Annotated in this window: 46 protein-coding genes and 5 tRNA genes (1 of these 51 running past the window's edge); 43 read left to right on the forward strand and 8 right to left on the reverse strand. The window is 40.0% G+C overall.

Translation table 11 applies throughout. The features are described from left to right. Positions 1-164: 164 nt before the first annotated feature. Positions 165-1,646 (reverse strand): glycine--tRNA ligase, encoded by a 1,482-nt coding sequence (locus JWQ54_RS14730; RefSeq protein WP_299586021.1) that lies wholly within the window; start codon positions 1,644-1,646, stop codon positions 165-167. A 148-nt stretch (positions 1,647-1,794) separates the two neighbouring features. Between JWQ54_RS14730 and JWQ54_RS14735 the strand changes: the two genes are divergently transcribed. The 10 genes from JWQ54_RS14735 to JWQ54_RS14780 all read left to right on the forward strand — a co-directional run bounded on the left by JWQ54_RS14735 (position 1,795) and on the right by JWQ54_RS14780 (position 15,000). Then, the gene (locus tag JWQ54_RS14735; RefSeq protein ID WP_299586024.1) at positions 1,795-2,460 is read left to right on the forward strand and encodes a flavodoxin reductase; all 666 of its coding nucleotides are present in this window, start codon (positions 1,795-1,797) and stop codon (positions 2,458-2,460) included. Positions 2,461-2,982: 522 nt separating this feature from the next. Continuing rightward, positions 2,983-5,580 (forward strand): gliding motility-associated C-terminal domain-containing protein, encoded by a 2,598-nt coding sequence (locus JWQ54_RS14740; protein WP_299586027.1) that lies wholly within the window; start codon positions 2,983-2,985, stop codon positions 5,578-5,580. 71 nt (positions 5,581-5,651) lie between these two features. Then, positions 5,652-6,362 (forward strand): ATP-binding cassette domain-containing protein, encoded by a 711-nt coding sequence (locus JWQ54_RS14745; RefSeq protein ID WP_299586030.1) that lies wholly within the window; start codon positions 5,652-5,654, stop codon positions 6,360-6,362. Between the two features lie 262 nt (positions 6,363-6,624). Next, on the forward strand, positions 6,625-7,125 hold the full coding sequence (locus JWQ54_RS14750; RefSeq protein ID WP_299586033.1) for a hypothetical protein: 501 nt from the start codon (positions 6,625-6,627) through the stop codon (positions 7,123-7,125). Positions 7,126-7,362: 237 nt separating this feature from the next. Continuing rightward, positions 7,363-8,907, forward strand: a complete 1,545-nt coding sequence (locus tag JWQ54_RS14755; RefSeq protein ID WP_299586036.1) for a hypothetical protein — start codon at positions 7,363-7,365, stop codon at positions 8,905-8,907. Between the two features lie 149 nt (positions 8,908-9,056). Next, complete coding sequence (gene gldG / locus JWQ54_RS14760) at positions 9,057-11,462, forward strand: gliding motility-associated ABC transporter substrate-binding protein GldG (protein WP_299586038.1); 2,406 nt, start codon at positions 9,057-9,059, stop codon at positions 11,460-11,462. A gap of 140 nt (positions 11,463-11,602) precedes the next feature. Further along, positions 11,603-12,727, forward strand: coding sequence for a DNA polymerase III subunit beta (gene dnaN / locus JWQ54_RS14765; RefSeq protein WP_299586041.1), 1,125 nt, complete (start codon positions 11,603-11,605; stop codon positions 12,725-12,727). A gap of 112 nt (positions 12,728-12,839) precedes the next feature. Continuing rightward, a complete protein-coding gene (locus JWQ54_RS14770; protein ID WP_299586044.1) occupies positions 12,840-13,544 on the forward strand; it encodes a DUF4397 domain-containing protein in 705 nt (234 codons plus the stop codon). A 10-nt stretch (positions 13,545-13,554) separates the two neighbouring features. Then, entirely contained in the window at positions 13,555-14,298 is a 744-nt protein-coding gene (locus JWQ54_RS14775) for a DUF4397 domain-containing protein (protein ID WP_299586046.1), read from the forward strand. Positions 14,299-14,343: 45 nt separating this feature from the next. Continuing rightward, complete coding sequence (locus JWQ54_RS14780; RefSeq protein ID WP_299586048.1) at positions 14,344-15,000, forward strand: DedA family protein; 657 nt, start codon at positions 14,344-14,346, stop codon at positions 14,998-15,000. 169 nt (positions 15,001-15,169) lie between these two features. Here the strand turns inward: JWQ54_RS14780 and JWQ54_RS14785 are convergent, their stop codons facing one another. Then, complete coding sequence (locus tag JWQ54_RS14785; RefSeq protein WP_367187100.1) at positions 15,170-15,952, reverse strand: zinc dependent phospholipase C family protein; 783 nt, start codon at positions 15,950-15,952, stop codon at positions 15,170-15,172. Between the two features lie 100 nt (positions 15,953-16,052). Beyond that, on the reverse strand, positions 16,053-17,726 hold the full coding sequence (locus tag JWQ54_RS14790) for a hypothetical protein (RefSeq protein ID WP_299586050.1): 1,674 nt from the start codon (positions 17,724-17,726) through the stop codon (positions 16,053-16,055). Positions 17,727-17,813: 87 nt separating this feature from the next. Here JWQ54_RS14790 and JWQ54_RS14795 point away from each other — a divergent pair, with 87 nt between their 5' ends. Continuing rightward, positions 17,814-18,485: an HAD family phosphatase gene (locus JWQ54_RS14795; RefSeq protein WP_299586052.1), complete on the forward strand. Its 672-nt coding sequence runs from the start codon at positions 17,814-17,816 to the stop codon at positions 18,483-18,485. A gap of 50 nt (positions 18,486-18,535) precedes the next feature. Here the strand turns inward: JWQ54_RS14795 and JWQ54_RS14800 are convergent, their stop codons facing one another. The 3 genes from JWQ54_RS14800 to JWQ54_RS14810 all read right to left on the reverse strand — a co-directional run bounded on the left by JWQ54_RS14800 (position 18,536) and on the right by JWQ54_RS14810 (position 20,764). Further along, the gene (locus JWQ54_RS14800) at positions 18,536-18,832 is read right to left on the reverse strand and encodes a hypothetical protein (RefSeq protein ID WP_299586055.1); all 297 of its coding nucleotides are present in this window, start codon (positions 18,830-18,832) and stop codon (positions 18,536-18,538) included. After that, complete coding sequence (locus tag JWQ54_RS14805; protein WP_367187101.1) at positions 18,814-19,701, reverse strand: DUF1972 domain-containing protein; 888 nt, start codon at positions 19,699-19,701, stop codon at positions 18,814-18,816. Before JWQ54_RS14805 ends, JWQ54_RS14800 begins: the two co-directional genes overlap by 19 nt. Before the next feature lie 304 nt (positions 19,702-20,005). Next, positions 20,006-20,764, reverse strand: a complete 759-nt coding sequence (locus tag JWQ54_RS14810) for a class I SAM-dependent methyltransferase (RefSeq protein WP_299586058.1) — start codon at positions 20,762-20,764, stop codon at positions 20,006-20,008. Between the two features lie 208 nt (positions 20,765-20,972). On the opposite strand from JWQ54_RS14810, the gene rpsT reads away from it, so the two are divergent. The 8 genes from rpsT to JWQ54_RS14850 all read left to right on the forward strand — a co-directional run bounded on the left by rpsT (position 20,973) and on the right by JWQ54_RS14850 (position 31,168). Next, positions 20,973-21,227: a 30S ribosomal protein S20 gene (gene rpsT / locus JWQ54_RS14815; protein ID WP_299586060.1), complete on the forward strand. Its 255-nt coding sequence runs from the start codon at positions 20,973-20,975 to the stop codon at positions 21,225-21,227. 86 nt (positions 21,228-21,313) lie between these two features. Further along, entirely contained in the window at positions 21,314-22,012 is a 699-nt protein-coding gene (radC, locus tag JWQ54_RS14820) for a DNA repair protein RadC (RefSeq protein WP_299586062.1), read from the forward strand. Between the two features lie 200 nt (positions 22,013-22,212). Then, the gene (gene pheT, locus JWQ54_RS14825; protein WP_299586064.1) at positions 22,213-24,612 is read left to right on the forward strand and encodes a phenylalanine--tRNA ligase subunit beta; all 2,400 of its coding nucleotides are present in this window, start codon (positions 22,213-22,215) and stop codon (positions 24,610-24,612) included. Between the two features lie 123 nt (positions 24,613-24,735). Beyond that, entirely contained in the window at positions 24,736-25,026 is a 291-nt protein-coding gene (locus JWQ54_RS14830) for a hypothetical protein (RefSeq protein ID WP_299586067.1), read from the forward strand. 20 nt (positions 25,027-25,046) lie between these two features. Continuing rightward, positions 25,047-25,337 (forward strand): cell division protein ZapA, encoded by a 291-nt coding sequence (locus JWQ54_RS14835; RefSeq protein ID WP_090473157.1) that lies wholly within the window; start codon positions 25,047-25,049, stop codon positions 25,335-25,337. A gap of 234 nt (positions 25,338-25,571) precedes the next feature. Continuing rightward, the gene (rny, locus tag JWQ54_RS14840; RefSeq protein ID WP_299586070.1) at positions 25,572-27,137 is read left to right on the forward strand and encodes a ribonuclease Y; all 1,566 of its coding nucleotides are present in this window, start codon (positions 25,572-25,574) and stop codon (positions 27,135-27,137) included. A 152-nt stretch (positions 27,138-27,289) separates the two neighbouring features. Then, positions 27,290-27,832 carry a DUF962 domain-containing protein gene (locus JWQ54_RS14845; protein WP_299586073.1) on the forward strand — a complete coding sequence of 181 codons (543 nt, stop codon included), beginning with the start codon at positions 27,290-27,292 and terminating at the stop codon, positions 27,830-27,832. A 102-nt stretch (positions 27,833-27,934) separates the two neighbouring features. Next, a complete protein-coding gene (locus JWQ54_RS14850) occupies positions 27,935-31,168 on the forward strand; it encodes a TonB-dependent receptor (protein ID WP_299586075.1) in 3,234 nt (1,077 codons plus the stop codon). Between the two features lie 300 nt (positions 31,169-31,468). On the opposite strand, the gene JWQ54_RS14855 is transcribed toward JWQ54_RS14850, so the two are convergent. Further along, positions 31,469-32,908, reverse strand: a complete 1,440-nt coding sequence (locus JWQ54_RS14855) for an APC family permease (RefSeq protein ID WP_299586078.1) — start codon at positions 32,906-32,908, stop codon at positions 31,469-31,471. A gap of 243 nt (positions 32,909-33,151) precedes the next feature. Here JWQ54_RS14855 and JWQ54_RS14860 point away from each other — a divergent pair, with 243 nt between their 5' ends. Further along, positions 33,152-34,360 (forward strand): multiheme c-type cytochrome, encoded by a 1,209-nt coding sequence (locus JWQ54_RS14860; RefSeq protein WP_299586081.1) that lies wholly within the window; start codon positions 33,152-33,154, stop codon positions 34,358-34,360. 106 nt (positions 34,361-34,466) lie between these two features. Here JWQ54_RS14860 and JWQ54_RS14865 read toward each other — a convergent pair whose 3' ends face one another. Beyond that, positions 34,467-36,221: a lysophospholipid acyltransferase family protein gene (locus JWQ54_RS14865; protein WP_299586083.1), complete on the reverse strand. Its 1,755-nt coding sequence runs from the start codon at positions 36,219-36,221 to the stop codon at positions 34,467-34,469. A 63-nt stretch (positions 36,222-36,284) separates the two neighbouring features. Between JWQ54_RS14865 and JWQ54_RS14870 the strand changes: the two genes are divergently transcribed. From JWQ54_RS14870 to rpoC, 23 genes are all read left to right on the forward strand, one after another. Beyond that, positions 36,285-36,428, forward strand: coding sequence for a hypothetical protein (locus JWQ54_RS14870; RefSeq protein ID WP_299586086.1), 144 nt, complete (start codon positions 36,285-36,287; stop codon positions 36,426-36,428). A 104-nt stretch (positions 36,429-36,532) separates the two neighbouring features. Next, positions 36,533-37,171 (forward strand): helix-hairpin-helix domain-containing protein, encoded by a 639-nt coding sequence (locus tag JWQ54_RS14875; RefSeq protein WP_299586089.1) that lies wholly within the window; start codon positions 36,533-36,535, stop codon positions 37,169-37,171. Beyond that, positions 37,168-37,695 carry an adenine phosphoribosyltransferase gene (locus JWQ54_RS14880; protein ID WP_299586092.1) on the forward strand — a complete coding sequence of 176 codons (528 nt, stop codon included), beginning with the start codon at positions 37,168-37,170 and terminating at the stop codon, positions 37,693-37,695. Before JWQ54_RS14875 ends, JWQ54_RS14880 begins: the two co-directional genes overlap by 4 nt. 448 nt (positions 37,696-38,143) lie before the next feature. Further along, entirely contained in the window at positions 38,144-39,319 is a 1,176-nt protein-coding gene (locus JWQ54_RS14885) for an acyl-CoA dehydrogenase (protein ID WP_299586094.1), read from the forward strand. Positions 39,320-40,478: 1,159 nt separating this feature from the next. Beyond that, positions 40,479-43,667, forward strand: a complete 3,189-nt coding sequence (locus JWQ54_RS14890; protein ID WP_299586097.1) for a SusC/RagA family TonB-linked outer membrane protein — start codon at positions 40,479-40,481, stop codon at positions 43,665-43,667. Positions 43,668-43,688: 21 nt separating this feature from the next. Next, positions 43,689-45,182, forward strand: coding sequence for a SusD/RagB family nutrient-binding outer membrane lipoprotein (locus JWQ54_RS14895; RefSeq protein WP_299586099.1), 1,494 nt, complete (start codon positions 43,689-43,691; stop codon positions 45,180-45,182). 171 nt (positions 45,183-45,353) lie between these two features. After that, complete coding sequence (gene rpsU / locus JWQ54_RS14900; protein WP_183568293.1) at positions 45,354-45,545, forward strand: 30S ribosomal protein S21; 192 nt, start codon at positions 45,354-45,356, stop codon at positions 45,543-45,545. Positions 45,546-45,630: 85 nt separating this feature from the next. Then, positions 45,631-46,542 carry a tyrosine-type recombinase/integrase gene (locus JWQ54_RS14905; RefSeq protein ID WP_299586101.1) on the forward strand — a complete coding sequence of 304 codons (912 nt, stop codon included), beginning with the start codon at positions 45,631-45,633 and terminating at the stop codon, positions 46,540-46,542. A 14-nt stretch (positions 46,543-46,556) separates the two neighbouring features. Continuing rightward, complete coding sequence (raiA, locus tag JWQ54_RS14910; protein ID WP_299586103.1) at positions 46,557-46,904, forward strand: ribosome-associated translation inhibitor RaiA; 348 nt, start codon at positions 46,557-46,559, stop codon at positions 46,902-46,904. Positions 46,905-47,146: 242 nt separating this feature from the next. Then, positions 47,147-47,219, forward strand: a tRNA-Thr gene (locus tag JWQ54_RS14915). Between the two features lie 66 nt (positions 47,220-47,285). Then, positions 47,286-47,366 (forward strand) — tRNA-Tyr (locus JWQ54_RS14920). 80 nt (positions 47,367-47,446) lie between these two features. Continuing rightward, positions 47,447-47,519: transfer RNA gene (locus tag JWQ54_RS14925), tRNA-Gly, on the forward strand. A 109-nt stretch (positions 47,520-47,628) separates the two neighbouring features. Then, a tRNA-Thr gene (locus JWQ54_RS14930) sits at positions 47,629-47,700 on the forward strand. A 73-nt stretch (positions 47,701-47,773) separates the two neighbouring features. Continuing rightward, a complete protein-coding gene (gene tuf, locus JWQ54_RS14935) occupies positions 47,774-48,961 on the forward strand; it encodes an elongation factor Tu (RefSeq protein WP_299586106.1) in 1,188 nt (395 codons plus the stop codon). Positions 48,962-49,038: 77 nt separating this feature from the next. Next, positions 49,039-49,109 (forward strand) — tRNA-Trp (locus JWQ54_RS14940). 19 nt (positions 49,110-49,128) lie between these two features. Beyond that, positions 49,129-49,323, forward strand: a complete 195-nt coding sequence (gene secE / locus JWQ54_RS14945; RefSeq protein ID WP_299586109.1) for a preprotein translocase subunit SecE — start codon at positions 49,129-49,131, stop codon at positions 49,321-49,323. Between the two features lie 16 nt (positions 49,324-49,339). Further along, complete coding sequence (gene nusG / locus JWQ54_RS14950) at positions 49,340-49,882, forward strand: transcription termination/antitermination protein NusG (protein ID WP_290324705.1); 543 nt, start codon at positions 49,340-49,342, stop codon at positions 49,880-49,882. A 194-nt stretch (positions 49,883-50,076) separates the two neighbouring features. Further along, positions 50,077-50,517, forward strand: a complete 441-nt coding sequence (gene rplK, locus JWQ54_RS14955) for a 50S ribosomal protein L11 (RefSeq protein ID WP_299586112.1) — start codon at positions 50,077-50,079, stop codon at positions 50,515-50,517. Positions 50,518-50,546: 29 nt separating this feature from the next. Next, a complete protein-coding gene (rplA, locus tag JWQ54_RS14960) occupies positions 50,547-51,245 on the forward strand; it encodes a 50S ribosomal protein L1 (RefSeq protein WP_299586115.1) in 699 nt (232 codons plus the stop codon). Between the two features lie 2 nt (positions 51,246-51,247). Then, complete coding sequence (gene rplJ, locus JWQ54_RS14965; RefSeq protein ID WP_299586118.1) at positions 51,248-51,766, forward strand: 50S ribosomal protein L10; 519 nt, start codon at positions 51,248-51,250, stop codon at positions 51,764-51,766. Between the two features lie 63 nt (positions 51,767-51,829). Then, positions 51,830-52,213, forward strand: a complete 384-nt coding sequence (rplL, locus tag JWQ54_RS14970) for a 50S ribosomal protein L7/L12 (protein WP_144248325.1) — start codon at positions 51,830-51,832, stop codon at positions 52,211-52,213. Between the two features lie 194 nt (positions 52,214-52,407). Next, a complete protein-coding gene (gene rpoB / locus JWQ54_RS14975) occupies positions 52,408-56,211 on the forward strand; it encodes a DNA-directed RNA polymerase subunit beta (protein WP_299586121.1) in 3,804 nt (1,267 codons plus the stop codon). 157 nt (positions 56,212-56,368) lie between these two features. After that, positions 56,369-57,671, forward strand: the 5' portion of a protein-coding gene (gene rpoC / locus JWQ54_RS14980; protein ID WP_299586123.1) for a DNA-directed RNA polymerase subunit beta'. 2,984 nt of this gene lie beyond the right edge of the window; only the first 1,303 of its 4,287 coding nucleotides appear in the window; the start codon lies at positions 56,369-56,371; its stop codon lies beyond the right edge, outside the window.

Genomic DNA, 57,671 nt, shown 5'->3' on the forward strand with positions numbered 1-57,671 from the left:
AGTTGCTGAGAATCGTCTGTACGAAAATGCTCTCCACCACTTATCCGAATACATCAAAGAAAAAGGGGCTGATTTCAATATTGAAATCAGCCCCTTTTGATAAATAGCCACTTTTTCAGTGCCCTCCTGATTCAGCGGGCCTTTTTTTTTAATGTTACTTACAATTACTTCAATAAATTTCTCCAGCTAACACCATCACCAATGATTTTGTCAAGCTGATCGGCAGCAACGCGTTCCTGCGCCATGCTGTCGCGGTGGCGGATGGTAACGGTATTGTCTTCCAGTGTTTGATGATCAACGGTGATACAGTATGGTGTACCAATGGCATCCTGACGGCGGTAACGTTTGCCTATGGCATCTTTTTCTTCGTACTGTATGTTGAAATCGATCTTTAGTTTGTCCATGATCTCACGTGCTTTTTCGGGCAGACCATCTTTTTTGGTCAGCGGGAAAATAGCGGCTTTAACGGGAGCCAGGCAAGGATGCAGGTGCAGTACGGTGCGGCTATCCTGTTTTTCTTCGGTACTCAGGTTTTCTTCCTCAAAAGCATTGATCATGGTAAGTAGGAACATTCTGTCTAACCCTATCGAAGTTTCAATTACGTAAGGGATATAGTTACCATAAGGTTTATCTGTTTCAGGGTCAATCTCAGGATCAAAATACTGGAGTTTTTTACCTGAGAATTTCTGATGCTGGCTCAAATCAAAATCGGTACGGCTGTGTATGCCTTCAACTTCTTTAAAGCCGAATGGAAATTCAAACTCAATATCATACGCAGCATCGGCGTAATGAGCCAATTTTACGTGTTCGTGGTAGCGGTATTTGGCTGCATCGGTTCCCAGGGCAAGGTGCCACTGTAAACGGGCTTCCTTCCATTGGTTAAACCATTCTTTTTGTGTGCCAGGGCGTACAAAAAACTGCATCTCCATTTGCTCAAACTCGCGCATGCGGATAATAAACTGGCGTGCAATTACCTCGTTACGGAAAGCTTTACCAATTTGAGCAATACCAAACGGAATTTTCATCCTGCCTGATTTTTGTACGTTCAGGTAGTTTACAAATATACCCTGCGCGGTTTCCGGGCGCAGATAAACCACATCGGCATCATCGGCAACAGCGCCCATCTGGGTACTGAACATCAGGTTAAACTGACGTACATCGGTCCAGTTGCGGGTACCGCTTACGGGGCAGGCAATTTCGTGCTCAATAATCAGTTCTTTCAGGCGGGGCAGATCCTCATTTTTAAGGGCCTCGTCCATATCATGTTGCAGTTGTTCGGCTTTATCCGTTTTGCCGTCTTTATCGTAGCGGTCTATTTTATCTTCCAGCAGCTGATCAGCGCGGTAGCGTTTTTTTGAATCCTTATTATCGATCATCGGGTCGCTGAAACCATCAACGTGCCCGCTGGCCTTCCATATTTTAGGGTGCATAAATATGGCCGAATCAATACCTACAATGTTATCATTCATTTGCACCATGGCTTTCCACCAGTAAGTTTTGATGTTGTTCTTTAATTCGGCACCAAACTGACCGTAATCATAAACGGCGCTTAAACCATCATATATCTCGCTCGAAGGAAAAACAAAGCCATATTCTTTGGCATGCGATATAACATTTTTAAAAAGTTCGTCGGTTGATTTGCTCATAATAGCTGCAAAGATACAATTTAGGCAGAAAGCTGAAAGCGAAAGGTAAAAAGCTTAAAGTCATCGGGGTAAAAGCACTAAATTACTTTAATTAAAACCAAAAAGAGGTAAATTCGATTAGTATAGAAAATCAATTAATTACCGTTTTATGGAACACATCGTCAGGATACTCGATATACATCCCGTTACGCATAATGTAAAACAGTTTATTGTTGAAAAACCCGATGGTTTCATCTTTACACCGGGGCAGGCAACCGAGCTATCTATTAACCAGGAAGGCTGGACAGATAAAAAGAACCCTTTTACCTTTACCTGTCTTACGGATGATCATTACTTGCAGTTCACCATTAAAATATACACCGATCATGAGGGCGTAACCAATCACCTGGGCAAGCTTAATGTTGGCGATGAACTGATTTTAAGAGAGGCCTGGGGCGCTATTGAATATAAAGGCCCTGGTTATTTTATAGCCGGAGGTGCAGGCATAACCCCATTTATTGCCATATTAAGACAACTTTATAAAGAAGGTAAGCTGGAGGATAATATCCTGTTTTTCTCCAACAAAACTGACAAGGATATTATTTTAGCCGATGAACTAAAAACGATGCTCGGTGAAAATGCCCGGTTTACCACAACCCAGCAAAAGGGAGGCAAAAACGACCATCGCCGCATTGATAGTAAGTTTTTAAAGGCCGAGGTTACTGATTTTAAAAAGCATTTTTACGTTTGTGGTCCAGATCCAATGGTTGCCGAATTAACCGAAACATTAGCAAAGCTGGGGGCGAACGCTGATGCTGTTGTTTTTGAAAAGTAACGTACAACTAAGAGTCATTAGTAAAATATAATATTGGTAACAACACCATAGGTGTTCGGAAGAGCCGAAGCCGGAAAAGCCTGGAGTGTACGGAAAAATATATTTCGACCGCAGCGAAAACTCTTATACTGTTCATATTCACACCATGAACGCTCATGAACGTTTATTAACGATTGATAATCAATGATTTGTATTTTTTTCGTACTGGCAAAACAGTGTCACCACTTTTATTAACTGTACGTATAAGATTTTTCACTGACGCTCAGGAGAGAGTTTCTCAAATCGTTCTACATACGTTTTATTTCTTCCGAACACCTGTGGCGATAACACTAACCTAGAAGGAAATTTGCCATTGCCAGTTTCGAATCTTCTTTTGGGTGACGAAAATCACCTCGTTATTTACAAAGAAGGAATGCTTTTTTCAAAGCAATAGATCTTGATGATAAATGATTTAAAAATCCAACGAAAAAACCTTATTTTTCGTTGGATTTTTACTTTATCACATTTCCGATCAAAACAATAATGTATTCGCTGTTTTCAATTTTACGTGCCGCAGCGTTGATGCTTGTTTCATTGAATTTTTATACCGGATATTTATTTGCCCAGGCACCTGTTATCAAATATAAAACTCCGAATAAATATGTTATAAATATACCGATTACCTCTTTAGCACCAACCAATAGCGGTGGGGAAGTACCAGCAGCCATTTACGGACAGGTAAGTACTGTAGCGGGTAATGGTGCACCAGGATCGTTTATTACGGTAACGAGCGTCGCGGTTGATCCGACGGGAAACGTATTTATTGCAGACTGGAGTAATAACACGATCTACAAGCTTACACCTTCAGGTAATTTGTCAGTTTTTGCCGGACATGGTATGGCAGGCTGGGATGATGGTTTGGGTACAGCGGCAAGTTTTGATGAGCCCGATGGCTTAGTTTCGGATGCTGCCGGCAATATATACGTTAGCGATCAATTAAGTCACTTAATAAGGAAAATAACACCGGGTGGTTTAGTAACAACCCTCGCCGGCACCCCCCACACCAGTGGTTCGGCTAACGGCCCAGGTTCAACAGCAACGTTTAACAGCCCGAGGGGTTTAGCGGTTGATGCAGCAGGTAATATTTATGTAGCCGATCAGGCCAATAACCTGATCAGAAAAGTAACAGCCGCCGGTGTAGTAACAACTTATGCAGGCAGTGGTGCAGCAGGATCGGCGAATGGTCCAGCATTATCAGCAACTTTTAACACACCAACAGCGGTTGGGCTGGATGCTGCTGGTAATTTATATGTTGCAGAGGCTGGAAATAATATGATTAGGAAAATAACCCCCGGGGGTACAGTCACCACTTTTGCTACAGGGTTTAATTTCCCCCGTGAGCTTAGGGTTGACGTTACGGGTAATGTGTATGTGGCCGATATGCAAAGTAATACGGTAAAAAAAATTAGCCCGGCTGGAGTGGTTACAACGGTAGCCGGAACCGGAGGAACCGGCTCAACTAACGGTAATGGGAATGTAGCTACTTTTAATGGCCCCCTTGGATTGGCACTGGATGGAAAAGGTAATTTGTTTGTGGGTGAGAATGTTAATAACGACGTAAGGAAGGTAGTGATATCAGGTTATACTATTGATAAGGTCCTGCCTGCTGGTTTAAGCTTTGATCCTGAAACAGGTGTTATTTCGGGCACACCAACTGTTTTATCACCCCCAACGGATTATACGATAACCGCTTATAACGGAGGCGGCAGTAACAGTACTACGGTCAATATCCAGGTAGTACAGGAAATCATATTAAAGCCATCAATTATTACTTTTCCGCCTCCGGTAGTTGCTAAAATTGATCCTGATAATATTTTGCACCCTGATGCTACCAGTAATCAGAACGAAACCCCCATCGTTTATACCAGCAGCAACCCTGATGTGGCTTATGTGGGAGCAGATGGGCAAATTCATGTTATTGCCCCAGGGGTTACAACTATTACGGCCTATCAAAGCGGTAACGAGAATTTTAGCCCTGCCACACCTGTAGAAAGAAAATTTACTATTACCCAGGACCAGATTATATTATTTCTGCCTATTGAAGTTAAATATACCTGTAGTCCCGATTTTTCGGCAGATGCTATTAGTTCCAATTCAACCATTCCACTTACTTATGTTAGCAGTAACCCAGCTGTAGCTACGGTTTCGGCAGCAGGTATGGTGCATATTGTTAGTGTGGGCACTACTACCATTACTGTATCGCAAAGCGGCAACAATTTGTATAATCCGGCTACTCCGGTATCTCAGACCTTAACGGTTGCGGCCCTGGTTACGCCTTCGGTTAGTGTTACCCCTTCTTTTTATGATAGCTGCGATGGTTTAATCCTTACTTATACTGCCATACCGGTTAATGCGGGTACTCACCCAAGCTATCAATGGCAGGTAAATGGCCAAAATAGCGGTGATAATAAGGATACTTACATCAGCAGTACTTTGAAAGCAGGTGATATTATTACCTGTGTGGTTACCAATAATGACGGATGTATGCCGATGCCTTCACCTGTATCTAATCAGGCAACGTTAACTTCCAGTCCATATGTTACGCTTGCCTTAACTATCGCATCATCTGTCAAAGGAACGGTGGTTATTGGTACACCCATTACATTTACGGCTACTCTATCATTGAGTCCGCTGGATAATCCTGTTTATCAATGGACGGTTAACGGGCAAAACGCTGGTACAAACAGCCCAAGCTTTACCATCAAAACATTATTGAATGGAGATGTTGTTAGCTGTACCTTAACTTCTGGTGGCAAATGTATCATCAATTTGCCGGTGGTTTCCAATGCTATAACGGCTTCTATATCAATTCCGGCTAAAGTTGTTGTACCTAACACCTTTACACCTAATGGGGATGGATATAACGACACCTGGTATATAGTTGGATTACTACCGTATGCTAATTGCACCGTAAGTGTTTTTAACCGTTACGGATCAATTGTATACCGGTCTGTAGGTTACCAGCAACCCTGGGACGGAACAATTAATGGTAAACCTGTGCCTTCAGGCACGTACTATTATATCATTGACCCTAAGAATGGAGGCGAAAAGGTATCCGGCCCGGTTACTATCATCAGGTAATTCATATTACCATTAACCAAAATCTTACATCTGCTGTCCTAAATCTCCTATCTAAAACCTATTTTTACCGCATGAGTATCCAGGTAAAAGCATTAACAAAACTTTATGGCGATCAAAAAGCAGTTGATAGCATCAGCTTTAATGCAGGGCCGGGGGTATTGGGCTTTTTAGGACCGAATGGCGCGGGCAAATCAACCACCATGAAAATACTGACCGGCTTTATCCCGCAAACATCGGGCACGGCATCGGTATGCGGGTACGACGTGGTAACCCAATCGTTGGAAGTGCGCCGCCATATAGGTTACCTGCCCGAAAGTAACCCGCTTTACCCGGATATGTATGTAAAAGAGTCGCTGGGCTTTATTGCGGGCATCCACCAGATACAGGAGCCTGAAAAACGCATCGCCAATATTATTGAACAAACCGGCCTTGGCCCTGAGCAGCATAAAAAAATAGCACAACTGTCAAAAGGTTACCGCCAAAGGGTGGGACTTGCACAGGCCCTGCTGCATAACCCCGATGTACTGATCCTGGATGAACCAACCTCGGGCCTTGACCCAAACCAACTGATCGGTATCCGTCAGTTGATTACCGACCTTGGGAAAACCAAAACCATTATCCTCTCTACCCATATTATGCAGGAGGTTGAGGCAGTATGTAATCAAGTGATCATCATTAATAAAGGAAAAATAGTAGCCGATGATACGCTGCATAACCTGCGCGCTAAAAACAACAATACTACACTTGAACAGATATTTATAGCACTTACCGTGGGTAATTAATATTTTTATATTAAAAATAATCTGTTACTTTTGTTATACCTAATTCTTTATCCTATTATTAAAATAGATCTATCGGTCCTGCTGCCGGGAAGAGTAGCATATTCTTTCTTAAAGATCAATACATAAACCGTATTATTTAGCAAAAACATTCATGGATATTGTAACGTTTTGCAATTGGCAACGTCTATTATATATCCCTAAAAAAACCGCACTATAGGAAAATCCTATGGTGTTGTATAATTATAAACACAATCTAATCATTATGAAAAAAATTCTATTAGCCTTAGTAATTTTAGGAGGCACAGCATTCTCAAGTTTTGCGCAAACCAAATCAGGTGACGGAAAATTCAGTATCGGCCTTGAAGCCGGTTTACCGGTAGGTGATATCCACAACGGGTACAATTATTTGATCGGTGGTTCACTTAAGTATGAACTTCCTATTGCAGCAAGCACCCTGTTTACTATCTCTGCTGGTTACAGTTCGTTACATCCAAAAAGTGTATTAAAAGATTTAGGATTTGGTTCTGTTGGTTTTATTCCGGTAAAAGTTGGTATCAAATACTACATTGAAAATGGATTTTTTGCTGAAGGTCAGTTAGGTGCTGCTTTTGGTACAAAAAGTGGTACAGGTACTGCATTTGCTTATTCTCCGGGTATTGGCTATACCTTTGATGGGGGTTTTGAGGTCGGTGTTCGTTACGAAGGTTGGTCAAACAATGGAACTATCGGTCAGGCAGCTTTGCGCTTAGCATACCGTTTCTAAGAAAAGCAACAATTGATAATTATTAAAAGGCCGGGAGAATTTCTCCCGGCCTTTTTTTGTATGCAAGTGGTAAATATATAAATATGTATGATATTAGTCATTTATCTTGCTGGTTATTAATTTATTGTTATTATTTTATTTATAATATTTTATTAATTGGTGTTATTTATTTAGTAAGATATATATTTGCCTTATACCAATATCCTTTATCACATCTTCAAACCTAACAGAAAAACAATGAAAAAACACTTATCCGTTATTGGCATGGCCTTGTCATGTCTTGTATTGATGCAATCCTGCAAAAAAGACATCGCTACACCCAATAACACACCTGTAAACAACACCGTTACCGCTGAGAACGCAGTAGTAAACAAATCGCAAATTACATTTGCCAAAATCTTAGCAAAAGCCGTTAAAGACGATGCTGCTTTGCGATCATTTTTGAAAGACGAAAGTTTAAAACAGTTTGATAATGATCATGATGTACTTTATCAAATGATCAAAGACACCAAGATCAATGGGACAGAAACCCTGCACGAAAAATTGGTTCGTTTCGCTGCATCAAAAGAAGAACTGGAAGCCGTTGAACAGCAATTACCTTTATTAACCATATTTGTCCCTACGTTGCCAAATTTTTCCCCTGAAAAGTGGAATTCCAGCACGGAAGTTCCGGTAGTAGCCGTTTCAAATACTGCAAACAGTGGTGTGTTATTTTATGATGATAAGGGAAAAGAAAGTACTATAGCCGCCGATGAAATACCAGGCTTTCCTGTATTGTTAATTAAACAAAATGAAAGAGTTGTAGTTGGAACAAGTACTAAATTAACATCCAATAGTATTGGATCGAGCGCTCAATCTTCGAGTGTTTATAATGGTGACGGTTTAGTTCTGAATTTTGCTGATGAGGCTTTTAACAATGTTAACCCTAAAGTTAAGACAAATAAGTTAAGCCCAAACCGGGTAACAGGTGCCAGTGGTATCGACCCAATAAACATCGCGGCTTATAACTCAGGCAATGAATGGCATCGAGATTATATATATTATGGTTTAACAGCAAGTAATCCGAGAGGGCAGTTTAAGAATAATTATAGCGAGTTTATTACTACTATGAGGTTTTTAACTCCAGACGCATTAAATATGATAGCAGATCAGGACGGTGATCCAAAAATGAATCCCGCTTATGGACATCATCCTGGGTTTAAGGACTTTCCATCCACTATGTGGACTGATGGTAATTTTGAGTTTAGAATTACTGTTTTAATAAATTCAAAAAATGGGTTGGGTAATGATTTAACTAAGGTTATAAGCGTGAGGCCAGGTGATTTATTTGATCTTCAGTATACTATGGAAGAATCTAAACCTTTGAAAATATTAATATATAAATTAAAAAGTATTACCCCTAAAGAATATCACCCTAACGTAGAATTGGTGCCATGGGATTTGCAAAATTACGGTACAGCCTGGAAGTTTATTGTTTATGAGTATGATAATTCACAAGAAGTTACTCAATCTTATGAAAATACAACCACTTTCGCTGCTAATTTTGAAATAACAAATTCTTCTATTGAAAAAATAGGTTTAAAATTTGGCGCAAGCGCTACAACCAGCGAAAAAAGAACATTTAGCGTTAAAACAACCTTAACTTCTGATTATCTAGGAGAGGCAACATTAAGTTTTGACCAGCCTGTAATAACATCATTTGATGGTACAAATTATAACACCAGGGAAATTACAACCGGTAATATCTTAAGCCTTGGTATTGAACCCAAGAGAGTATTTTAATAAAAAACTTATCATAAATTATTTGAAGATGTGTCCGTAAATAGATATTGATAATTATTAAAAGCCCGGGAGAATTTCTCCCGGCCTTTTAACTTAGCAAGCCCTTTGCTTTAGCCTAATAATGTTGTAATTTCGGCGCTTAACACCTGGTGAAAAAAGTGCTTAGCATCCTTAAAAAAGAAATTACATCCTATCTCAGCTCGCTGGTGGCTTATGTTACCATTGGCGTGTTTTTATTGGTGCTGGGTTTGTTTTTGTGGGTGTTTCCTGATTCCAGCATTTTAGATTATGGTTATGCCGGGCTCGATAGCCTGTTTAGCACCGCGCCTTACCTGTTTATGTTCCTGATACCGGCCATCACTATGCGTTCGCTGGCCGAGGAGCGTAAGGAGGGCACCTTCGAACTCCTTTTTACCCGCCCCCTTACCGACTGGCAAATTGTGTTGGGAAAATACCTGGCTAGTGTGCTGCTGGTGCTTTTTGCACTACTGCCAACACTGGTTTATTATTACTCGGTAAGTACGCTGGGCACGCCTCAAGGTAATATTGATACCGGGGCGGTTATTGGCTCGTATATCGGTTTGTTTTTGCTGGGCGCGGCATTCGCGGCTATCGGTCTGTTTGCATCATCAGTAACCAAAAACCAGATCATCGCTTTTACTATCGCGGTGTTCTTATGTTTCTTTTTTTACAGCGGATTTGATTCATTGAGCCAATTGTTATCCCTGCAGGATCTGGGTTTGCAAAACCTGGGTATTACGGAACATTACCAGTCGGTAAGCCGTGGTGTGTTGGATACCCGCGATCTGGCTTACTTTATTATTGTTGCCGGTATATTCATATGGCTTACATTGTTTGTTATTATCTGTCAGCGCAAAAAGAAGTTGTTTACCGCTACCATGTTGGGGTACGTAGGCGGCTTAATAGTTATTGCACTTGTTTCTATCATAACTTTCACCCGTTTTGATTTTACTACCGAAAAACGATACACTATATCGCCTATCAGCAGGCAAATCATGGACGGTCTGCAACAACCTGTAAAGGTTACTGTTTATTTGCAGGGGGGCAGTTTACCGGGTGGCTTTAAACGTTTGCAGGGAGCTACGCGCGATATGCTGAACGATCTGCAGGCCTATAGTCACCGCAAGTTACAGTTTGAATTTGCTGACCCGCTGAAAAATCTTGCCGGCGATCAGCAAGCGCAGGCCATACAGGAGCTGGAGGCCAAAGGCGTTGAGCCGACTAACCTCAGTGTTAAAACCGACGATGGTGTATCGCAAATGATCATTTTTCCATCGGCTTTGGTAATGGCAAATGGCAAGGAAATACCGGTTAAACTGTTGCTGAGCAGGATTGGCTTGTCGCCCGATGAGGTGCTGAACAACTCCATCCAAAACCTGGAATACGCTTTTACATCGGCCATCAAAAAAGCAACCAGTGGGGGCAAACCACAAATTGGCTTTACCGAAGGGCATAACGAACTAACCGACCTGCAACTGAATGATGCCATGAAATCCCTTTCGGATGGTTACGAAGTTGGCCGGGTTAATTTGGATAGTATTACGTTTACAGGATTGCAAAAAATAAAACTGCTGGTGATCCCCAAACCTGATAAAAAATTCACCGAACTGCAAAAGTTTAAGCTCGACCAATATATTATGCATGGTGGCCGCGTACTGTGGACGATTGACCAGGTAAACGCCGAACTGGATAGCTTGCGTGGCCATGGTGGCGAGCAGCTGGCCTTCGCCAAACAACTGAACCTGGACGATCAGCTTTTTCGTTATGGTATCCGCATCAATTATGATCTGATCGCCGATATGAGCTGTTCGCCAATACCGGTAAGTACAGGCAATGTGGGTGGGCAGGCACAGATACAAATGCTGCCCTGGCTGTTTTACCCCATATTTATGCCCGTTTCTAAACATCCTGTTGTAAAAAACCTGGATGGCATCAGCAGCGAATTTGCCAGTACCATTGATGTGCTGGATACTAAGGACGTTAAAAAAACTATCCTGCTTAGCTCATCGCCCTATAATAAAAAAGTGAGTGTGCCGCATGTGCTGTCGTTACAGGCCCTGGAACAGGAACCCAATACCAAAGATTTTCAGAGTACACCCAAAACTGTTGGGGTATTACTGGAGGGTAAGTTTATATCTGACTGGCGAAACAGGCCGCTGCCCGAAGGACTTAAAGAGCAAGTAACTATACAACCCGAAAGTCAGCCTACCAAAATGATTGTGATCAGTGATGGGGATATCCTGAAAAACCAGGTAGGTACCGATGGCTCACCATATCCGCTGGGGTACGACCATTATACGCGGCAAACCTATGGCAATAAAAATCTGCTGTTGAATATTGCCGATTATATGACCGATGATTCGGGCTTGATAGTCCTGCGTACCAAAGAGGTAAAGCTGCGTTTGCTTAACCGGGTCCGCATACGCAACGAAAAAATGTATTGGCAGTTGGTAAACACTATAACACCCCTTATCTTAGTGTTAATATGTGCTATTTTTCAACATTATATTCGTAAGCGGAAGTATGCCCATTAAATTTTATATTTTTGATAACCATTTGGCCTCACCCTGCCCTCTCCAAAGGAGAAGGTTCAAAGAGCGAGGAGTTAAAGTCCTCTCCTTTGGAGAGGATTTAGGTGAGGCTAAGTTTTATATTTTTGATTAAATAGACCCATATGAGATTTATTGTTTCTACATCAACATTACTCAAACAATTGCAGGCAGTGAGTGGCGCTTTAAGTAATAGTACCGTATTGCCTATACTGGAAAACTTTTTGTTCGAGATAAAGGATGGAAACTTAACCATCTCTGCAACCGACCTGCAAACCAGCATGACCACTTCTTTAACTGTTGAGTCTAAAGAGAATGGCCGCATTGCTATACCATCGCGCATTTTGTTAGAGACCTTGAAATCGTTACCGGAGCAACCTGTAGCTTTTTCTGTAGATGATAACACATTTGCCATTGAAATTAATGCAGGCGACGGAAAGTACAAACTGAGCGGAGAGAATGGTGAGGATTTTCCGAAGATACCGGTAGTTGAAAATGCATCGTCAGTAAATTTACCTGCCTCGGTATTGGCCGAAGCGATAAACAAAACCATTTTTGCGGTAAGCAACGATGAACTGCGCCCGGCCATGACAGGTGTTTACTGTCAGCTGAGTACCCAGCACCTTACTTTTGTAGCTACCGATGCGCACAAGCTGGTACGTTACCGCCGTAAGGATGCTAAAGCGGCAAGCACAACATCGTTCATATTACCTAAAAAAGCGTTAACACTGCTTAAATCATCGTTACCAACTGATGATGTGAATGTATCGGTTGAGTATAACTCTACCAGCGCGTTCTTTAAATTTGGTAATATTAACCTGGTTTGCCGTTTGATTGATGAACGCTATCCTGATTACGAAGCGGTTATACCACAAACCAACCCGAATAAATTAAGTATTGACAGGCTAACCTTCCTGGGATCGTTAAATCGTGTGGCTATTTATGCCAACAAAACCACGCACCAGGTAAGGCTTAAAATTAATGGCAGCGAGCTGAATATATCATCAGAAGATATTGATTTTGCAAACGAAGCGCACGAGCGTTTAAGCTGCCAATATGAAGGCGAAGACATGGAAATTGGCTTCAATGCACGTTTTTTAATAGAAATGTTAAAGAATTTAAGTTGCGAAGAAGTATCTTTGGAGATGTCGACACCTAACCGTGCCGGATTATTGCTGCCACAGGGTGGTGATGAAAACGAAGATGTGCTGATGCTGGTTATGCCGGTTATGCTCAATAGTTATGCTTAAGTGTAAACTTAAATTATAAATCCAAAATCGAGTCCGGCTTTAAAAACCGGACTTTTTTGTTCGCCGGGATAACAAAAATTGCGGTAAGCAGTTATATAGCTTATAATTATATATGAATATCAGGATTAAAGCTTTGTTTATTATGGTAGTTGTTGCGGGCTGGCTATCTTGTAAAAAAAATAACGATGCCCCAACGGTTCTGACAACCGCCCAACTTAATTTGGTTAATGCGTCATCAAACACCATCAATTTTTATTTAAATGGTACCAGGCTCAATAACACAACGAGCTTTTACCCGGGCGGGTCACTTGGCTATGTCTTCAATGTTGCTTCGGGTACGCAAAATTACCAGTTTAAAATTGCAGGTAATGAAAATATCCTGTTCACCAAACCATTGACACTTGATAGCGGTAAAAAATATTCGCTATATATAAGCGGCCAAACAGCCGACAATGCGTTTATGACCAACGATGTATTAACGGCTGATACCGCTGGTAACGCATTGGTCAGGTTTGTAAATGCTTCGCCTGATTCAAGTCCTTTAGTTGTAGCTTTTGAAGGAGGTTCTACGGCCACCACCATTTTAGATACCATAAAATTTAGCAGCGTGGCTTATAAAACCACTACCGATTTTATTAAGGTTAAAGGTGGATTTTCACATAATGTTAGCGTATATCAGGCATCATCGTCTTCAAACCCGAAACGCGATACAACGGTAATACTTAATTCAGGGCAAATTTATACCATATATAGTTATGGCCTGGTAGGCACAGTGGGTAACCAGGCGCTTAATACCAGCTTAATAGTTAATCAATAAAACCTATTTAATGGCTAATCAACATAAAAACGGCTTACTGGTTTCCATGCTTTTATTTACTATGGGTGTTTTACTGCTCCCATTTATATCATCATGCGGTAAGGGTACTAATGCCAATGCGTCGGGATTAAATACACAGTTACAAATTTTAAATTTAAGTCTTGATGCACAGCCACTCAATTTATATCAGAATTTTGTAAGGATAAGCACAACCACTTATGCTTATCCTGCCAGTTCGGGGTATTTTTATCTGTCAACACTTGTGCCTCCCTTACAAATGCGCCTGAGCACGGCTGCCGCTACAAACATACTTACCATTAATACTACATTAAAATCCAATTCTAAATATACCCTGTTTATTACGGGCTTCCGGAGCGATAGCTCTATTAAAAATTCTATTTTATCGCTCGATACCGTAACGCTGCCGTCGTCAGGGCGGGGTAAGGTAAGATTTGCGCACACATCGGCATCGTCGCCTGAACTTGATCTTTGGGCAAATGGCACTAAAGTAACAGATAAGCAATTGGCTTTTAATACATTATCGCCGTATGTTCAGTTGCCGGCAGGTAATTATATTTTTACTGTAACTGTACATACTACACCAACTAAAATTGAAGCTACAACCCCCATTGTCACTATACAGGATGGCCGCGCCTATACTATTTATACGCAGGGTATTGTTGGTCGTACGGATTCGGCTGCGTTTGGCACTGGTGTATTAACTAATAATTTACTTTTGAAGAGCACGCAATAGCTGCTATTACTTTTATATTCCTATTTTTGGCCAAAATTTAAAACTGTGGAAGTAATAAAAAGCATTATCGACTTTATACTGCATATTGATGTTCATCTGAGCCAGATAACAAGAGATTACCAGGGCTGGACGTATTTGATACTGTTTGCCATAATTTTTGCCGAAACCGGCTTTGTTGTTACTCCATTTTTGCCCGGCGACTCCCTATTATTTGCAGCAGGAGCATTAATAGCCACCGGCCAAACCGGTTTAGATATTACTTTGATTGCTGTAATACTGGTAATAGCCGCTTTTACAGGAAATACGGTTAACTACTTGCTGGGTAATTATTTAGGTCCCAAGGTTTTTAAAGAAAATAATAAGATATTAAAATTAGAATACTACCTGAGTACCAAGGCTTTTTTTGATAAGCATGGTGGTAAGGCTGTTATATTCAGCAGGTTTTTACCTATTATCAGAACAATAGCGCCATTTGTGGCTGGGGTAGGACGCATGCCATTTTTACGATATAGTTTATACAATATTGTAGGCGGTACGGCCTGGGTACTTAGCTTTTTGTTTATCGGTTTCTTTTTTGGGAACATTCCGGTTATCAAGCAGAACTTTACGCTGGTGGTAATGGCCATTATTCTGATATCTGTAGTTCCGCCAATTTATGCGGCTATAAAAAACAGATCCGCTAAAAAAGCTACGACTAAATAATCGCAAAATACCTTATATCCTGGGTACTATTTGGTTATCTGGTAGTTGTATTTTCCGGTTTTCGGTATAAGGCTTCTTCGCGGTGCAGTTTATGCTGTTCACTGAGCGGCATGGGCTGTTCTATCAGTTTATTCAGATCGGGTTGCCCGGCATCAACCCAGGCCGAATATCAGAAACTTCCTACCGAAAGTATGGATGCCCGCATTTGCCGTTCTACCATTCCCTTTAACATTTTTTGATAAGCCGGACTATAGGCAATTGAATAATCAGTAATTTTTCTATTGTTGCGCCGTACCAGGCTGTACTTTTTATCGGCCGGAAAAGTTTTGTTGAGGATACGCTCAAAACGCAATACCGTGTCGACGCTATTAAATGAGGCCCGGCAAATTTTAAAAGCCTTGGTTAGCGGATTTTCGATATAACGGGCCTTGCCGGCATAATACCGATAGCGATCGCCAAACAGCTCTGGTAAGCGGGTTTCCCATAGGCCATGAATGCCAATTTGATCAGTAAGTTGACCATTATAATTCAGGGTAAGATGCAGGGGGACATGCGCATCGGCAACATAATGGCCCAGGTAGGCCGACGCGTTTAGGATGGCGGTAGTATCATGTGCCTTAAATGCCCTTATCAGTCTGTAATACTGGTATTGAATGGCCCAGGGCAGGGTACCATATTTATTCAAAGTATCTGCTGAGTATTTGGCAGCGGCATCCAGCCATTTTTGAGGCATGGCAGTAAAAGGCTTTTTACCATAATGGTCGGCATCAAAAAAATGTCTTGGCGCTTCCAATGTGTCCACGTAACGGCGTTTGTCGGCGCTCACGGCGTGTTGGGTTATATAATCAATATTGCTCCTGTAAAAGGCTGCCATGGCTTTTGGCAGTATGAAAACTGCCAGTCTGTTAATGCGGTAATGTGCAAAGAACCCCCACGACGAACATAATATGATTAAACAGACTCCCGATAAACTCTATATGATGCTTCGCTTCATATAGTAGTAAGCTTTGAGTGATGAGTTTGGAGTTTCTTTACTTTGATCATGGCTAAATTTACAGAGCGTATTTATCCCGTAACTGTATGCTTACTTTATTTGCTTCATCAATAATACTCTCCGGAAAGCCCAGGCCTTTTAAAACGGCTATTCCGTTCCGGTTTTTAAGTAATCCCTCTTTAATTTTATAATCAAACACCAATCGGTCATCGCCGATAAGTTCCTCAAACGAAAAAACCTTATAGTCATGCCCCAGTAGTTCGGCAAGTTCAAGATCATGGGTTGATACAAATACAAAGCTTTTATTCTCAATAAAATAGGAGAGTACCGCTTTTGCGGCCGCAATTCTTTCAATGGTATTGGTTCCTCTGAAAATTTCATCAATAATAACCAGGCTGTTAACAGGTTTACTGGCAGTAGCCTCCATGATGATGTTTTTAACTGATAATGCCTCGGCCTGGAAATAGCTTTTGTGTTCGCCCAGATCATCGCTCATATTAATGCTTGTGAAAATTTTTAGCGGTGGGGCGTTATACACACTTGCAAAACTGGTATTGATAGTTTGCGATAACAGCGCGTTTATAGCGATAGCCCTGATAAATGTGGTTTTACCCGACATGTTTGACCCTGTAACCAAAACTCCTTGTTTGTTATCTATACTGATGGAGTTTGCCACACAATTTTCAATAAGGGGATGATACAGATTTTTTATAACCATGTTTTCGCTACCGGTTAAAAAACGGGGTATGCAATGATGTGGCGAGCCAACCCGTACTGATTGTATGGAGATGGCCATATCAACCCGGGCTACAGCCTTATAAAGCACTTTAATATCATCCAGATACTTGTTAACCCGGCTTATCGAAAAAATAAATATCAACGGTTCAATCAGCAGGAACATCTTTAGCCACTCGGTAATAAGATAGGCGATATCCGTGGGATCAATAGCTGCCTTGTTTTGCAGATTAATGAAACTCAAAGATTTTTTCAGTTTTGCAGTATTAACCAAACTTTTGTTAGTTATCTCATCTTTTTCAAATAAGTGATGATCTGCCAGCCATTTGCCCACATTGTTTAAAATTAAAAGCTGTGGCAACGCATGCGTGTAGTTTATCATTTTGGTTTTATTGCTATAGTGGATAATTACATTGGCAATAAGCAGTATAAAAAGTAATATCAGGGCAAATTGATTAGGAACTATAAATAGGCTGATAATTAACCAAAGCGTTAAAAAAGGAGCTATGCATATATATAAGGTTACAAGCGGTGTAAATAAAGATTTATGCGTTTTACTGAATAACTCAGGAAGATAATAGGCATCAGTGTTGCCTAAGTCGGATAGTTTAAGTTCAGTGAGTTCTCTTAACGTTTGATCCTTATTTATTTGTTCAATTCTTTGTTCGAGCGTGTTGAAATAGGTTTCGGAAATTTCGGGTGAGTGAAGCTTTTTGTACAGATATTGCTGACCAGGTTTAGAGTTGGTACGATCGATATAGCTAAACACATCGTCTATGTCAAGGTCAGTTGCCGTAGCATCTGCTATATCACTTTTGCTGCCGTACGCGGTTAAATAAGCAGCAATCAATTTAAAGCTCCGGTATATATCCTTTGGTTTACCCCATCGTTCTTTTATTTCGGCCAGTTTTTTCTTTTTTAAATGGCTGCTTTTTAAAAAGCCAATTATTAATAATATGATACCAAGAATTAATAAAGCGGGTAACCAATAATGCATATTTAAAAGTAGCATTAAAATTAATAGGAGCGAATGCCTGTTTTAAAGGAATTAGTTTTTACTTTTAAAGTTCTTAAACCATTTACTATGAAAGCCCCTAAGGCATTATTATTTGATCTTGACGGTACATTAATTGATTCTGAGTTTTTTCATTTTGAATGCTGGAACGAGATTTTAACAGAATCGGGTGCTAAATTAACTTATGAAGATTGGCTGAAAAATTATGCCGGCGTGCCATTACCCACCAATGCCGCTCGGCTGGTTGAAAAATATGGCATCGACAAACCACTCCCTCAGATCATTGAACGTCGCGAAAAGCTAACCCTTGAACGTTTAAAAACTAAAGATGTAAACCTGATGCCCCATGTGGCTGATGTGTTGGAGTATTTCCACCAAAATGCTTTAATCCTTGCCTTGGTAACCTCAAGCCCGCGGCAGGATGTGGAAGCTGTTTTTGAAAGGAATGGTTTAGGGAAATATTTTAAACTGATCATTACCCGTACCGAGGTTACCAAAAGTAAACCCGACCCTGAAAGTTACCTGGTGTGTGTAGAAAAGCTAGGTCTGCAAAAAGAGGAGTGCCTTGTTTTTGAAGATACTATCAATGGGGTAAAATCGGCAAAAGCAGCTGGGTTAACTTGTTTTGCCATACAAAGCAATACAGATGAACATGATAAATTAACTATAGCCGATAAGCTATTCCTGGATTTTAAGGAGGTAAAGGATTATCTGGTGAATAATAGACTTATAGCAGCGTAAACCGTTACGCTGCTATAAGTCTTGCTACAATAATATAGCATTTTTATAGATTACTCTAAAGACACTTCTGGTTTAAGCACATCTAATTGATATGCTTTTGCGCCGCGTTGTGATACAATATATTCAAAGTGATTTGCATAAGCGCTTACAATTTTGTCGCAGGTATAAAGTTCAGTTATCTTTTGCTTGTTATTTTCCATCAGCTGTGCATACTGTGGCTCGCTTTTGTTTACAGTAAGTAAATGATGAGCCACATCATCAGCAGTTAAAAAATACACGGCATTAGTATCCAGAACCGCCCGGTTAAATTTATTGTCATTTGAACAGATCAGGCTATTGGATGCCATAGCCTCCAATAATGACGGATTGGTACCCCAACAGTATGGCCATGAAAATATAAATTAGAAAAGTATCTCAGATTATTAAGTTTGCTCAGGTCATAAATACCTCCACAAAACTTAATATTTTCATGGCTGGCAAATTTATTTTTTAAGTGGGTGCCAAAATCATTGTCATTGTTGCCTATAACCAAAAACTTTCGGCCGTTATTGGCTTTAACTACACCATCTAAAATTACTTCTATACTGTTTTCGGGTTCAAACCGGGCAATCAGCATATCATACTGATTGATTTTTAAATCAAACTCATCAGGGAATGTTACATCCGGGTTTTCAAATATTTCGGCGCCATAAGCTATATAAGTCGACTTTTTATTGTACTTATTTTCAATATACTTTTGTATTTCTACAGAATCTGATATTAGAAAGTCACTGTATCTGATAGCCAGCTTTTCTGCAAATTTCAAAAATATTTGCACAGGTTTCGAATATTGGAATCTTGTCCATTCCAATCCATCCATATTAGTAGTAACAACAGCGCTTCTGGGCAAAAGCCAGCCCCAAATTGAACTGCTGGTGTATCCTAATTGAAGAATAACATCAAATCTTTTTTTTCTTAAATCTTTTATGCAGTTATAGTCATATAAAAACTGACTTGCCGTACCTAATTTGTATTCGGGATCATAGCAATGACATATCTCAACTGAATTGCAGGTTTTTTCCTGGTAAGGATGATTGTGCGAATTGTAAACCACTACCTCATAACCCTTTTTTACGAGTCCGGCCGCTAGATATTCGGCACACTGTTCAAATCCTCCGTAATGATTCGGAACTCCTCTGGTTCCAATAATAACTATACGTATAAAATATTTTTTAATAAATTAAAATACACAGACTCTTTCATGGGGTATCTGTATACGTATAGAAGTATCAAAATAGAAGTATCAAAAGGCTGTTTAAAAAAAAACATTTGAACAAAACTAGAATGCGTAATAAATTAATGAAACGAATGAATAATATTTATTATAATATAAAAACTTTGATGTGGGTGTTTGTTTTGAATAGAGAACATGCTAATTGAAGTGCGTTTTGTGGTTATGTTTTTGCTATATTAATAATTATATAGGTTTATTTTAATAAGTTGATAAATTTTGATTTTAACTGAAAATGTATCGCTATTAATCAAAGTTTCCCAACGTAAACTTTGGTGTCATAATTAATGGTAATTATATCATGCTGCTGATATTTATTAAAAAGACTTTTCAAGTCATTGATCATGGGCTCGTATCCAGCCTGGTCTTTAGTAGGCATATAGGAAGATGAAAGCAAGCGCCCTGTTAATCCTTCAAAGTCAAAAACCTGCTTGTTCTGAAATACTTCCAGGCGAAATGGTTTGGGATTAAAAAACGCGCCGATGTGGTTGGCATCAATATTACGGTGATCAAGCTTTACGTATTCCTGGCCGTGTGTAATGATCAGCTGATCATACTCCTTTTCAAATACCGACTCTATTTTTCTTTCGTTCCATATCAGTACAACAATGCCACCTGGTTTTAATATTTTTTTAAACTCAGTTCGGGTATTTTGAGCATTAAACCAGTGGAAAGCCTGCCCGGCAATAACCGTGTCAACACTGCCGGCTTGCAATCCGGTATTTTCTGCTGTGCCATCTACCGCTTTAAAGCCTGAAAATGAATGTAGCAGTTCCATGGCTTTCTCCCGCATTTCGGTGTTGGGTTCAACGGCAATTACCCGGTAGCCAGCATCAAGGAACAAAGTGGTTGATATACCGGTACCGGCACCTACATCTGCTATTAACTTATCTGTTGATAAGGCATAATTATGCTGTAAAAAGTCGATAATTTCGACGGGGTAGTGCGGCCTGTATTTCACGTAATCATCTACCCGGTTGCTGAATCTTTTGGTGCTATCTGTGCTCATACGCTGTTAAATCTATGAAATATAACGTCTGCTTATAAAGTGAAATTACTTTACATTTGCTGTAAATTGGTGTACCAGATTGAGAAGTAACCTTTTGAATAGTTTAAATACATATTTTAAATTTGAAAAAGCACTTGCATATTTAAATTTATCACCCTATATTTGCAGTCCTTAAAATAAATAGAAAAAAGAATAACAAAGCTATACAATGGCAAATCATAAATCATCTTTAAAAAGAATCAGGTCAAACGCTGCGAAGCGTCTGCGTAACAGGTACCAGGCTAAAACAACCAGGAACGCTATTAAAAAATTAAGAGGCACAACCACTAAAGCTGATGCAAGTGCACTTTTAGTTAAAGTGATCTCTATGTTAGACCGTTTGGCTAAAAAGAATGTTATTCACAAAAATAAAGCTTCGAACAATAAATCAAAGCTTACTAAATTTGTTAATGGCTTAAGCTAATTGTAGCTACAAAATATTAAAAGGGGATTGTACCGCAGGTATGATCCCCTTTTTTGTTTGCTGTTTTTTTTCCATAATTTAATGCCGTGGAAAACTATAACGACAAGATCAGCATCAAAGCCTGGGCCGAAGAGGATCGTCCACGCGAGAAGCTGAGCACCCAGGGCAGACGTGCGCTAACCGATGCCGAACTGATAGCCATACTAATTGGCTCGGGCAGCCGAACCGAAAGCGCAGTGGAGTTAAGCAAACGCATCCTGCACCATTATGAAAACGATCTGAACAAGCTGGGCAAAGCATCTATCAGCGAACTTTCTAAATTTAAAGGAATAGGAGAGGCCAAAGCTATATCTATCATAGCAGCTCTGGAGATAGGCCGCCGCCGCAACGAAACTGAAACCAAGGCTATTGAATACATCAACAGCAGCCGTGATGCCTACAACATCATGCGTAGGCATCTGATTGATCTGAACCATGAGGAATTTTGGATCATACTGGTAGGGAGTTCACAAAAAGTACTCTCCAAAGAGCTGGTAAGTAAAGGCGGGTTGTCAGCTACTGTAGCCGATCCGAAGATTATTTTCCATATGGCGCTGCAACAACAGGCCAGCGGTATCATACTGGTGCATAATCATCCCTCAGGTAACCTGAAACCAAGTCACCAGGACATTGACCTCACCAAAAAGATAAGTGCCGCGGGGCGCATGCTGGACATTCACATCCTCGACCACTTGATACTGACCGATGCTGGATATTATAGCTTTGGCGATGAGGGGATGTTGTAGATGTGCAAATGTGTGGATTATGGATGTACAGATGATGAATTTCAAATGTGCAGATGATAAACTAAGCCTGACAAATAAATCAATCCGGAAATTTTCAAATCATTTGCACATCTGTAATCTGCATATCTGCACATTTGTAATCTGCACATCTTTCACCTTTCAGCCTAAATCGTATCTTTGCCGATTATCATTTCTGAATAATGAAGATATCGTATAACTGGCTTAAAGAATTTATTGATACCGATAAAACTCCCCAGGAGATTTCTATAATCTTAACCGGTACCGGTTTGGAGGTGGAGAGCCTGGAAAAAGTACAACCCATCCCCGGCGGATTAGAAGGCCTGGTGATAGGGTACGTAAAAGAATGTACAGACCACGCCAATTCAGATCATCTGCATGTAACCAAGGTTGATGTTGGCGGTCCGGAAGATCTACAGATTGTTTGCGGCGCTGCTAACGTAGCCGCCGGGCAAAAAGTAGTGGTGGCAACCGTTGGTACTACTGTATATCCCGTAACAGGCGAACCATTTGCCATCAAAAAATCAAAAATACGTGGTGAAGCATCCGAAGGGATGATCTGCGCCGAGGACGAGATAGGCTTGGGTACTGATCATGCCGGTATCATGGTGCTTGATGCTGATGCCCCTGTAGGCGCTTTGGCTAAAGACTACTTTAAACTGAACGACGATTATATGTACGAGATAGGTTTAACCCCTAATCGTGCCGATGCCGCATCGCATTTAGGTACCGCCCGTGATGTTGCCGCGTTTTTAAAGATTGGTGTCACCAAACCCGATATTAGCGCATTTAAAGTTGCTAATAACAGTCGCCCAATTGCCGTTGTGGTGGAGAATGAGCAGGCAGCCCTGCGTTTTTCAGGCGTTACCATTAGCGGAGTTCAGGTTAAGGAATCACCTAAATGGTTAAAAGAAAGATTAGCAGTAATTGGTATTCGTTCCATTAACAACATTGTGGATGTTACGAATTATGTACTGCATGAATTAGGTCAGCCATTGCATGCTTTTGATGCCGACGAAATAAAGGGTAATACAATATTTGCTAAAAACTATCCCGAAGGAACGCTTTTTAAAACCCTTGATGATGTAGAGCGCAAACTATCTGAGCATGATCTGATGATTGGTAATACTGAAGAGCCTATGAGTATTGCCGGTGTTTTTGGTGGTATCCACTCCGGTATTAAAGCATCAACCAATACCATTTTTATTGAAAGCGCTTATTTTAATTCGGTATCTATCCGTAAAACTGCTAAAAGACATGGCTTAAAAACGGATGCATCGTTCAGGTTTGAGCGCGGTACAGATCCGGATATGACGGTGTTTGCCCTAAAGCGTGCCGTCTTGCTGATACAGCAGGTTGCCGGTGGCGAGGTGTCATCTGATATAGTTGATCATTACCCTGTTCCGGTTGCACCATTTGCTTTTGATGTAAGTTATAGCAACATTCACAGGTTGATAGGCAAGGATATTCCACATGGAGAGATTAAGGAGATTATTGAAGCTTTGGATATTAAAGTAGTTGGTGAAACAGCTGCTGGTCTTTCACTACAGGTACCGCCCTACCGTGTTGATGTAACCCGCGAGGTTGATATTGTAGAAGAAGTACTGCGTATTTACGGCTACAATAATATCGAAATACCAGTGCAGGTAAGGGCATCACTCAATACATCACAAAGGCCTGATAAGGATACGGTACAAAACCAGCTTTCTGATTTGCTTACGGCCAATGGATTTAATGAGATCTTATCAAACTCATTAACCAAGTCGGCTTATTCGGATAATTTGGATATTGCGGTAAAAATTCTGAACCCGCTGAGCAGTGATCTGGATGTGATGCGCCAAACCATGCTATACTCTGGTCTGGAAGCTATTGCCTACAATCAGAACCGCCGTGCTGCCGACCTGAAATTTTACGAGTTTGGCAAGGTTTACAGTGTAAAGGATGATAAATACAGTGAGGTACAACGTTTTTCGATATTCATTACCGGTGCTAACGCAGCCGAACAATGGAATCAGAAGCCAAAACCAGTATCGTTCTATAATCTGAAGGCTATTGTTGATGGTATTTTAGAGCGCCTAAACATTACCGGTCATGTAGTAGAAGATGCTACCTGCAAAAAACTGGCTTTCGGACTGCAGTATATGCTTAATGGTAAACAGCTGGTTAAGTTTGGCCCGGTGGCTGCAATTGCTTTGAAAAAGGCCGATATGGATAAAGAGGTATTTTATGCCGATTTTAATTTCGATCTGGTATTAACAGCGGTGCGCAAAAATAAGATCGTTTACCAGGAGGTTTCTAAATTCCCGGCAGTAAGGCGCGATCTTTCCATGTTGATAGATAAAAGCGTTTCTTTTGGCCAGTTAAAACAAATTGCTCAGAGAACGGAGCGTAAGTTATTAAAGGAGGTTAGTGTATTTGATGTTTACGAAGGCGACAAACTGCCGGAGGGTAAAAAATCATACGCCCTGAGTTTCATTATTCAGGATATTGAAAAAACCCTGACCGATAAAGCGATTGACAGCATTATGCAGAAATTAATTTATAACTTAGGTAAAGAAGCCGGAGCCGAGATAAGAAAATAAGAAGTGGATAGTGAGTTACTGAATTATTGAGTAAATAGGTAAGTTTGTAAATCTTTAAGTTAATAATTCAATAAATAATTAATTCACTAAATCGCTAATTCAATAATTCACTAATTAAAAGAAATGCCTTCTGTAGGAGAACAATTAAATAAGATTGTAGATAAAACCGAGCGGTTAATTGAGCTGTGTGCTGCTTTACAGGAGGAAAATGATCTGCTAAAACTGGAAAGCGAAGCCCTGACCGTGGCGCTTGATGCAAGTAAAGGAAAGACAAAAGAACTGGAAGAAAAGCTTCGTGTATTGAAACTTGCTAAGTCTTTTTCAGAAACAAATGAAAAAAGTCTTGATATAAAGCAAAAAATTAACGACTTTGTGCAAGAAATAGATAAGTGTATTGTATTATTGAAGAAATAGTACAAAAAGTGAAAAGCTCAATGGGAGAAATCTCAATAAAAATAAATATTGCTGACAGAGTTTACCCGTTAAAGGTAAACATGGAGGAGGAAGAAATAATACGCAGGGCGGCTAAACTAATTAATGACCGGATAAAGGAGTATCAGGAAAATTATGCGGTGAGGGATAAACAGGATCTGCTTTCAATGGCGGTATTGCATTATGCAACATCATCGTTAAAAGCGGAGAAGAAAGTTACCGTTGAAGATACTGATATAGCCGAAAAGGTTTACCAATTAGATCATTTGTTGTCTGAATTTTTCTCAAAGTAATAAACGTTCTTTACATATACAGAGCACATTTAAGATTTAGCCGCAGTTAAATTTTAGGTTTCACTATTAAAAACTTAACGCTTCAATATTAAGCGGGTCAAAGAGGCATGCGTTACTATTAGTATTAACGTAACCCATGATTCCAATATCCGAAATGAAGTTTTTAAAATACATGATACTTAAAAGTTAGTTGCGGTTTTTTTATTTATATATAACCTTACACCCTAAAAGAAGATGGACGTATTATTATACATTATTATCGGGCTGCTGGTCGGTGCCATTGTTGGCATTGTCATCGGCCGTTTCCTGTTGCGAAAGCTATTCAAAGACCAGGAAACCTCGGCACAGAACAAAGTGAAAAAAATATTAAAGGATGCTGAAAACAACGCCGAAATCCTGAAGAAGAATAAATTACTGGAAGCCAAAGAGAAGTTTTTACAAATGAAGGCTGAACATGAGCAGGAAGTAACCACTAAAAATAACAACATCAACCAACGCGAAAACGGCGTTAAGCAAAAAGAACAGTCGTTAAATCAACGCCTGGAAAACATGAACCGCAAGGAGAGTGAACTTGACGGTACCCGCAAAAATCTGGAAAAACAAACGGAGATTGTTGTTAAAAAACAGGAAGAAGTTGAAGTGCTGAAAAACTCGCATGTACAGCAGCTGGAAACCATTGCAGGCTTATCAGCCGATGATGCAAGGAACCAGTTGGTTGATACCTTACGCGAAGAAGCCCGTACCAAAGCCATGATCCAGATAAAGGATATTGTGGACGAGGCCAAACTTACCGCTACTAAAGAAGCTAAAAAGATAGTTATACAAACTATACAACGTACCGCTACCGAAAGTGCTATTGAAAATACGGTATCTATTTTCAACATCGAGAATGATGAGATCAAGGGCCGTATTATTGGTCGCGAAGGCAGAAACATCCGCGCGTTGGAAGCAGCTACTGGCATTGAGATCATTGTAGATGACACGCCTGAGGCTATTATCTTATCAGGTTTTGACCCGGTTAGACGCGAAATTGCCAGATTGGCCATGCACCGCCTGGTAACTGATGGTCGTATACACCCTGCCCGTATTGAGGAGGTTGTTGCCAAAACCAAAAAGCAAATTGAAGAAGAAATAGTAGAAATAGGCGAGCGTACTGTGATTGACCTGGGTATACATGGTTTACACCCGGAGCTGATCCGTATGGTTGGTCGTATGCGTTACCGTTCATCATACGGGCAAAATCTGTTACAACACTCACGTGAGGTCGCAAACTTTTGTGCTACGATGGCAGCAGAGCTTGGTCTGAATGTTAAAATGGCTAAACGCGCTGGTCTGTTACATGATATTGGTAAAGTACCAGATGATAACCCAGAATTGCCACACGCAATTTTAGGTATGCAACTGGCCGAAAAATATAAGGAGCATCCAGAAGTTTGCAATGCCATAGGCGCTCACCACGATGAAATTGAGATGACCTCTATGTTGTCACCAATAATTCAGGCTTGTGATGCTATTTCAGGTGCCCGTCCGGGTGCACGCCGCGAAGTAGTTGAAAGCTACATTAAACGTTTAAAAGAATTGGAAGAGCTTGCACTTTCATATCCAGGTGTCGAAAAAACATTTGCTATACAAGCCGGCCGTGAGTTACGTGTAGTGGTTGAAAGCGAAAAAATAACCGATGCGCAATCAGAGGTTTTAGCTGCAGATATCTCTAATCGTATCCAAACCGAAATGACCTATCCTGGTCAGATCAAGGTTACCGTGATCAGGGAAACCAGGTCAGTAGCATTTGCCAAGTAACGAGGAAAGAGTTAAGAATCAAGAGCCAGGATCTATCAAATCCTGGCTCTTTTTATTTATTGTTTTTTAGTACGCAATTCTTTTTTGTTTTTCCGGTCGTGGCTCTTGTTTCTTGACTCTTGATTCTTTTCTCCATATATTAGATTAAAATTATGGCCTTAAATAAAACATCAGATACTCCACAAAGTAGTGCAGGCGATGCTAACAACATTCGCCCGGTTGATGTTTATTTTGCCAAATATGCCGAAAGCCATCAAAACGGAACCAATGAAGCTATACATTTTATCTGCATCCCGCTTATAGTATTCAGTTTGCTCGGGTTAGTTTGGTCAATCCCATTTCCATATCTCAATTTTTTAGGTAGTTATAATGGTGTGTTTAACTGGGCCTCGTTTTTAATAGCCTTTAGTCTTTACTTTTACCTCAGACTTTCGCCCGTATTGTCGTACCTGATGCTTTTTATACTATTTGGCTTTAGTTACCTGATCATACTACTGGAAAAGTGGCATAGCAACGGTGGCCCTGCGCTATGGCAAGTTAGTTTAGCGATATTTTTTATATCATGGATAGGGCAATTTATAGGGCATAAAATTGAAGGTAAAAAGCCTTCGTTTTTTGACGATATTAAATTTTTGTTAATTGGCCCCATCTACCTTCTTCATTTGGTACTTAAAAAATTTTCGATTAAGTATTGATCATTGACTTTTACTTAATGTTAACAAAGAGGATTAAATATAATCCTGTGTTAACATACTGTTAATATTGTAGCTGAACCTTTGTGTTTTAAAAACACACAAATGAAAAAGCTTTACTTTATCCTTTTATCAATGCTGATTATAGGGGTTGCAAATGTTGCCAAGGCGCAAATTACAACCTCATTAATAAGCGGAAAAGTTACTGACCAGAAAGGTGTTACGCTGCCTGGCGTAACCATTACCGTACTTAATACAAGTACAGGAACACGTTACGGCGCACAATCCAACGCCGATGGTCGTTATACCATAGCTAACGTTAACCCAGGTGGTCCTTACATCATCTCTGCTTCTTTTGTAGGGTTTAAAAAAGATGAAAGGTCAAATATTAATTTAAGTTTAGGTACTACCACCTTTAACTTTACGCTGGCCGATGAAACCACAAGCTTAAAGGAAGTAAAAGTTACAGCTAATTCAGGTGGTACAAGAACTGGTGCAAGTACCCGCATCAATCAAAACCAGATCCGTACAGCTCCTTCAATAAACCGCAGTTTGCAGGATCTGACCAGGAATACCCCTCAAAGTAACAATAACTCATTTCAGGGAACCAACTACCGTTATAATAACGTAACCCTTGATGGTGCCATTAATAATGACGCGATTGGTTTTAGCCCATCATTGGGTGGCCAGAACAACGCATCAGGCCAGGTTGGTAGCAGTACCCGTACAAGCCCGGTATCATTAGATGCGATACAGGATATCCAGGTATTGGTTGCTCCTTATGATATTAAAATTGGTAACGTATTGGGTGGTAGTATCAACGCGGTGACCCGTAGTGGTACCAATGATTTTACCGGTTCGGTATACGGGTTTGGCCGTGGCGCATTTATGGTAGGCCCAAACAATGCCAAAGCTGCTTCTGGTGGTGATGGCTCAAAATTGCCTTCAGACTTTCATGATTACCAAACAGGTATCCGTGTAGGTTTCCCGATCATTAAAAATAAATTATTCTTCTTTACTAACGAAGAAATTGCTCGCAGACAAGATCCTGTAATCGCTGCTGCCGGTACTAATGGTTCTAAAAATATCCTTAGCCTACAAGATGCACAGAATTTAGCTACTGCATTTAAAAACTATTATGGTCAGGATCCCGGCACCTACGGTAATACTACCATTTTTTCAAATTCAAACAAGTTCTTTAACCGTTTGGACTGGAATATTAATGATAACAACCAGTTAACCATTCGTAATAATACCATCATTTCAAAAGCAACAAACTTAGAGCGCGATCAGCAAAACTTCCGTTTTAGCGGTATCGATTATACCTCACACAATAATTCCACTTCAACAGTGGCTGAGTTAAAATCAAGGTTCTCTAACAGCGTGAGCAATAGCTTGGTATTAGGTTATTCAAACGTACATGATTACCGTGATCCTAACTCAGATCCGTCATTGCCGCAGATTGAGATCACCGGCCGTACTCCGGGAACCACTATATTTATGGGTACCGACCGTGAGGCTGCTATTTTTGATATGCATCAGAAAACCGCAGAATTTACTGATAACTTAACATGGACAAAAGGTAAGCATACCTTCACTTTTGGTACCCACAATGAGTTTTATAATATCACGTATAACTTCGTAAACTCATGGAATGGCCGTACTGCTTATAGCAGCATTGATAATTTTCTTGCTCAGCAACCAAGCCGTGTACGTTATAATGGTAATTATACTAATAACAGCCGTGATTATATTTTAGCTAACCCATCGGCTCAGTTTAAAGTTAACCTGGTGAGTTTATATGGTCAGGACGAAATTCAGGTAACTGATAATTTCAAATTAACAATAGCCTTACGTGCTGATTATGCAGGTGTGCCAAACAAGCAACCATTGAGCGATAAAACAATTAACGCTCCAGTCGATCCGAACTATGGTAATACCTTTACCTATACTAAACCAAAGGACATCAAACAAAATTACCTGGGTAACATAGAGTGGAATCCGCGTATGTCATTTAACTATGATATTAATGGCGATCAAAGCGTTGTTTTACGTGGCGGTAGCGGTTTCTTTACGGGGCGTGTTCCGTTTGCATGGTTTGGTTACGCGTTTTATAACAATGGTAATACTTACGGTGCTTATGATAACAAAACACCGGCTGTAGGCGTACCTAAAACTCCTGCCTTCAATCCAAGTGGTTCTACACAGGTTGATATGATCGATAATAACTTTAAAATGCCACAGGTTTGGAGAAGCAGTTTAGCTGTTGATTATACAACTGATGATCAGTGGAAATTCACAGCCGAAGGCATTTACACCAAGGTTATTCATGATTTAAAATTTCAACAGGTAAATACTGTCGATCAGGTAACTTATTACCCGTATGATACACAACACCAGCAGCCAATATTTGTTAATAAACCTGTTAATACTTCATATACTAATGCTTACTTATTATCAAACACAAGCGAGGGTTATCGTTATAGCGCAACTGGTCAAGTAGCTAAATTTACACAGTTTGATGCAATCAATGCTTTAAATGTTTCAGTTGCCTATACTTATGGTCATTCAAAAGATGTTACCAATGGTATCCGTAACTCGATGGAATCAAACTGGCAGTTGAACCAGGCTTTAAATCCAAATAATCCTGGACTGGCAAATTCAAACTTTGATATCCGTAACCGTATCGTATCAAACGTTAACTTTAAACATGATTGGGATGCTGCTAAAAATTATACAGCTAACTTCTCTTTCTTCTTTAGCGCGCAATCAGGTAACCCATATACTTATGGTTTTTACCCAAGCGCCATTGACGGAACAGGACAACAAGTTAGTTTAGCTTACATACCTAAACGTGGCGAAACCGTTAATTTCTTTACTGATATTCCTGCTTCTGGTACTACCCCGGCTCAAACTGCTGCTCAGCAAGCTGCCGCATTTGACGCTTTTATTGACAAGAGCAAATATCTGTCATCACGTCGTGGCGATTTTACACAACGTAATGCTGCGTTTACACCATGGAATAATCAACTTGATTTCCGTTATACTCAAGACTTTAAATTTGGTGGTAAACACAAACAGATGATCACCTTTACTTATGACATCATCAACCTGACCAACCTGCTGAACAAAAAATGGGGTCAATACTATTTCTCGGCTAATACCTATAATTCAACATCAAGTGTAGGTTTAACCCCTGTTAAGAGTGGTACACCAACATTTGCTAATGCTGCAACAACTTACCCAAAATACACTTTCCAGGATCCTGGAGTACCGTATTCTGTTGATTTGTTTGCTTCACGCTGGCAAATGCAGTTTGGTGTACGTTACAGCTGGTAATACCAAACAAAACTCAACTCAATAATAAAGCCCTGCCGGTTTATCCGAGGGCACTGAAAAAGTGGCTATTTATCAAAAGGGGCTGATTTCAATATTGAAATCAGCCCCTTTTTCTTTGATGTATTCGGATAAGTGGTGGAGAGCATTTTCGTACAGGCGATTCTCAGCAACTCCATTTTACTTGTAAAGCTACCGCTTTAAATTAAAAGGACTTTTTCAGTGCCCTCGTTTATCCGGCGGGGCTTTTTGTTTACAAAAGGGATGACCCGCTGTAATTGCTGATAAAGGAACTTCTTTATTCTAAGCCTCCCCGTCAGTTGGAGGGAGGGTTTGGGTGGGGTACTTCTTTTTAAAATACACATACAAAGGAACCCCGCTTAAAATGAGCAGCAAGCCAATAATAGAAGCCTCAGTTTGTGTGATAATAGTATTGATCACCAAAGCGATGCAGAATAAGATGATAATAAAAGGAATTACCGGGTAACCAATTACTTTTGATTTGATGCGGCCCTTTATTTTCATTTGTATCAAACCGCAGGTTGCCAATGCAAAAAAGGCATAGGAGGCAAAAATAACCAGGTTGGTTAATTGATCAAAGGTACCGCTGCAAACCAGTACAATACTCCATATGGCAGAGTAAAACAATGCTATATGTGGTGTACTAAAAGCCGGATGTATCCTTGCTGCTTTTTTAAAGAAAACATTTTCTTGCGCCATGCGGAAATAAACACGCGGGTACGAAATAATACAGCCATTGAGCGCGCCAAAGGTGCACGTCATAATAAGTACAGCAATAATTACGGAACCGGTTTTACCCATCAATATACCTGCAACTTCGGCTGCTGCTATTTTGTTACTACCTAATAGCGCCAGTTGCGATACAGGTAACACTTTCATATAGGCGTAGTTGAGCAGCACATACAAAGTCATGGCTATACCTACACCACCAATAATAGCCAATGGAACATTGCGTTTGGGATTTTTGATTTCGCCGGTAACAAAGGTGATATTCGCCCACCCGTCATAGGCCCATAATGCGCTCAGCATAGCGCCAAATAGTCCGCTGAATAAAGCCGCACCTTCGGGGGGGGATACTGGACTTTTCACAGCAGTAGTAATTGTTGGGTGACCGGTATATAATAAACCAGAAATGATCAACAATAAAATACCCAATATCTTGGCCGATGTTACAATGTTATTTAAAATACCGGCTTTTTTTACACCCCGATAATTTACCCAGGTTAGCAGAATGATGGTAAATACCGCCAGTATTTTAATACCCGAATCGGCAAATGGAAAAACGGCATGACCAATACTGATATCTTTAAAAGCGTATAAAGGATCGGGTAGGGGGATCAGGGTATTAACCGACTGGGCAAATACAAACGAGAGCGCGGCGATAGCTCCGCTGCCAACGATGGTAAAAATGGTCCATCCAAACAAAAAAGCGATAAAGTTTCCATAAATGAGCCTGAGGTATTCGTACACGCCACCCGTTTGGGTAGTCATAGTGGCCAAGCCTGCATAAGTAAAAGCGCCAAACATGGTAATAATGCCCCCAACGATCCAGGCTATTAATATATAGGATTCATTATGAAGCATCTGTGACATCGGAACAATCTTTTTAAACACACCCGAGCCAATCATGATGCCTGCAACCAATAAAATGCCGGTAGGAAGGCCAAGTACCTGTTTTAAATGAACACCTGAGCTTACTGTATCGGGCTTGCTTTCTTGCATAATGTTTTAGGTTAAGTGGTTTGTTTTATAGTGCATTCCCTCTTTTCAGATCTGCCCGCTGTTGCAATATAAGTTAATTTCTAAGAGATATTGTTCCGGAGGATACTGGGTATGATTGACGAACAAATTGATTTTACTTTTTTATTTGCTTTATTTAATTATTGAGGTAAATTGTTGATGGTTTTATAAAACGCTTTTCAACAGACCGAACCAACTTAAACCTTATACCCAGTTAATAAAGACATGCTAAAAAAAAGGACATTTTTTTTACTCTTAGTATCCCTTGTTCCTTTAAGCTTTATTTTAACCCAATGCTTTAACGATACACCAAAGGAGGATCCGCGTGGGGAGCTATATGCAGGCTCTGCAAGCTGCCAAAAATGCCATAGCCAGATTTATGATTCCTATATGCATACTGCGCATTTTCAAACCTCACGCCCGGCATCTCTCAATACCATTAATGGCAGTTTTCATAAAGACTCCAATGTTTTTGAATATGGGAATGGTCTTAAAGTAATCATGAAGCAACGTAACGACAGTCTTTACCAGGTAGGTTACCAGAATGGCAAGGAAACGGAGGGCGAAAAATTTGATATAGCTGTTGGAGGTGTTAAAGCTCAAACTTATCTGTATTGGAAAGGTAAGCAATTGTTTGAGTTACCGGTATCATACTTTGTGGCTTTGCACAACTGGGCCAATAGCCCGGGTTATAATCTTGGTCGCATCAGTTTTGACCGGCCGATACTTAAAAAGTGCCTGGAGTGTCATACCTCCTATGTTAAAGAGTTAGCGCAGGAGCCTGGGTTTAATAAAGCATCGCTGATATATGGTATTGATTGCGAACGTTGTCATGGTCCGGCAGCCAATCATGTAAATTACCATACGGCATATCCCGATGAGAAAAAGGCGAAATACATAGTCACTTATAACTCATTGACCCGTACTCAAAAAATGGATGCCTGCGCGGTATGTCATGCAGGTAATAAGGATATCCCGCAGAAGTCGGGATTTGATTTTGTGATGGGAGATACCCTGCTCAAAGATCCTCATGCTATGCCAGAAAGTTCAAACCCGGCTACGCTTGATGTGCATGTAAACCAAAACGCATTGCTGGCATCAAGCAAATGTTTTATCATGAGCAAGATGGATTGCGGTAGCTGTCATGATCCGCATACTAATCAAAGCCGGAACATAGCTATGTACACCCAAAAATGCCTGAATTGCCATAGCGAGGCTAAACATAACTTTTGTAAAATGGCTGCTCAACTGGGCCCAACTATTAATAATAATTGTATCAATTGCCATATGCCCCAAAAATCATCACACCTAATCAAATTAGAAGCATCCAATGGCAAAGTGAACGTACCTTATCTGGTACGAACACATCACATCAGTATATACCCCGAAGAAACAGGAAAGATACTGGCCTTTATTAAGGCGCAGCATTTGTAATAATATAACTTGTCATGCTGAACGGAGTGAAGCATCTATTCTACGTGCGGCATATTCAATAATAGATCCTTCGTTCCCCAGGATGACAAGCTAAAAAAAATGAATCTTACAAATTCTTACCTAACTTCTCCAATATATCCTGTGGTACTTTTTCCAGGTCGAGTACCAGGAAGCCATCCAGACAATCGGCAAATTTAGGGTCGATATTAAAGCTGATGATTTTGGCATTAAGGGCGATGTATTGACGCAGCAGTACAGGAACTTTCATGTTGCGGGTTTCCACTTCCGATATCAGGTTGTCTAATCCTTTAAAAGAATCTTCGCCAGCCATCAGCAGATCAGTATCTATTTTGGAAAAATCAACTTTGAACTTTTTGCGCGGCTTAACGTACTGTGCCATTTCGTGGTCAAAATGGTTACGGTTTATATAATCAACAATAAGCGATTTGGAGAATTTGGAGAACGAATTGCTGATGCTCACCGGCCCAATCAGGTACCGGTATCTCGGGTTATCGATCAGGAATTTTAAAATACCTTTCCACAGTAAAAACAAAGGCAATGGTTTGGTCTGGTATTCTTTACGGATCCATGAACGACCCAATTCCAGGCTTTTGCGTAAAACAGGGGTAAACTGAGTTTTAAGTTTAAACAGTTCGGTAATGTAAAAACCTTTTTTGCCGACGCTGTAAAATATTTCATCGCCCAGACCTATACGATAAGCGCCTACTATCATTTTAGCTTCAAAATCCCAAATAAAGAGATGATTGTAATAAATATCGTACTCGTCAAGATCAATACTTTTGTTGGTGCCTTCGCCAACATCCCTGAAAGTTACTTCGCGCAGGCGTCCTATTTCTCGTATCACATTAGGGATAACGGATGTTGGAACTATAAATACCTCATAGTTTTTCTCGGTCCATACCTTATAACTTTCGCGCAGCGGTTCTATCTCTTTTTCCAGTATAGCGGTATCAATTTCGGGTGCAACAGCTTCGGGCAGGCGTTTTATTTTAAACAGGTTGCGTGGATTAAATATTTTCTTTTCCTCTTCAAGTCCGGTACCCAGGGCATAAGTACGGGCGCGTAAAAAGTTAAGCAGTTTGGCACTATTATTATGATCCGGGATGTCCTCTACATTAATAGGCTTGCCAATACGAAGCTTAATGGTATGCCCATGTTTATTAAATAGTTCTGACGGTAATTTAGCCGTACGCAGTGCAGGGTGTATCAGGCTTAGCAAGTTAAAAAGCAAGCCGTTATTGCCATGAAAATAAATAGGTACCACCGGTACTTTAGCTTTTGAGATTATTTTGCCCACAACCGGGTGCCATAAGCGGTCGGTTACCTGTTTTTGTTCCACTTTAAAGGTTGATACCTCGCCAGCCGGGAAAATACCGATGGGGGTGCCATTATTTAAAAGCTCCAGCGTGTTTTTCAAGCCACTGATGCTGGAGGAGTGTTCTACATTTTCAAAAGGGTTAACGGCTATAAAATAGTCGCTCAGGTTGGGGATTTTTTTAAGTATGAAGTTAGCCATCAGCTTAGCATCGGGCCTTACCATACATAATATTTTTAAAAGTACCATGCCCTCAATGCCACCATAAGGGTGGTTGGCTATGGCAACAAAGCTGCCGGTTTTGGGTATATTTCTTAACTCGCGTTCGTCAAACTCAATATCAATACCACAGCCCTCTAAAATAGCATCAACAAATTCGGGTCCCTGTTTGGGCTGTGCCTGTGCAAAAAGGTCATTAACCTGGTTAATTTTCATCAACTCCATCAATAAAGCGGCCAGGCCCGGCATATTCAACTTATCTAATTTGGTGGCTTTGGCAAACTCTTCGGTGGTTATTACTTTCATTGTTTAAAAAGGGGTGTTTTAATTAACTTATAAATATCCTGAAAATTTCTTTATTTTAACAATTTGATAAATGCTGTAAATGAAGGCACCTATAAAGAGCTATTTATCCGTAACCAAAAAAGAATGGAACGGAATGGTAGTAGTTATTATTTTAATAACATTGATTTTAGCTGCGCCTTACGTTTATCAAACGTTCCGCAAAGATAATATAATAAATTTTAATGAGTTTGATAAGGCCGTTGCTCTGCTAAGCAAGGCCAAAAAAGTTAATCCGGGCAGTAACTCCTTCCAACGATGTCAGACCTGCAAATGTGGTACTGTTTACTTTTGATCCCAATAATTTAACCGATACCGGCTGGCGGAAACTGGGTTTGAGCGACCGCCAGATCAAGGTTATCAAAAACTATGAGGCTAAAGGCGGCAGGTTTTATACCAGGGCTGATGTAAAAAAGATTTACTCCATAACCGATACCGACTATCAGCGCCTGGAACCTTATATCAATATTCCGGCTATTTATCACCGCACAGAAAAAGCTGCACCAGGTGAGATCATCGAGATCAACAGTGCCGACTCAGCCAAACTAACCCGAATCAGAGGCATAGGCATAGGGCCAACGTTTGCTATGCGCATTATCAGGTACCGGGAACGTGTAGGTGGTTTCTACAATAAAGAGCAGCTGAAAGACGTGTTTGGAGTTGATGAAGCAAAATATACCGAAATAGAGCATGGTGTATCGGTTAATGGTAAACACATCACCAAAATAAATGTGAACACAGCTACTTTTGATCAGCTGAGGCGCTTCCCTTATCTTAGTTTTAAGCAGATGAACGCTATTTTAGCCTACCATACCCAGCATGGCGATTATGAGTCGGTAGCAGATATGAAAAATATTGCCATACTTGATGATGGAATTTTGCGTAAAATTGAGCCATATTTAATTTTTAAATGATAACCCAACAAATAAAAGCAGCCATTCGTGATATTCCGGACTTTCCAAAACCCGGAATTATTTTTAAAGATATTACCCCCATACTAAAAGATCCTGTTTTGTGCGACAATATTGTCAGTGCCTTTGTTGAACAATTAAAGGGCACACGCATTGATGTGATAGCTGGTATTGAAAGTCGCGGTTTTTTATTCGGCTTAACATTGGCTACCAAACTGGGTATTCCCTTTGTACCGATACGTAAAGCAGGCAAGCTGCCATTCACCATTAAACAAAAAGCTTATAAGCTGGAGTATGGTACGGCCATTATTGAATGCCATACCGATGCCTTTGAACCGGGCCAGCATGTGCTGATCCATGATGATCTGTTGGCTACCGGTGGTACCGTAACCGCGGCCAGCGAGCTGATAGCCGAAATGGGAGGGATAGTAGCCGGCTTTTCTTTTGTAGTGGAGCTTGGTTTTTTGAAAGGCCGCGAAAGGATTAAACCAATTAGTGATACGCTGGTTGTGCTGGCAGAGTACTAAATAGTTTTGAGTTTTAAGTGATGAGCTATAGGGACTGATGTTCCGTGTTCGTGTTCGGATGTGCCGAAAACCCGAACAGGGCCCGAACAAAACCCGAACAAAATCCGAACATGGGCACCGTGGTGCCCATGTTCGGATTATCAACTTCCACGTCATTGCGGAGCGTGGCAATCCCCGATTTGTAGAGCCGCTCTGTAAGTAGGGGATTGCCACGCTCCGCTCCAATGACGATTTTTATTTCCAACGCACCTTTTCAATACACTAAGTCCATCACCCTCAAAAAAACTGAAAAATATTTTCACCCTTTCTAACCCCTCAAAAATAACCCTATTTAAACTAAACCTATATTTTATACCAGATACCATTTTGTACTTCTTTTTGCGTGTAACCAGGGTAAAACTAAGCTGATAATTAATCCGTTACTTTGTGGTAACCAATTTAAAAATACATGGATTCTTTATTAACAGACACGCCTGCAGGGTTCGATTTTTCTATAAATGATAACCAGCGTATGGTAGGACAAATGGCCCGGGATTTTGCCGAAAAAAACATCAGGCCATACGTGATGGAGTGGGATGAAACACAACACTTTCCGCTTGAACTATTTAAACAACTGGGCGAACTGGGTATGATGGGCGTTGTTGTGCCCGAACAATACGGCGGCTCGGGTTTTGGATATGCCGAATATGTAACCGTAATTTCAGAGATAGCTAAAGTATGCGGCTCTATAGGTTTGTCGCTGGCTGCACATAACTCCTTATGTACCGGTCATATACTGGCTTTCGGCAACGAGGAGCAGAAACACAAATGGCTGCCCAAGTTGGCTACTGCCGAATGGCTGGGTTCATGGGGATTAACAGAGTCCAACACCGGATCCGATGCCATGGGTATGAACACCACAGCAATATTGGATGGCGACCATTATATAGTGAATGGCTCAAAGAACTTCATAACACACGGTAAATCAGGCAATGTAGCCGTAGTGATGGTGCGTACAGGCCAAAAAGGCGATTCGCATGGCATATCGGCGCTGGTTATTGAAAAGGGTACTGCCGGTTTTACACACGGTAAAAAAGAGAACAAAATGGGCATGCGCGCATCAGAAACTACCGAACTGATATTTGATAACTGCCGCGTTCCCAAAGAAAACCTGCTGGGTAAAGAGGGCGAAGGCTTTAAACAAGCCATGAAGGTATTGGATGGCGGCCGTATTTCTATAGCAGCATTGTCGTTAGGTATTGCTAAGGGCGCGTTTGAAGCTGCCCTGGCCTATTCAAAAGAGCGTAAACAGTTTGGGCAGTCTATCAGCAATTTTCAAGGTATCTCCTTTAAGCTGGCTGATATGGCAACCGAAATTGAAGCGGCTGAGCTGCTGGTTATGCAGGCTGCCGATCTGAAAAATCGGCATCTGCCAGTAACCAAACAAGCGGCCATGGCTAAGTATTATGCATCGGAAGTAGCTGTACGTACCGCTACTGAGGCAGTACAGATATTCGGGGGATATGGTTATACCAAAGATTTCCCGGTTGAAAAATACTATCGCGATGCCAAACTATGCACTATAGGCGAAGGGACATCTGAGATACAAAAAATTGTGATCAGCCGGGAAGTACTGCGGGGATAGTGCGGATGTGAATAGCGGGAGACGCAATCACGTGTCTCTACAAATAAGCATATTATAAATGCCTGATTGTCAGTAGGCTTGGCTTTGTCATGCTTGCTGACAAATTGGCAATTTGACTTTCCGCCTAACTAACTTATTGTGAATGCTTTACTTGACTGTAATTTATTTTACAAAAAAATGTAAAAGCTGCTACTATTTTATTGCTGCCCTTACCAAAACCTGAAACCACTTTTTGTTTTTTTGATTTTAGCATCGATGTTCATGTATGGCAGTTTTTTTATCCTTAAGTACTTGTATTTTTTCTATAATCAGTTTTTTTTATATCTAAAAGCTGATTTTTTTTTGATTTATGCCTGAAAATCAGCGGTAAAATCTAATAATGAGTTTCTTTTTTTTAAGTTTTTTTGATTTTGATAAATTATAAATCCGACACTTTTTTTACAAAAAAACAGATTTTTAGCTGTGGCATGTTTTTAGCCGTTACCCGTACAGAAAGAGTTTAATTGTTCTTAAATCCTAAACCTGTATTGAAAAATCCATGGTGTATATTAAGGATGATAATCGGTTTCTACGAGCTATTAAATTATTATTGTCATTCATCAAAAAATTAAAGTTATGTTAGTTGTATTAGAAGTTGCTGCTTTGTTAGCCGTTATTATTCTTCCATTATTCCCTGCAAAAAAAGTTGCAAAATAATCAGAATATTATTTCTCAATAAACAAAAAAAGGATGGCAATTGCCATCCTTTTTTTGTTTATAATATTATTATTATAGATGTAAGGTTTTACCAGCTATTTTTCTGATTGATTACCTAATGCTAAATTAGCTTGCTGATTTAACATTAACCGGCTTCGGTTATTCAATACTTTTCGTCAGCTGTTTACGGTTTTCATCATCAGGTTTGTATAAAAACAAACAGGGAAAATACCTCGCGTATTTTCCCTGTTTTAATTAACTAAATTACTGTCTTGTTATTAACGAAATGATTAAATAACCTTTGTATAACGTTGACGTTTTTATTTTGTTTCATGGTTATATGAAAAAAAAATAGGTACAAGTTAAAAAAATCATTGTAAAGGAAATGTTACATTAATTATTTGGTTTTATTTCATACTCCCAGTTACATTTACCAGCTTAACTATTAACTAATTTCTTTTATATGAAAAAAAGAATACTTATTATTTTGTGCAATTTATTACTAGCTGTAACCCAGTTATTTGCGCAAAGCCGCACCATTTCAGGTACTGTTACGGCGAAGGAAGATGGGTTACCCCTCCCGGGTGTAACCGTGAAAATTAAAGGGACAACAACAGGTACCCAAACTGGCATCAACGGTAAATTTACCCTAAATGCTCCTGTTAGTGCAACCTTATCATTTAGCTTTATTGGTTATGCTAATAAAGATGTAATTATTAATAATAATACGAATAATCTGAATGTAGCCCTTGAATTATCAAGTCACGGACTAAATGAGGTAATCGTTACTGCCTTAGGTATTTCACGTGAACAAAAATCATTAGGTTATGCTGCTCAGGCAGTTAAAGGTGATGATTTAACGATAACCAAGCAATCAGACTTAAACACTGCACTGGCAGGTAAAATTGCTGGTGTGCAGGTATTGGGCGGTTCAGGTGCCAAATTCGGAACTTCAACCATTCGTATCCGTGGTGTTAACTCCTTATCAGGAGGTAACCCAATTTATGTAGTAAATGGTGTTATTACCGACCCTAACGCGGTAAACAACGATGACATTGAATCTCTTACTGTATTGAAAGGTCCGGCTGCCACCGCTTTATATGGCCAACGGGCATCTGAAGGAGCGGTTGTTATTCAACTTAAAAAAGGTGTTGATAAAGGTGTAGGTGTGTCATTTAACCAATCAACCACTTTTGAAAAAGTTTATCAGCTGCCTAATTATCAAAACGAATATGGTGGTGGTACCAGTATAAAGTGGAACACTTATACTTATGATCCGGCATCATCTCCTACCACAAACGCTGGCTTTAACGGAGTAAAGTATTATGATTACGGTGTTGATGAAAGCTGGGGACCTAAAATGGACGGTACTTTATATGCGCCGTGGTATTTCTGGGATCCAACAAACGCAGGTTATGGTAAGCTAGTGCCATTTGTACCTCAGCCAAACAACGTTCGTGATTTTTACAGAACCGGTGTTACTTATAATACCAATGCTGCGTTTTCAAAAGCGGCTGATAATTATAACTTCCGCGTATCGTACACTAATATTGATCGTACAGGTATTACACCCAATAGCGATCAAAAACGTAATAACGTAGGTTTGAATGGTGAGTTAAAGCTTACTAAGAAATTAACGGTAAGCGCAAATGTTAACTTCTCGCAAATCAATTCAAACAATATACCTCAGGAAGGTTACGCAACCCAAACTACCGGTTCATTCAGCCAGTGGTTTCACCGGGATATTGACATGAGCAAACTTAAAAACTACCAGCGTGCTGATGGTACTTTTACTTCATGGAACATTACCAGCCCTGATGATTTAACTCCTCACTATTGGGATAACCCTTATACAGAGGTTTATCAAAATACCTCTAAATCAAACAGCAACCGTATATACGGTAATATTACCGCTAGTTATCAATTTACAAAAGACTTAGCGGTATCATTGATAGCAAGAGAGGACCTTTTAAACCGTGATGATAATGCACGGGTAGGTTCAGGAACACTTAACCTGGATAGCTATTCTCAAAGCCAATATACTTACAAAGAAAACAACTATGTAGCAAACGTTGCTTACAATCACGTTTTTGGTGATCTGTCAGTAAAAGCTGGTGCATATGCAGAAACCCGTCAGGATCGCTTATTATATACCGGTGGCAACACCAATGGTGGTTTGGCAATACCTGATCTTTACACCTTAGGTAATTCATCAAACGCGCCAACATCATTAAGCTATAATAGCTTACAACGTGTAAACAGTTATTACGCGTATACCTCATTTGGATATAAGAATTTCCTATATCTTGATTTTAACGTACGTAATGATAACTCTTCAACATTGCCTACAGATAATAATTCATACTGGTACGGTGGTCTTTCTGGTTCATTTGTATTTACGGAGTTAATGCCGAAGAATGATATATTTACTTTTGGTAAATTAAGATTGTCAGCAGCCAAGTTAGGTTCAGATGCAACGCCATATCAAATTTATCAGACTTACACTTTAAGTACAACTCCTTACGGTTTGTCGCCTATACAAACAGTGCCAAACACCCTGCCAAATGCAACTCTAAAACCGTCTCTTTCTACCTCTTATGAAGTAGGTACAGAATTGCATTTTATTCAAGACAGGATCAAGTTTGATTTTAACTACTATACACGTACACAAAAAGACCAGATATTGCCATTACCTATTAATGGAACATCCGGTTATTCAACCGCTGTAGTGAATGCAGGTTCTATCAGAAATAACGGTATTGAGATCTCTCTTGGTGGCACACCTGTTAAATCAAAGGATTTTACCTGGAATGTTGATTTTAACATTGCGTTTAACCGTAACAAAATTTTATCACTATATCCTGGCACACTTACTTTACCAGTTGCTCCTGATGGTCTTGGTGGTTATGGTATATCTGGAGGTAATCAGGCTGCCGGTATAAGTAGTTTCGGGTTTACTGGTTCTCCAAGGTTTGGTGTTAATGGTGTAGTTGGGGGCTCATACGGCCAAATTATTGGCTCAGGCTTTATACGTGATAAGAATGGTAACATCGTAGTTGATGCCAGTGGTATGCCAACCTGGAGTAGTACGGTTAATTTAGGTAGCATGCTGCCAAGTTATACCGGTGGTTTTTCAAACTCATTTAATTATAAAGGATTTACATTGGCCTTCTCTCTTGATTTTCAAAAAGGCGGCAAATTTGTATCTGTTACCCAGCAGAACCTGAATGGTTCAGGTCTTGGAGCTGAAACCGTTGGTAATAATGCCAAAGGTAACCCGGTACGTAATGCTGTAGCTGACGGTGGCGGTACCCTGGTAGCAGGTGTTCATGCAGATGGAACGCCAAACACCACTTATGTAGAAACACGTTCGTTATATGAGCAAGTATATAGCCAGATATGGGAAAAATACACCTTTGATGCTTCTTATGTGAAATTAAGAGAAGTTAGCATTGGTTATTCATTCCCCAAAAAGATGCTTGGCAAACTTCCGTTCCAATCTGCTTATTTTGGCATAACCTCTCAAAACCCATGGATGATCTATTCCAAAGTTAAAGGTGTTGACCCTTCTCAACTGCAAACATCCTTTTATGAAGGTGGGCAGTTGCCAAACACAAGAAACTTAGGTTTTAACCTTAAATTAACTTTCTAATAAGATAAGATCAAAAAAATCATGAAAAAACTATTCAATATAAGTAAATATATTATTGGGGCTGGTGTAATTATCCTGGCTTCATGTAAAGTTGGGGGCGATGTAAACGTTAGTCCCAACCAATCGCCAAATGTTCAGACGGGTTATATGTTAAGCAGCTCCATACAGTTTTTAGGTGGCATAAACGGTGCTGGTTTAACAACCAATATCAACTCCTATTGTGGTGAGTTATACTCGCAGTATATGGCAGAAACGTTTTATACTAACGAATCATTGTTTGCATTAAAGCAATATGATTATGCAACGTATTATACCGGCCCGTTACAGGATTTAAAAACTATTATTGCTACTAATACAGATGCGGCAAAGAAAAGTTTGACAACAGTTACTAAATTTGGTTCAAATAACAATCAGATTGCTTCTGCACGTATCCTTACCGCTTTTATTTACCTGACCATTACTGACAGGTGGGGAGATATCCCGTATACGCAGGCTTTAGGTAGTATAGCTAATGTTACCCCAGTTTTTGATGCACAAAAGGATATATACGCTGCTTTGATGAAAGAACTGGATGAAGCACAAAATCAATTTGACAGCGGCGCTGCACTAACCGGCGATATTTTATTTAACGGTGATAACACCAAATGGAAACACTGGGCAAATTCTTTACATGCCGTTATGGCTTTAAGGCTTTCAAAAGTTGATCCAACTACCGGAAAAACAGAATATGCAAAAGCTGTAGCAGGTGGCTTAATGAGTTCAAATGATGATAATGCATCTTACGCTTACCTGGCCGCTTCAACTAACGAGAATCCGTATTATACTAACTATCGTAATGGTCGTTATGATTATGCGGTAAGCAGCTTATTGGTAAATACACTTAGCGGTCTTAGCGATCCAAGATTGGCGGTTTACGCTGCTCCAACCGCATCAAGTACATATGTAGGTCTGCCTTATGGTACATTTGGCGATGCCCTGGGTGCTTATGTTAAAGGTACCCGGACCAAACCAGGTAATATTTCATTAATTGGGATTGGGGTTTCTGCACAGAGTTCACCAACAGTATGGACATCTTATGCACAAACATTGTTTACCCAGGCCGAAGCAGCTCATTTAGGCTGGATATCTGGTGGTGATGGCGCTGCTGCTGATTATTACAATCAGGGTGTAACTGCATCATTAACTCAAAATGGATTAACCAGTACAGATGCTGCAACTTATTTGGCACAAGCTTCGGTAAAATTCTCTGCAAGCACTGCCTTAAATCAAATACTGTTACAAAAATGGATAGCAGGATTTTTAGGTGATGGCTGGGAGTCATGGGCGGAATACCGCAGAACAGGTTTGCCCAAGCTGCTTGACCCTGTACCAGGATCATTAAGCCCGGGCCAGAACATTCCGCGCAGGCAACAGTATCCTCAAACAGAGGCTAATCAAAATGCAGCCAATTACAACGCTGTAATAGCCCGTCAGGGTGCTGATGTTATGAATACCAGGATGTACTGGGATAAATAATATAAACCCGTTAGAATAACTAATAAAGGCCACCAGCGGTGGCCTTTATTAGTTTAAGAGAAATAAACAAGTAGATTTAAAGCTTGATCAATAAAAAAAGCCAAATACTATTTGATTTTCAAATATTTGTACATATCTTTGGCCCTCCTTGAAAGGAGGTATTTAGGAATTATGATCATCATTAACGTAAAAGAAGGCGAATCATTAGATAAAGCATTGAAACGCTTCAAAAAGAAATTTGAGAAAACAGGTGTATTAAGAGAGCTTCGCAGTCGTCAGGCATTCGAAAAAAAATCTGTAACTCGTCGTCATGTTGTTAAACATGCTATTTACAAGCAAAATATGAACTTAGAAACTGTTTAATTCTTGTAAAAGAATTTTTTCAGATTTCTTAACACTATATTAAAACTATTTGTACATTCATTGTCTGGATGTTCAAATAGTTTTTATGTTTTTAGAGCGTTTTATCCAATACATTAAGTTCGAAAAGCGGTACTCACCCCACACGGTATCTGCTTATGAATCAGACCTGGAGCAGTTCATACGCTTTTTGAACAACCCGGATAAGGCCGGCATTGTTCCCGAACCAACTATTACCCATCCCAATCAAATAAGCTATCATGACATCCGTAACTGGATGGTTGAACTTATAGGTCAAAAGCTTACGGCCCGTTCTGTAAACCGTAAAATGGCCACCCTGCGAAAATATTTTAAATTTTTGTTGCAGGAAGGAGTGCTCACCGAGAATCCATCGTCTAAAATACGCTCGCAAAAAATACCCAAAAATCTGCCCGTTATAGTTGAGGATGCCAAGCTAACCCAGATGCTTGATGATAACGAAATATTTACAGATGATTTTACCGGCCAGCGCGATAAGCTGATCATTGAAATGCTGTTTGGGACCGGTATGCGTCTGGCCGAACTGCTGGGGCTTAAGGATCAGGATATTAATGATTATGAAGGCACCTTAAAGGTTTTGGGCAAGCGTAACAAGGAGCGCATCATACCTATCAATACAGAGCTGCGTATACTGCTGGGCAAATACCTGGAGTTAAAGAAAAATCAAAATTTTAATAACAATTCGGTAACATTAATCGTTACAACTAAAGGAGCAGATGCTTACCCCAAACTAATATATTTAATAGTGCAGAAATACCTCTCCAATATATCAACCCAAAGTAAAAGGAGTCCTCACGTACTTAGGCACACGTTTGCAACAAGCTTGCTTAATAACGGAGCCGATTTAAATTCAATCAAAGAACTTTTGGGTCATGCTAACCTAAGCGCGACTCAGATTTATACACACAATTCAGTTGAAAGATTAAAGTCTATTTACAAACAAGCCCATCCAAAGGCGTAATTCAAGGAGGAAACATGAAACTTACAGTGCAATCAATTCATTTTACCGCAGACAGGAAATTATTAGATTTTATTCAGAAAAAAGCTGATAAGCTTGATACTTTTTATGACCAGATAATAAGTGGCGAAGTTTACTTAAAGCTTGAGAATGTGGAAGATGAGGCAAATAAAATAACGGAAATAAAAATATTGTTACCCGGAAACCGGATCTTTGCAAAAGAGCAGTGCAAAAGTTTTGAAGAAGCAACAGATTTGGTGATCGAAAGCCTTCGTAAGCAGATTGAAAAGCACAAACAGAAGAAAACCATTGCTGATGCCGCGGCCAAAAAGGCCATACTGATGACGGCGGATGATGATTTATAAGCCTGAAAAGGCCCTTTTTTAAGTAAAAATCGACGGGTTTACAGCCTGTCGATTTTTTTTGATAAAAAATTTTGTACAGGTTTAAATTTTTGTAGATTTGCAATCCCTTTCAGAGAGGTGCTAAGCACTGAAAAAAAAGTTGGGAATGTTCTTTAAAATATAAAAAAGCTTATTAGTTTTGCCGCTCTGATTTTTGAAACCAATTAAGGTTTTATAAAAAACGAAAAGCAAAGTAAATATAAGCCTCCTTAGCTCAGCTGGTAGAGCGACTGACTTGTAATCAGTAGGTCATTGGTTCGATCCCGATAGGAGGCTCTGTTTTTTTCGGAAGAGTAATGTTTAGCTTCAACTTTGGACATTGCGAATCCGGAATAAACAACTGGGGGGATACCAGAGCGGTCAAATGGGACGGACTGTAAATCCGTTGCTTCGGCTACGAAGGTTCGAATCCTTCTCCCCCCACTGGAAAATTCCAGAATAGCTAAATTCTAAATTCTAAAATACTTTAGAGTTTAGAGTTTAGTTTTTGGAATTTAAAAAAAGCGGAAGTAGCTCAGTTGGTAGAGCGATAGCCTTCCAAGCTATAGGTCGCGAGTTCGAACCTCGTCTTCCGCTCGGTTACAGTAGGCAGTTAGCAGTAAGCAGTTTGATTTAGGCAGGTAACTGTAAATGATAACAAGTGACTGCAAACAGAGAACTAACAACTGCAAACTAAGAACAATAAGCCGACGTAGCTCAGGGGTAGAGCACTTCCTTGGTAAGGAAGAGGTCATGGGTTCAAATCCCATTGTTGGCTCAATAAAGAATATAGAGAGTAAAAGAATAACATTTTTAAGTATAAATTAACCTACAAATAATAATTATAAATCATGGCAAAAGAAAAGTTTGACCGCAGTAAACCGCACTTAAACATCGGTACAATCGGTCACGTTGACCACGGTAAAACAACCCTTACCGCAGCTATTACAAAAGTTTTATCTGATAAAGGTTTCTCAGAAGCTCGTTCATTCGATTCAATCGATTCAGCTCCTGAAGAAAAAGAGCGTGGTATCACTATCAATACAGCCCACGTTGAATATTCAACTGCTAACCGTCACTATGCTCACGTTGACTGTCCAGGTCACGCGGATTATGTGAAAAACATGGTTACAGGTGCTGCTCAAATGGACGGTGCTATCATCGTTGTTGCTGCTACTGACGGTCCGATGCCTCAAACTCGTGAACACATTTTGTTAGCCCGCCAGGTAGGTGTGCCTTCATTAGTTGTGTTTATGAACAAAGTTGACATGGTTGATGATCCGGAATTATTAGAATTAGTTGAAATGGAAATTCGTGAATTATTATCATTCTACGAATATCCCGGAGACGATATCGCTGTAATTCAAGGTTCAGCTTTAGGTGGTCTTAACGGCGATCCTAAATGGGTTGAAAAAATTATGGAGCTTATGGACGCTGTAGATACACAGATCCCTATTCCTCCACGTTTAACTGAGCTTCCTTTCTTAATGCCGGTTGAAGACGTATTCTCAATTACTGGTCGTGGTACTGTTGCTACCGGTCGTATTGAGCGTGGTGTAATCAACTCAGGTGAAGCGGTTGACATCCTAGGTATGGGTGCTGAAAACCTAAAATCAACTGTAACAGGTGTTGAGATGTTCCGTAAGATTTTGGACAGAGGTGAAGCTGGTGACAACGTAGGTTTATTGTTACGTGGTATTGAAAAAACTGATATCCGTCGTGGTATGGTTATTTGCAAACCAGGTTCAGTAACTCCACACACTGACTTCAAAGCTGAAGTTTACGTATTATCAAAAGCAGAAGGTGGCCGTCATACTCCATTCTTCAATAAATACCGCCCGCAATTCTATTTCCGTACAACTGACGTAACTGGTGAAATTTCATTAGCCGAAGGTGTAGAAATGGTTATGCCAGGTGATAACGTTACCATCACTGTAAAATTGATCAACGCTATCGCTATGGAAAAAGGCTTACGTTTCGCTATCCGTGAAGGTGGCAGAACAGTAGGTGCTGGTCAGGTAACTGAAATTTTGAAATAAGAATTTCAAAAAGGTTAATTGGAAACATAAGTTTGACTGTAAAAAGCAAACTTATGTTTTCTTATTATTAAATATACACGGGAATAGTTCAACGGTAGAATAGAGGTCTCCAAAACCTTTGATCAGGGTTCGAATCCTTGTTCCCGTGCATAAGTAAACAATAAAAAATGGCAGGCGTAGCTGAATATATTAAAGAATCATACATCGAGTTAACTCAAAAGGTAACTTGGCCTACCTGGCGCGAATTGCAAAGCAGTGCCGTATTGGTGTTGGTTGCTGCAATTATTATAGCTATGGTTATTTTAGGTATGGACCAGATCATACAGCGTTTGATTACTACATTTTATAATTCACTAACATAATACTTAGGAGATAGCGATGAGTGATCAATTGAAATGGTATGTAGTGAGGGCCATCAGTGGTAAAGAGAAAAAGGTAAAACAATATATAGATGCCGAAATTAGTCGTTTGGGCATTACGCATTTGGTACCTCAAGTATTAATACCTACTGAAAAGTACTATCAAATGCGCGACGGAAAAAAGATAGCTAAAGAGCGTAACTATTTTCCGGGATATGTATTGATGGAAGCTGTACTTGATGGCGAAACCGAGCACATTATAAAGAATATAAATAGTGTAATAGGATTTTTAGGCGATAAAGCCGGCAATGCTATTCCATTACGCCAGGCCGAAGTTAACCGTATTTTAGGTAAGGTTGATGAAATGAGCGCCCAGGGCGAAACAATGAATGTGCCTTATTACATAGGCGAAAGCGTAAAAGTAATGGACGGTCCATTCAACGGCTTTAGCGGTGTAATTGAAGAGGTTAACGAAGAGAAAAAGAAACTAAAGGTAATGGTAAAGATATTTGGGCGCCGTACGCCGCTTGAATTGAATTACATGCAGGTAGAGAAAGAATAGATTTGAGATAGGAGATTTTAGATGTGAGACATCGAAAAGTCAAATTGATCAAACTAAATAATAATATAAAAACATACAGGTTTGTAAATAGGATAGGAGTCTCAAATCTCAAATCTAACATCTCAAATCTAAAAACCTTAAATGTTACTTAGCTTCCACTTACTAACATTGAGTTATAATTAAAGTAAATTAAAATGGCAAAAGAAATCGGTGCGATGGTAAAGCTGCAGGTAAAAGGCGGCGCTGCAAACCCGTCACCACCAATTGGACCTGCGTTAGGTGCAAAAGGGGTGAACATCATGGAGTTTTGCAAGCAGTTTAATGCACGTACCCAGGATAAACCTGGTAAAGTGTTGCCTGTTTTGATTACTGTTTACGTTGATAAATCTTTCGATTTTATCATTAAAACCCCTCCGGTTGCAATCCAGTTATTGGAAGCAACAGGATTAAAAAGTGGTTCAGCAGAGCCCAACCGTAAAAAAGTAGCCAATGTAAATTGGACACAGGTTGAAACTATTGCTAAAGATAAAATGGTGGATCTTAACGCATTCACAGTTGAATCAGCCATGAAAATGGTGGCAGGTACTGCCCGTAGTATGGGAATCACCGTATCAGGTACGGCTCCCTGGAATTAATTAATTTATATTAAAATCAGTTTAAGACAGTGGCTAGATTAACAAAAAATCAGAAAGTGGCACTCTCCAAAATTGAGGCAAACAAATCGTATTCATTAGAAGCTGCATCAGCTTTGGTAAAGGAATTAACCTTAACTAAATTTGATTCATCAGTTGATATAGACGTTCGTTTAGGTGTTGACCCGCGTAAAGCCAATCAAATGGTGCGTGGTATTGCAACATTACCTCATGGAACCGGTAAAACTGTACGTGTACTGGTGCTTTGTACTCCTGATAAGGAACAAGAAGCAAAAGACGCAGGTGCAGATTACGTAGGTTTGGATGATTATATTGCCAAGATTGAAGGCGGATGGACTGATGTTGATATTATCATCACTATGCCAAGTGTTATGGCTAAGGTAGGTCGTTTAGGTCGTATATTAGGCCCACGTAACCTTATGCCAAACCCTAAATCAGGAACAGTAACTCCAGAAGTTGGAAAAGCTGTAACTGAGGTAAAAGGTGGTAAAATTGACTTCAAAGTTGATAAAACAGGTATCATCCATACCTCAATAGGAAAAGCATCTTTCTCTGCAGATAAAATTTATGAGAACGCATTAGAAGTATTGCAAACTATCTCAAAATTAAAACCATCTGCAGCAAAAGGAACATATTTCAAGAGTATTCACATCTCTTCTACTATGTCACCAGGAATTGCAATTGAAACTAAAACAGTAGCGGGGATTTAATCATGAATAAAGAAGAAAAACACGATCTTGTTCTTGCCCTTACTGAGCAGATGAATGAATACGGTAACTTTTATATTACTGATACTTCTGATCTGACGGTTGCAAAGATCAATGACATCCGTCGTAAATGTTTCGAAAGCGACATTACGATGAAGGTAGCAAAAAATAGCTTGATTAAAAAAGCTATGGAGGCTGCAGGCGGCGATTATACTCCAATATTTGATGTATTAAAAGGTTCATCATCAATCCTTTTCTCAAAATCAGCAACTGCTCCGGCAAAACTGATCAAACAATTAAGGAAACAAGGTGACAAACCAGTTTTAAAAGCAGCTTATATTGATTCAGCGATATTTATCGGTGATAACCAGATCGATACTTTGATCAAATTGAAATCAAAGGAACAATTGATCGGCGAGATAATCGGATTACTGCAATCACCTGCAAAAAACGTTATTTCTGCATTACAATCAGGCGGAAATATACTGGCAGGTGTTGTAAAAACATTACAGGAAAGAGGTTAACGAACACCTTATTAAAGTTCGATATTAACAAACAAAAAGCATTAAAAGTAAAATTTAAATAAAATGGCGGATTTAAAAGCGTTTGCTGAACAGTTGGTAAACTTAACAGTAAAAGAAGTAAACGAATTAGCTCAGATCTTAAAAGATGAGTATGGTATTGAGCCTGCTGCTGCAGCTGTAGCTGTTGCTGCTGCTCCTGCTGGTGGCGATGATGCCCCTGCTGCTGCTGCAGAACAAACTGCATTTGACGTTATCCTGAAAGAAGCAGGTGGCTCAAAATTAGCAGTTGTTAAATTAGTGAAAGACTTAACTGGTCTTGGTTTGAAAGAAGCTAAAGATTTAGTTGATGGCGCACCTAAAGAAGTAAAAACTGGTGTATCTAAAGAAGAGGCTCAATCATTGAAAACTCAATTAGAAGAAGCCGGAGCAGTAGTTGAGGTTAAATAATTTAACCCAATAACATATAGCATGAGACTCCGACCAATTTGGTCGGGGTCTATTGCTGTTTATATACAATAGGTTTGAGATATTAGATTTGAGATATTAGATTTCTTTTGCTTCGCAAAAATTTCATCTCACATCTCTCGTCTCCTATCTCACTTCTAAACACAGGTTTATTAATAAACTAAAATTATAATACCTTGGCAAACAAAAATAATCAAAGAGTAAACTTTGCAACCAGTAGAAAGGTACTTGATTACCCTGATTTTCTGGATGTGCAGTTGCAATCTTTCCAGGAATTTTTTCAATTGGAAACCACCTCAGACAACCGCTATAAAGAAGGTTTGTTTAAAGTGTTTGCCGAAAATTTTCCGATATCAGATTCAAGAAACATCTTTGTTTTAGAGTTTCTTGACTACTTTATTGATCCGCCACGTTATGATATACAGGAGTGTATTGAGCGCGGATTAACTTATAGTGTACCTTTAAAAGCCAAGCTTCGCCTGTCATGTAATGATGAGGAACACGAAGATTTTGAAACAATTGTACAGGACGTGTACCTGGGAACTATCCCATACATGACCCCTAAAGGTACTTTTGTTATTAACGGTGCCGAGCGTGTAATTGTATCACAATTGCACCGTTCACCAGGTGTGTTCTTTGGTCAAAGCCGCCACACTAACGGTACAAAATTATACTCTGCCCGTGTTATACCTTTTAAAGGTTCATGGATTGAGTTTGCTACTGACGTTAACAACGTGATGTATGCATACATAGACCGTAAAAAGAAATTCCCGGTTACTACATTGCTTCGTGCCATTGGTTATGACTCTGATAAAGATATATTAGAGTTGTTTGAACTGGCCGACGAAGTAAAGGTGAGCAAATCTGGCTTGAAGAAATTCATTGGCCGTAAGCTTGCTGCAAGGGTGCTCAAAAAATGGGTTGAAGATTTTGTGGATGAAGATACAGGTGAAGTTGTTTCTATCGACCGTAATGAGATCATTCTTGAGCGTGAAACCGTACTGGAAGATGACCATATTGATATGATCATTGATGCTGGCGTTAAAACCATCATCCTGAATAAGGAAGATGCTTCAACCAGCGGTGATTATACTATTATATATAATACCTTACAAAAAGATACTTCCAACTCAGAGAAAGAGGCGGTTGAGCACATCTACCGTCAGTTACGTAACGCTGAACCACCTGATGAAGAAACAGCCCGTGGTATCATTGATCGTTTATTCTTCTCTGATAAAAGATATGACCTGGGCGATGTGGGCCGTTACCGCATCAACCGTAAGTTGAAATTGAGTACCTCTGAAGAAACAAAGGTATTAACCAAACAGGATATCATTGCCATCGTTAAGTACCTGATCAAACTGATCAACTCTAAAGCTGAGGTGGATGATATTGACCACTTGTCAAACCGTCGTGTTCGTACAGTGGGCGAGCAGTTATATGCTCAGTTTGGTGTTGGTTTGGCCCGTATGGCACGTACTATACGTGAGCGTATGAACATCCGTGACAACGAGGTGTTTACCCCAACCGATCTGATTAACGCACGTACACTTTCATCTGTGATCAACTCGTTCTTCGGAACAAACCAGTTATCACAGTTCATGGACCAAACCAATCCACTGGCAGAGATCACGCACAAGCGTCGTCTGTCAGCCCTTGGGCCCGGTGGTCTGTCACGTGAGCGTGCAGGTTTCGAGGTTCGTGACGTACACTACACCCACTACGGTAGGTTGTGTACCATTGAAACTCCTGAGGGACCAAACATTGGTTTGATATCATCACTTTGCGTACACGCCAAGATCAACAACTTAGGCTTTATCGAAACACCATACAAACGTGTGGTTGAAGGTAAAGTACAGGTTCAGGAAGCAGTTATCTACTTATCTGCTGAGGATGAGGATGGTAAAACAATTGGTCAGGCAAACGCGCATTATGATGATAATGGTGTATTTGCGTTACCAAAAGTAAAAGCACGTTTTGAAGGTGACTTCCCGATCATTGATCCGGAGAAACTGGATTTAATGGATATTGCTCCAAACCAGATCACTTCGATCGCGGCTTCATTAATTCCGTTCCTGGAACATGATGATGCTAACCGTGCATTGATGGGATCAAACATGCAACGCCAGGCTGTACCTTTGTTACGCCCTGAAGCGCCAATTGTTGGAACCGGACTGGAAGGTCGTGTTGCAAAAGATTCACGTACACTGATCAATGCCGAAGGCGATGGTGTGGTTGAATATGTTGATGCAAACGAGATCCGTATTAAATATGACCGTAATGATCTTGACCGTTTAATCTCTTTTGATGGCGATTCAAGAAGCTATCGTTTAACCAAGTTCAAGAAAACCAACCAGAGTACAACCATGAACCTGAAGCCTATTGTTAAAAAAGGCCAAAGGGTATCAAAAGGCGAAGTGCTTTGCGAAGGTTATGCCACACAAGCAGGTGAACTTGCTTTGGGCCGTAACCTTAAAGTGGCATTCATGCCTTGGCAAGGTTACAACTTTGAGGATGCGATCGTTATATCTGAGCGTGTTGTGTCACAGGATATTTTCACTTCCCTTCACGTTGAAGAGTTTGAGCTGGAAGTACGTGATACCAAACGTGGTGAAGAAGAATTGACACCAGATATCCCTAACGTATCAGAAGAAGCTACTAAAGACCTTGACGAAGACGGTATTATCCGTGTAGGTGCCGAGGTTAAAGAAGGCGATATCCTGATAGGTAAGATCACTCCAAAAGGGGAGTCTGATCCTTCACCGGAAGAAAAACTGTTACGTGCCATATTTGGTGATAAAGCAGGTGATGTTAAAGATGCTTCCCTGAAAACTCCACCATCAATTGCAGGTGTGGTTATTGATACCAAATTATTTAGCCGTGCCAAGAAAACTTCAAAAGCTGAAGAAAAAGCACAGTTAGAAAAACTGGATAACAAACATGATAAAGCAGTAAAAGATCTGAAAAACACTTTGATCGAGAAGTTATTTGAGATCGTGAACGGTAAAACATCACAAGGTGTTTACAACGTTTACAAAGAGCTGCATGTACCAAAAGGTGTAAAATTCACTCAGAAAATATTAGTTGAGCTTAGTTACGAAAATATTAACCCAACTAAATGGACAACTGATGATGATAAAAACGATCAGATCAAGATCTTACTTCACAACTATAACATCAAAGTTAATGAGGAGTTAGGTGCTTACCGTCGTGATAAATTCGCTATCAGTGTGGGTGATGAGCTGCCATCAGGTATAGTTCAAATGGCTAAAGTTTACATCGCTAAAAAGCGTAAGCTTAAAGTGGGTGATAAAATGGCCGGTCGTCACGGTAATAAGGGTATTGTTGCACGTATTGTACGTGATGAGGATATGCCATTCCTTGAAGACGGAACACCGGTTGATATTGTGTTGAACCCGCTGGGTGTACCTTCACGTATGAACTTAGGGCAGATCTATGAAACCGTATTAGGTTGGGCAGGTAAAGAGCTTGGTATTAAATTCGCAACCCCGATTTTTGATGGTGCAAGCCATGAAGAAGTGGAAGAGTGGGTTAAAAAAGCAAACTTACCAGAATCAGGCCGTACCTATTTATACAATGGCTTAACAGGCGATCGTTTTGACCAACAAACTACAGTAGGTATTATATATATGCTGAAACTTGGTCACATGGTTGATGATAAGATGCACGCACGTTCAATTGGGCCATACTCATTAATTACACAACAACCATTGGGTGGTAAAGCCCAGTTTGGTGGTCAGCGTTTTGGTGAGATGGAGGTTTGGGCACTCGAAGCATTCGGTGCATCAAACATACTGCAGGAAATATTAACCGTTAAATCGGATGATGTTATCGGCCGTGCCAAAACTTACGAGGCTATTGTTAAAGGTGAAAACCTGCCAACACCATCAGTTCCTGAATCATTCAACGTATTGGTTCACGAATTAAGAGGTTTAGGTTTAGATATCACGTTAGAATAATTAGTGATTTAGTGAGTTAGTGAATTATTGATTGACCAGTTTCAATTATAATTTACCAGCTCACTAATTCAAACATAGTAAAGGAGTGATTTAACGAAACATGTTAACTCACTAATTCACTAACTCACTAATTCAATCATTAAAAAACAAGGAGACTATGTCTTACAAAAAGGATAATAAAATCAAAAGTAATTTCACCACAATTACGATCAGTCTGGCCTCGCCTGAGTCTATCCTGGAACGTTCAAGCGGTGAAGTTTTAAAACCAGAAACCATCAACTACAGGACCTATAAACCTGAGCGCGATGGTTTATTCTGCGAACGTATTTTTGGTCCGGTTAAAGATTATGAGTGCCATTGCGGTAAATACAAACGTATCCGTTATAAAGGTATTGTTTGCGACCGTTGCGGTGTTGAAGTAACCGAAAAGAAAGTACGTCGTGAGCGTATGGGCCACATTAACCTTGTAGTTCCTGTTGCACATATCTGGTACTTCCGTTCATTACCAAATAAAATTGGTTATTTATTAGGCTTGCCAACAAAAAGGCTTGACCTGATCATATACTACGAGCGTTATGTAGTTATCCAGGCCGGTATTAAAGAAGCTGATGGTATCAACAAAATGGATTTCCTGACTGAAGAGGAATACCTGGATGTTTTAGATACCCTGCCAAAAGAAAACCAATACCTGGATGATAAGGATCCACAGAAGTTTGTAGCCAAAATGGGCGCCGAAGCTCTTGAAGAGCTGTTAAAACGCCTTGACCTGGATGAGTTATCATTCAGCTTACGTCACCAGGCTGCAAACGAAACTTCACAACAACGTAAAAACGAAGCTTTAAAACGTTTACAGGTTGTTGAGGCTTTCCGTGATGCTAAAACCAGGATTGAAAATAACCCTGAGTGGATGATCGTTAAGATCGTTCCGGTTATCCCGCCTGAGTTGCGTCCGTTAGTGCCTTTGGAAGGTGGTCGTTTCGCGACTTCAGATTTGAATGACCTTTACCGTCGTGTAATTATCCGTAACAACCGTTTAAAACGTTTGATCGAGATCAAAGCACCGGAAGTTATTTTACGTAACGAAAAACGTATGTTACAGGAAGCTGTGGATTCGTTATTTGACAACTCACGTAAAGTAAACGCCGTTAAAACCGAAGGTAACCGTGCATTGAAATCACTTTCAGACATTCTGAAAGGTAAACAAGGGCGTTTCCGTCAAAACTTATTGGGTAAACGTGTGGATTATTCTGCCCGTTCGGTAATTGTTGTAGGTCCAAACCTTAAATTACACGAGTGCGGTTTACCAAAAGATATGGCTGCCGAGCTGTTTAAACCGTTTATCATCCGCAAAATGATTGAGCGTGGTGTGGTTAAGACAGTAAAATCTGCCAAAAAGATTGTTGACCGTAAAGACCCGTTAGTTTGGGATATTTTGGAAAACGTATTAAAAGGCCACCCTG

The organism is Mucilaginibacter sp., assembly GCF_028288225.1.
GTDB lineage: Bacteria > Bacteroidota > Bacteroidia > Sphingobacteriales > Sphingobacteriaceae > Mucilaginibacter.

Coding starts and splice junctions, on each gene's coding strand:
- JWQ54_RS14730 (WP_299586021.1), bottom strand. CDS start 1,646: ATGAGCAAATCAACCGACGAACTTTTTAAAAATGTTATATCGCATGCC.
- JWQ54_RS14735 (WP_299586024.1), top strand. CDS start 1,795: ATGGAACACATCGTCAGGATACTCGATATACATCCCGTTACGCATAAT.
- JWQ54_RS14740 (WP_299586027.1), top strand. CDS start 2,983: ATGTATTCGCTGTTTTCAATTTTACGTGCCGCAGCGTTGATGCTTGTT.
- JWQ54_RS14745 (WP_299586030.1), top strand. CDS start 5,652: ATGAGTATCCAGGTAAAAGCATTAACAAAACTTTATGGCGATCAAAAA.
- JWQ54_RS14750 (WP_299586033.1), top strand. CDS start 6,625: ATGAAAAAAATTCTATTAGCCTTAGTAATTTTAGGAGGCACAGCATTC.
- JWQ54_RS14755 (WP_299586036.1), top strand. CDS start 7,363: ATGAAAAAACACTTATCCGTTATTGGCATGGCCTTGTCATGTCTTGTA.
- dnaN (WP_299586041.1), top strand. CDS start 11,603: ATGAGATTTATTGTTTCTACATCAACATTACTCAAACAATTGCAGGCA.
- JWQ54_RS14770 (WP_299586044.1), top strand. CDS start 12,840: ATGAATATCAGGATTAAAGCTTTGTTTATTATGGTAGTTGTTGCGGGC.
- JWQ54_RS14775 (WP_299586046.1), top strand. CDS start 13,555: ATGGCTAATCAACATAAAAACGGCTTACTGGTTTCCATGCTTTTATTT.
- JWQ54_RS14790 (WP_299586050.1), bottom strand. CDS start 17,726: ATGCATTATTGGTTACCCGCTTTATTAATTCTTGGTATCATATTATTA.
- JWQ54_RS14795 (WP_299586052.1), top strand. CDS start 17,814: ATGAAAGCCCCTAAGGCATTATTATTTGATCTTGACGGTACATTAATT.
- JWQ54_RS14800 (WP_299586055.1), bottom strand. CDS start 18,832: ATGGCATCCAATAGCCTGATCTGTTCAAATGACAATAAATTTAACCGG.
- JWQ54_RS14810 (WP_299586058.1), bottom strand. CDS start 20,764: ATGAGCACAGATAGCACCAAAAGATTCAGCAACCGGGTAGATGATTAC.
- rpsT (WP_299586060.1), top strand. CDS start 20,973: ATGGCAAATCATAAATCATCTTTAAAAAGAATCAGGTCAAACGCTGCG.
- pheT (WP_299586064.1), top strand. CDS start 22,213: ATGAAGATATCGTATAACTGGCTTAAAGAATTTATTGATACCGATAAA.
- JWQ54_RS14830 (WP_299586067.1), top strand. CDS start 24,736: ATGCCTTCTGTAGGAGAACAATTAAATAAGATTGTAGATAAAACCGAG.
- JWQ54_RS14835 (WP_090473157.1), top strand. CDS start 25,047: ATGGGAGAAATCTCAATAAAAATAAATATTGCTGACAGAGTTTACCCG.
- rny (WP_299586070.1), top strand. CDS start 25,572: ATGGACGTATTATTATACATTATTATCGGGCTGCTGGTCGGTGCCATT.
- JWQ54_RS14845 (WP_299586073.1), top strand. CDS start 27,290: ATGGCCTTAAATAAAACATCAGATACTCCACAAAGTAGTGCAGGCGAT.
- JWQ54_RS14850 (WP_299586075.1), top strand. CDS start 27,935: ATGAAAAAGCTTTACTTTATCCTTTTATCAATGCTGATTATAGGGGTT.
- JWQ54_RS14855 (WP_299586078.1), bottom strand. CDS start 32,908: ATGCAAGAAAGCAAGCCCGATACAGTAAGCTCAGGTGTTCATTTAAAA.
- JWQ54_RS14860 (WP_299586081.1), top strand. CDS start 33,152: ATGCTAAAAAAAAGGACATTTTTTTTACTCTTAGTATCCCTTGTTCCT.
- JWQ54_RS14865 (WP_299586083.1), bottom strand. CDS start 36,221: ATGAAAGTAATAACCACCGAAGAGTTTGCCAAAGCCACCAAATTAGAT.
- JWQ54_RS14880 (WP_299586092.1), top strand. CDS start 37,168: ATGATAACCCAACAAATAAAAGCAGCCATTCGTGATATTCCGGACTTT.
- JWQ54_RS14885 (WP_299586094.1), top strand. CDS start 38,144: ATGGATTCTTTATTAACAGACACGCCTGCAGGGTTCGATTTTTCTATA.
- JWQ54_RS14890 (WP_299586097.1), top strand. CDS start 40,479: ATGAAAAAAAGAATACTTATTATTTTGTGCAATTTATTACTAGCTGTA.
- JWQ54_RS14895 (WP_299586099.1), top strand. CDS start 43,689: ATGAAAAAACTATTCAATATAAGTAAATATATTATTGGGGCTGGTGTA.
- rpsU (WP_183568293.1), top strand. CDS start 45,354: ATGATCATCATTAACGTAAAAGAAGGCGAATCATTAGATAAAGCATTG.
- JWQ54_RS14905 (WP_299586101.1), top strand. CDS start 45,631: ATGTTTTTAGAGCGTTTTATCCAATACATTAAGTTCGAAAAGCGGTAC.
- raiA (WP_299586103.1), top strand. CDS start 46,557: ATGAAACTTACAGTGCAATCAATTCATTTTACCGCAGACAGGAAATTA.
- tuf (WP_299586106.1), top strand. CDS start 47,774: ATGGCAAAAGAAAAGTTTGACCGCAGTAAACCGCACTTAAACATCGGT.
- secE (WP_299586109.1), top strand. CDS start 49,129: ATGGCAGGCGTAGCTGAATATATTAAAGAATCATACATCGAGTTAACT.
- nusG (WP_290324705.1), top strand. CDS start 49,340: ATGAGTGATCAATTGAAATGGTATGTAGTGAGGGCCATCAGTGGTAAA.
- rplK (WP_299586112.1), top strand. CDS start 50,077: ATGGCAAAAGAAATCGGTGCGATGGTAAAGCTGCAGGTAAAAGGCGGC.
- rplJ (WP_299586118.1), top strand. CDS start 51,248: ATGAATAAAGAAGAAAAACACGATCTTGTTCTTGCCCTTACTGAGCAG.
- rplL (WP_144248325.1), top strand. CDS start 51,830: ATGGCGGATTTAAAAGCGTTTGCTGAACAGTTGGTAAACTTAACAGTA.